The following is a 57,379-nucleotide window of genomic DNA, read 5'->3' on the forward strand; positions in this document are numbered from 1 at the left end:
CGCCGACGCAGTTCACGTTCGCCCGCACCGCCGCGCAGGCGACCGCGACCACGGCCGGGACCCCGGCGGGCTCGCTCGCGGTCAACTTCCCGCAGGCACACCCGGGCTGGACCTGGGACGCCGGCCAGGCCCTCTGGCTGCGCACCGAGGACGGCGCCCCCGCGACCACCACCGACACCGGTCAGCTCACCGCCGTGAACGTCGTGGTGCTGCGCGTGGATGTCGTCACAACCGCCTACCGGGACCCGAGTGGCGCCGCCGTGCCCGAGACCGTGGTGGTCGGATCCGGTGAGGCAGTGGTGGCCACCGGTGGTCAGACGATCACCGGCACCTGGACCAAGCCCGACGAGGCCTCGCCCGTCACCCTGACCACCGCCGACGGCACGGTCATCGAGCTGGCCCCGGGGAACACCTGGGTCGAGCTGCTGCCGACCTCGAACGGTTCGATCTCCATCGACTGACCATCCCTTCGAGCACCGACCCGAGCACGACCCGAGAACAGGGAGCCCACGTGTCAACACCCGTGCGTATCGCAGCCCAACTCCAGCCACAGCACGCCCCCGACTACGGCCTGATCCGTGACGCGGTGCTGCGCGCCGAGGACGCCGGCGTCGACATCATCTTCACCTGGGACCACTTCTACCCGCTCAACGGCGACCTCGATGGTCACCACTTCGAGTGCTGGTCGCTGCTGGCGGCCTGGGCGGAGCAGACCGAACGGGTCGAGCTCGGCGCGCTCGTGACCGGCGGCGGGTACCGCAACCCGGACCTGCTCGCGGACATCGCGCGCACCGTGGACCACATCAGCGGCGGGCGGCTGATCCTCGGCATCGGGGCCGGCTGGAACGAGAAGGACTACGACAACTACGGCTACGAGTTCGGAACGCCGGGCAGCCGGCTCGCGCTCCTCAAGGAGTACCTGCCCCGGATCCGGTCACGGTTCGAGCAGTTGAACCCGGCCCCGCTGCGTGAGATCCCGATCCTGATCGGCGGCGGCGGAGAGCGCAAGACGCTGCGCCTGGTGGCCGAGCACGCCAACATCTGGCACTCGTTCTCCGACCTGGAGACGCTGCGGCGCAAGAACGCGATCCTGGCCCAGCACTGCGCCGACGTGGGCCGGGAGTCCGCCGTCATCGACCGGTCCACGTCGTGGCCCGGCGCCGACGGGGCCGCGGCCTACGCGGCCGAGGGGGTGCGCCTGTTCACGGTCGGGGTCTCCGGGCCCGAGTACGACCTGACCGAGGTCCGCAACGCCGTCGCCTGGCGGGACGCGCAGTAGCGACCGGCTCCTGGCCGGGTCAGTGCCGGGTCAGTGCCTGCTGTCGCGGCGGAACAGCCGGGCCTCCTCCTGATCGAGGAGGTGCTCGGCGTCCGCGAGGGACCGTGACCGGTGCACCCCGAGCGAGCGAGCCTCGATCAGGGCGGCCCGCTCGGCCTCGATGACCCGGCGTCGCAACCGCACATACACGTCGTGCGGTCCGCCGTCCTCCCCGGTGTCGCGGACTGCGGCCGCGCGCAGCACGCTCTCGGAGCGGACCCGCTCGAGGATCGCGGGCTCCACCCCCTCCTCGCCCTCGAGAGCGGTGTCGCTGACCGTCGCCAGGCCCGTGCTGCTGATCTCGTCGAGGAGGGCGGCGAGGTCGGCGCGCTCACGCTCCGCGCTGGCGCCGGTGATCCCGAGCCGGCGGACGAGCGCGGGCAGGGTGCCGCCCTGCAGCAGCAGCGTCGCGATCGCGACGGTGACCGCGACCAGGATGAGCTGCGGCCGGTAGGGCAGGTCCCGGGGCAGGGTCTGGGCAGCGGCGAGGGTCACCACGCCGCGCATCCCGGCCCACCCCAGCACCACGCCGCCGCGCCAGCCGAGGCCCTCCGCGGTGAGGGAGTCCACGTCCGCGCGCCGGCGCGCGAGCATCCGACCGATCCGGGACGCCCGTTCCCGGGTCCGGTCGTCGTCCGCGGGGACGTCTCGCAACCTGTCGAGCGCCTGGTCGAGGTAGACGCCCCGCACCCGCGCCCGGCGCGCGTCCCGGCGCAGGATGCCGATCAGCGGCACCATGAACGCGAACCGGACCACGATCAGGACGGCCGTCATGAGCAGTCCGATCAGCACCGCCGAGCCGACCCCGAGGTCGTCGTCCTGGACCTGGGCCACAAGGGTGGCCACCTCGGTGCCGATCAGCAGGAACACACCGTTCTCCAGGATGAACTGGACGGTGCGCCAGTTCAGGCGCTCGCTGATCCGGTCCTGCGCGGTGAATCTGGTGGCGCTGCGGTGCCCGGTGACGAGCCCGGCGACCACCACGCTGAGCACCCCGGAGGCGCCCAGCTCCTCGGCCGGCAGGTAGGCGATGAACGGCACCGCGAACGAGATGGACGTGGTCAGGACGGGGTTGTTCAGGTGCGAGCGCACCGCGACCGTCGCGAAGCCGATCACGATCCCGACCCCGATCGCGACGACGACCGCGAACATGAAGTCACCGACGACGCCCCAGAACGAGACCGCCGCGGCGGTGGCGGCGATCGCGGACCGCAGCAGCACCAGCGCGGACGCGTCATTGACCAGGCTCTCGCCCTCGAGCATGGTGACCAGCCGCCCGGGCAGGCCGACCCGCTTACCGATCGACGTGGCCGCTACGGCGTCCGGTGGGCTGATCACGGCGCCGAGCGCGAAGGCGGCCGCCAGGTTCAGGTCCGGGAAGATCAGGTAGAGCAGGTACCCCGAGACCGCGGTGCTCAGGATCACCAGCACCACCGAGAGCCCGGTGATCGCCTTGAGGTTGCGCCGGAAGTCCATCAGCGGCACGTTCACCGCCGCGGAGTACAGCAGCGGTGGCAGTACCCCGACCAGGATCCACTCCGGGTCCACCTCGATCGACGGCGCGAACGGTACGAAACTGAACAGGGTGCCCACCACGATCAGGATCAGCGGTGCGGCCACTCCGAGCTTCGGCGCGAACCTCGCCACGAGCACGATCGTGACCAGGGCTGCGACGGCGCCGAGTGCGTACTCCATGAGAGAAACCTAAGGTGTCGGTCCAGACGCATCAGACCTCGGTATGACGAGACCATCGGGCGCCGGGGGGAGGCAGCCGCCCCCGGATCACCCGCACGGACCGATGTGCGCGGCGCGCGCGGCGAGCAGGATCGAGGCATGGCCACGATCAGTCCCGCACCCGCCGCAGTCCGTGTCGCCGCACCCGCGCGCTCCCGGCTCGCCGAGCCGGCGCCCGCCGTCCGGACCGAGCCCGGCGTCCGGGCCGGCACCACCGACCGGGCCGAGCCGGACCTCGGCACGCACGCGCCGCCGTCGGCCCCGTTCGGTGCGGGCGCGGCGCAGCCCAGCCCGGTCCGCGACTCCCTGCTGCCGGCCACGCTGTCCCTGCTCGCGGTGCTCGGCGTGCTCACCGGCCTCGCGGCCGCCGCCGGCTGGGTCGTGCGGTCCGTCGCCGAGTACTTCCTCGGCTGAGACGCCGACTCAGAAGTAGTGCGGGAAGCCTGACCAGTCCGGCGGGCGGCGCTCCAGGAACGCGTCCCGGCCCTCCACGGCCTCGTCCGTCATGTACGCCAAGCGGGTGGCCTCGCCGGCGAACACCTGCTGCCCGGCCAGGCCGTCGTCGGCCATGTTGAACGCGAACTTGAGCATCCGGATCGCCTGCGGCGACTTCGTGGCGATGATCGCCGCCCATTCCAGCGCCCGCTCCTCGAGCTCCGCGTGCGGGACCGCCTCGTTGATCGCCCCCCACGCCTGCGCCTGCTCGGCGGAGTACTCGCGGGCCAGGAAGAAGATCTCCCGGGCACGCTTGTCACCCACCTGGCGGGCGAGCAGCGCCGAGCCGTAACCGGCGTCGAACGACGCGACGTCGGCGTCGGTCTGCTTGAACCTTCCGTGCTCGATCGAGGCGATCGTCAGGTCCGCGACCACGTGCAGGCTGTGTCCGCCGCCGGCGGCCCAACCCGGGACGACGGCGATCACCGGCTTGGGCATGGTGCGCATCAGTCGCTGCACCTCGAGGATGTGCAGGCGCCCGGCGTGGGCCGGGTCGATCGTCGTGGCCTGCTCACCCTCGGCGTACCGGTACCCGTCCCGGCCCCGGATCCGCTGGTCGCCACCGGAGCAGAACGCCCAGCCGCCGTCCTTGCCGCTCGGGCCGTTGCCGGTCAGCAGCACGGCGGCGACGTCCGGGCTCATCCGGGCGTGGTCGAGGGCCCGGTACAGCTCGTCCACGGTGTGTGGGCGGAACGCGTTGCGGACCTCCGGCCGGTCGAACGCGATCCGGACCACGGGCAGATCCCGTGGCTGATCACCGGTCCGGTCCACGCCGCGGTGATAGGTGAGATCGGTGAGGTCGAAGCCGGGGACCTCGCGCCAGCGCTGCGGGTCGAACAGGTCGGAGACCTTGGCGGGGAGGGGAGCGGAGTCAGTCACGCTGACACTCTAGGGCGGCGCCCGCCCCCCGGTACCCGCTGCCGTGCGCCGCCGGTGCCCATGCCTCGCCCGGGCCGGGCACCCCGGACCGCCGGTCACCGGCCCTTATCCTGAACCGGTGAACCCCCGCGTCTACGCCACGCCCCTGCGCACCCGTTTCCGGGGGCTTGAGGTCCGGGACGGCGTGCTCGTCCACGGCCCGGCCGGCTGGGGCGAGTTCTCCCCGTTCTGGGACTACGACGCCGCGGAGTCGACGGCATGGTGGCGGGCCGCGCACGAGGCTGCCACGCTCGGTTGGCCCGAGCCGGTCCGCACCCACATCCCCGTCAACGTCACCGTGCCCGCCGTCGGGCCGGACCGCGCGGCCGCGATCGTGGCCGCCTCCGGCGGTTGCACGACGGCGAAGGTCAAGGTCGCCGAGCCCGGCCAGTCCGTGGCGGACGAGCAGGCCCGCCTCGAGGCGGTCCGCGGCGCGCTCGGTCCGGGCGGGCGGATCCGGATCGATGCGAACGCGGCCTGGGACCTGGACACCGCGCTCGACCGGCTCGCCGTCCTCGACCGCGCAGCGGGCGGCCTGGAGTACGCCGAACAACCGTGCGCGGACGTCGCAGACCTGGCCACGCTGCGCCGTCGGGGCTCCGTGCCGATCGCCGCGGACGAGAGCATCCGCCGCGCCGAGGACCCGATGGCCGTGGTCCGCGCCGAGGCCGCGGACGTCGTGGTGCTGAAGGTGCAGCCGCTCGGCGGGGTCCGCGCGGCCCTGCGGATCGCCGAGGAGGTCGGCCTGCCGGTGGTGGTCTCGTCGGCCCTGGAGACGTCCGTCGGCATCGCGGCCGGCCTGGCCCTGGCCGCGGCGCTGCCCACCCTCGAGCACGCCTGCGGACTCGCCACCGTCCACCTGCTCACCGCCGACGTGGTCGCGGACCCGCTGCTCCCGGTCGGCGGCCGGATCGAGGTGCGCCGCCCCGAACCGGACCCGGCCGCGTTCGCCGCGACCCTGGCCGACGACGCGGTCACCGCCCGCTGGCTGGACCGGCTGCAGACCGTGGCCGCGCTCGCCGGCCTGCCCGTGCCGGAGTCGGCCGGGTCCGCGGGAGAGGGATCGGAATGAGTGCGACGACCGCGACCGGCCCGGACGCGACCGACCCACCGGTGCCGTCGGCGGCCGCCGCCCGCGCGCTGGTGGCCGAACTCGTCGCCGCCGGTGTCCGGGACGTGGTGCTCGCCCCGGGCTCACGCAGCGCCCCGCTCGCCTACGCACTGCACGCTGCCGAGCGGGCCGGCTGGCTGCGCCTGCACGTCCGGATCGACGAGCGCAGCGCCGCGTTCGTGGCCCTCGGCATCGCGCGGGTCCGCCCGGCCGCGGTGGTGACCACCTCCGGTACGGCCGTCGCGAACCTGCACCCGGCGCTCCTCGAGGCGGCGCACTCGGGCGCCCCGCTGGTGGTGCTCACCGCCGACCGCCCACACGAGCTGCGGGGGGTGGGCGCGAACCAGACCACCGAGCAGGTGGGCATCTTCGGTTCCGCGGTGCGTTGGCACGCCGAACTCCCGGCGGACGACGCGGCGCCGACGCGAGGGGTCCGGTCCGCGGTGGTGCGGGCCGTCGCGGCCGCGCGCGGGCTGCGCTCGGGGCACCCCGGCCCGGTGCACCTGAACGTCGCGTTCCGGGACCCGCTCGCGCCCGCCGACGACTGGCTGCCGGGCGAGGCTCCTGCGACCCACACCGACGTCGCCCCCGCGGTGGCGCCGGCGGCGCCCATGGTGCTGGACCGCGGCCCCCGGACCGTGATCGTGGCCGGCGACGGCGCAGGTGCTGCGGCCGTCCGGCTCGCCGCCGCGAGTGGCTGGCCGGTGCTCGCCGAGCCCGGCTCGGGCGCCCGGCACGCGCCCGGGGCGGTCACCGCCTACCGGACCCTCCTGGCCGACCCGGACCTCGGACCGCGGATCGAGCGGGTGGTCCAGTTCGGGCGGCCCACGCTGAGCCGGCCGGTCTCGCTGCTGCTGGCGCGCCCCGACGCGCAGGTGGTCGTGGTCGGCCCCGGCCCGGACTGGGTGGACGTCGCGGGCACCGCCGCCGCGGTCAACGGCGCGGTGGACGTGGCAGGCGAGATCACCGTCGACGAGCGCGCGTGGGCCGGCCGGTGGGCCGTCGCGTCGGCGGCCGCGGAACGAGCACTCGCCGGGGAGGAACTGGCCGGGCCGGCTGTCGCCCGGGCCGTGCTCGCCGCCGGTGGCACCGTGGTGCTCGGCTCCTCGATGACGATCCGGGACGCGGACCTCGCCGGCCCGGTGGGGCAGCGCGAAGGCGCCGCCCGCGTGTTCGCCAACCGCGGCCTGGCCGGCATCGACGGCACCGTCTCCACGGCGACCGGGCTGGCCCTCGCGACCGGCGGACCGGTGCGCGCCCTGATCGGGGACCTGACCTTCCAGCACGACGTCGGCGGCCTCGCCCGCGGCCGGCTCGAGGCCGAGGTGGACCTGCAGGTGATCGTGCTCAACGACGACGGCGGCTCCATCTTCGCCACGCTCGAGCACGGTGCCCCGGACCACAGCCGGGACTTCGACCGGCTGTTCGCCACCCCTCAGGGGTTGGACATCGCCGCGCTCGCAGCCGGCTTCGGTGCCCGGCACGTCCTCGTCGCCACGGCCGCCGAGCTCGGGACGGTGCTCGCCGAGCCGGGCTCCGGGCGCAGCGTGGTGGAGGTGCGGCTCGACGGTGCCACCGCCCGGGACCGCGCGCTGGCGCTCACCGAGCGGATCCGGGCCGGCGTGGCCGCCTCGCTCGCCGACGTGGATGGCTGAGGAACTCCCAGGAACCTCCCAGGAGAGGTCGAGGTGATCGCAAGGTCCATCGACTGAAGTAGTGCTCACACCGATTCTTTGGAGGATCCGATGAGCACACCGAACCCGACGCCGGGCTGGGCCACCCCGAACAGCGAACGTCCGCAGGCCCCGGCCACGCCGGGGAACCAGGCAGCTCCGGGTCAGGCCACCGCTGGCCAGGCCGGCCCTGGCACGGCCGTCACCCACCCCTACGCCTACGCCGCCTCGCACACCCCGAACGCGACCGGTGGCACCGCCGGAACCGGCACTGCCGGCACCGCCGCCCTGGCCGCCCCGACGCAGCCGGCACCGACGGCGCACCAGCACCCGGCTCCGACGGCGCACCAACAGCCGGCACCGACGGCGCACCAGCACCCGGCACCGACGGCGCACCAGCGCCCGGCATACCAGGCCGCCACCGGCACCCAGGCGCCCTACCAGGGCGCCACCGGCGTCCGTCCGCCGTACCAGGGCGGCGTCCGCACCCAGACGCCGTACCAGGGCGCCACGAGCACGCACGCCACCTCGCAGGGCAACGGGTCCGCCGGAGCCACGCCGCCGCCGTCGACGTTCGGCCCGGGCAGCGGGTGGCAGAGCCCGCCGCCGGCCCCGGCCACCACGGTGAAGCGGCCGCGGACGTGGCTCGCCATCACGGCCGCCGCGGTCCTGGCCGCCGGCCTCGCGAGCGGTGGCACCGCCGCGCTGCTGCAGAACACCTCGTCCAGCGGAACCCTCACCCAGGCCGACGCGCCGGTGACCGTGCCCGTCTCGGCCGACGGTTCACCGGACTGGGAGGCCGTGGCCGCCCAGGTGCGACCCAGCGTCGTCGCGATCACCTTCTCCTCCAGCGCGGGCAGCGGCGCCGGATCCGGGGTCATCATCGACTCCTCTGGGCTGATCCTGACCAACAACCACGTGGTCGCGGACGCCCAGTCCCTGACCGTGACGCTCTCCGACGGCCGGATCTTCGAGGCCAGGATCGTCGGCACCGACCCGACAACGGACCTGGCCGTGATCGAGCTGACCGACGCGCCCGACGACCTCGAGGCGGCAACCCTCGGCAGCTCCGACGACCTCGCGGTCGGGGAGTCGGTCATGGCCGTCGGCAACCCGCTCGGCCTGGACAGCACCGTCACCACCGGGATCATCTCCGCGCTCGACCGCCCGGTGAGCGCGACCGGCGGCGGGCAGGCGCAGGACGCGGTGGTCACGAACGCCATCCAGATCGACGCAGCGGTCAACCCCGGCAACTCCGGCGGGCCGCTGTTCGACGCGAACGGTCGCGTCATCGGCATCACGTCCTCGATCGCCACCCTGAGCGAGTCCTCGGGCAGCATCGGGCTCGGCTTCGCCATCCCGGTGGACCTGGCCACGAACGTGGCCGACCAGCTCATCGCCGACGGCACCGCCGAGCACGCCTACCTCGGGGTGTCCCTCACGGACGACACCGCGACGGCCGACGGCGTCACCCGGACCGGTGCCGCAGTCGCGCAGGTCGGCGACGGTACCCCCGCCGCGGAGGCCGGCCTGCAGGAGGGCGACGTCATCGTGCAGATCGACGACCACGCCGTCAGCGGCGCCGAGTCGCTGACCGGCTGGGTGCGCACCTACAACAGCGGTGACACCGTCACCCTGACCGTGATCCGGGGCGGTGACTCGATCGAGGTCGAGACCACCCTGGCCAGCCGGGAGGCGGCCTCCTGAGCCCGGTTCGGACCGCTCAGGAGGCCAGGGCCGAGCGCATCGGCTCGAGCTTCGCGTCGGACTCGGCCAGTTCATCGGCCGGGTCCGACGCGGCGACGATCCCGCACCCGGCGAACAGCCGCAGGCCGCGCGAGTCCGCGTCCACCTGGGCCGACCGCAACGCGATGCCCCACTCGCCGTCGCCGTCCGCGCCGATCCAGCCCACCGGACCCGCATAACGGGCCCGGTCCATCTGCTCGTGGTCGGCGATCACCTGCGCGGCCACATCGGTCGGCGTGCCGCACACGGCGGCAGTGGGGTGCAGCGCCGCCGCGACGGCGAGCGAACTCATCTGCGCGTGCGGCCCGGCGAGTACCGCGGTCACGTCGCTCGCCAGGTGCATCACGTTCGGCAGGTGCAGCACGAACGGGGCGTCCGGCGCGTTCGTCGACGCGGCGAACGGCGCCAGCGACCGGGTCAGCGAGTCGACGGCGAACTCGTGCTCCTCGAGATCCTTGGACGAGCGGGCCAGGGATGCGGCGCGGGCCAGGTCGGCCTCGTCGTCGCCGCTGCGCTGGATGGTCCCGGCGAGCACCCGGGATGAGATCAGGCCGCGCTCCCGGCGCACCAACAGCTCCGGGGTCGCGCCGACAAGGCCGTCGACGGCGAACGTCCAGCAGGAGCGGTAGTCGCGCCCGAGGTTGGACAACAGCCGCCGGACGTCCAGCGGGCCATCCAGGTCGGCGCGCACGTCGCGTGCCATCACCACCTTGCCGGCACTGGCGCTCCGGATCAGGTCGATGACCGCGGCCACCTGGGCCCGCCACTGCCTGCGAGTCAGCGCGCCGTCGGTGTACTCCACGGCGGGTGCCGGCAGCGGTGGCGCGATCCGGGCGCGAATCTCGGCGATCGTCGGCGGCGGCACGAGGTCCGCGGCGGCGGTGATCGTCGTCACCCAGGCCGCGTCGCCGCGCCGTCCGACCACGATCTGCGGCACCACCAGGACGCCACCGGCCGGGGAGTCGGGAGCGAAGGAGAACGAGCCGAAGGCGACCGCGCCGGTACCCGGGAGGCCGACCTCGTCGCGGACCACCATGTGCTCGGTGAGCGAGCGCCAGGCCGCGTCGGCGGCCGCGAACCGGTCCACGCCGTCGGTGGTGATCCGGGCGGCCTCGCCCCACCCCACCACGCCCTCGCCGCGCCGTACCCAGGCCGCCGCGCCGCGCGCGTGGGGCGCCGGCAGCAGGCCGAGCAGGTCCGGCAGCCCTTCGGCGGGGACTGCGATCGTGCGCGCCACAAGCGTGGAACTGGCGGTCAGGTGGGCTGCGTCGGTCATCACCCATGAGCCTAGCGACGCCTCGCGATGACGCAGGTCGTCGGTGCCGGTCCGCGCCGGTGATCCGTGTCACGGCGCCCCCGGAGCACACCCGGCCGCTGCCCGGGGCGGGACCTTGGTCCCAGGAACCGGCCGTGGCCCCGGTCGGATGCGTGGTTGCGGAGCCGGGCCCGGCGGTGCGCCATGATGGAGCCATGTCACGCGCCAGCCTGGACAAGGACCCCCGCGAGGTCGCGGGAATGTTCGACGACGTCGCCCGCAAGTACGACCTCACCAACGATGTGCTCTCCCTCGGCATGGACCGGCTGTGGCGCACGGCCACGCTCGCCGCCACCGCCGCGCGACCGGGGGAGCGGGTGCTCGATCTTGCTGCCGGTACCGGCACCTCGAGCGAGGACTACGCGGACGCGGGCATCGAGGTGGTGCCGTGCGACTTCTCCGAGGGCATGGTGGCCGTCGGTAAACGCCGTCGGCCGGACCTGGCGTTCGTGGTCGGTGACGCGATGGCACTCCCGTTCGCCTCGGACAGCTTCGATGTGGTCACCATCTCGTTCGGCCTGCGCAACGTCGCGGACACCGCCGCCGGGCTCGCGGAGATGCTCCGGGTGACCCGCCCGGGCGGGCGGATCGTGATCTGCGAGTTCTCCACGCCGCCGAACCCCGCGTGGCGGGGGATGTACGACATCTACCGTGACCACGTGCTGCCCCGCGTCGCGAGCCTGGTCAGCTCGAACACGGAGGCCTACTCCTACCTGTCCGAGTCGATCGCGAGCTGGCCGGACCAGGTGCGTCTGGCCGAGCTGATGCAGTCGGTGGGCTGGCGCTCGGTCGGGTACCGGAACCTGACCGGCGGCATCGTCGCACTGCACCGCGCCACCAAGCACTGACAGGCGTCGCCGACGCCTCTCACCCACTGGACGAACTCGAATTAGCGCAGCATGGCGTCGCGTAAATCGGCCGGAAATCCGCCACTTTCGAGGTGAGGGTCACCTAACCGGACGGTTCGTCGTCGCGGGGGTAGCCTAGGCGCGTGGCCGGCCTTGCACGCCGGTGCCGCCCCCCGTGAAACCTGCGAACCGGAGCGCCCTGCGCGCTCGGTGAGAAGGAGGGTGCGCCCGGCAATAGGGTGGCGGTGAGGACACGATTCAGGATGGGAACAGGTGGACAGCGTGGGACACGCACCAGGTGATGATGCGGATGTCATCGTCGTCGGTGCCGGACCCGCCGGCGCCGCCGCGGCGCACTACCTGGCCGCCGCCGGGCGCGAGGTGCTCCTGCTCGAGAAGGCGACCTTCCCGCGGGACAAGATCTGCGGCGACGGGCTGACCCCGCGGGCCGTCTCCGAACTCGTCCGGATGGGCGTGCCCACCCCGGCCGAGGACGGCTGGATCCGCAACAAGGGGCTGCGCGTCATCGGCGGTGGGCACACGATCCACCTGCCCTGGCCGGAGATCGAGCGCTACCCGAACTACGGCCTGGTCAAGTCCCGGATGGACCTGGACGCCACGCTGGCCCACCACGCACGCGCCACCGGCGCGAAGCTGATGGAGGGCATGAATGTCACCGGTCCCGTCACAGACGACCGCAGCGGCCGGGTCATCGGGGTCACGGTCCGTCAGGTGGACGGCAAGGGCCGCCGGATCGACGGCGAGGCCGGTTCCGAGCGCACCCTGCGCGCCCCGGTCGTGATCGCGGCGGACGGCGTCTCCGCGCGGCTGGCGACGTCGCTCGGCATCACCAAGAGCGACAACCGCCCGATGGGCGTCGCGGTACGCACCTACTTCAAGACCCCGCGCCACGACGACGAGTGGATGGAGTCGCAGCTCGAACTGTGGGACGGCGAGGCCGGCAGGTCGAACCTGCTCCCGGGCTATGGCTGGATCTTCGCGCTCGGCAACGGCCTCGCCAACGTCGGCCTCGGCTCGGTCAGTTCCAACGCCAAGGCGACCCAGCTCGACTACAAGTCCCTGATGGCCGCCTGGATGCGCAACGCGCCACCGGAGTGGGAGTTCACGCCGGAGAACCAGGTGGGCCCGGTCCGGGGTGCCGCACTGCCGATGGCGTTCAACCGCAAGCCCCACTACAGCCGCGGCCTGATGCTCGTCGGCGATGCGGGCGGCATGGTCTCCCCGTTCAACGGGGAGGGCATCGCGTATGCGCTGCAGGCCGGTCGGGTCGCGGCCGACGTGGCCGGGCAGGCCCTCGCACGCACCTCCGACGCTGCCCGTGAGCGCACCCTGGCCACCTACCCGGTGCGCATGCGCGACGAACTGGGCGGCTACTTCACGCTCGGACGACACTTCGTCAAGCTGATCGAGCGGCCGGCCGTGATGCGCGTGTGCACGAAGTACGGCCTGCCGCGACCCCTGCTCATGAAGTTCGTGCTCAAACTGCTCTCGGACAGTTACGACACCCGCGGTGGCGACGCCATGGACCGCATCATCACCGCCCTGACCCGCATCGTCCCGGCTGCCTGAGCGGGAGAGGAAGAGATATGACCAACCCGTACATCCCGTTGCTCATCATGGGTGGGCTCGCCCTGCTCCTCGGGGTCGGTGGGCTCGCGGCCAGCGCCGTCATCGGGCCGAAGCGCTACAACAAGGTCAAGGTGGATGCCTACGAATGCGGCATCCAGCCCTCACCGCACTCCATCGGCGCCGGCCGGTTCCCGATCAAGTACTACATCGTGGCGATGACGTTCATCGTCTTCGATATCGAGGTGGTCTTCCTCTACCCGTGGGCAGTGAGCTTCACCGAGCTCGCCGGGTTCGGCCTGATCGCCATGTTTGGCTTCCTGTTCCTGATCACCGTGCCGTTCGTCTACGAATGGCGCCGTGGCGGCCTGGACTGGGACTGAGAGAGGACGTAGATCATGGGACTCGAAGAGAAGCTGCCCTCGGGGTTCGTGCTGGGCAAGGTCGAGGATCTGGTCGGTTGGGTCCGGTCCTCCTCGATGTGGCCGGTCACGATGGGCCTGGCCTGCTGCGCCATCGAGATGATGGCCGCCGGCACCCCCCGGTTCGACCTCGCCCGGTTCGGCATGGAGGTGTTCCGCGCCTCGCCGCGCCAGGCGGACCTGATGATCGTGTCCGGCCGGGTCAGTCACAAGATGGCGCCGGTGCTGCGGACCGTGTACGACCAGATGGCCGACCCGAAGTGGGTCATCTCGATGGGTGTGTGCGCGTCGTCCGGCGGCATGTTCAACAACTACGCGATCGTCCAGGGCGTGGACCACGTCCTGCCCGTCGACGTGTACCTGCCCGGCTGCCCGCCCCGGCCCGAGATGCTGATCAACGCGATCCTGGAGCTGCACAAGCAGGTCATCAAGGGTGGGCCGCTCGGTGAGCACCGGGCGGAGATCAACCGCGCCGTCGAGGCGGCCGCCCTTGACGCCGTCCCGACGCAGGAGATGAAGGGGCTGCTCGCATGAGCGGAACCACCGGACCGGGCTCCGAGCCCGTCATCGAACCGGCCGCCGAGGCACAGGAGGCCGGCTCCCAGCAGCTCGTCCAACGGCCGCGGGGCGCCACGCCGCTGGACATCATCGACGTCCGCAAGGGCATGTTCGGCGTCGAGGGGTCCGGCGACACGTCGGGCTTCGGTGGGCTCGAGCGCACCATCGCGCTGCCGGGGCCGACGGAGCGGCCCTACGGTGGCTACTTCGACGAGGTCGCGGACATCCTCGCCGAGGTGCTCGGCGAGGCGGGCGTGAACTACGACGACGCCGTCGAGAAGGTCGTCATCTTCCGCGACGAGATGAGCCTGTACATCGCGCGCGAGCACCTGCCGGTCGTGGCGAGGTCGCTGCGGGACGACCAGGATCTGCGGTTCGAGCTGTGCCTCGGCGTCAACGGGGTGCACTACCCCGCGGACGCCGGCCGGGAGCTGCACGCCGTCTACCCGCTGTTCTCGGTGACCCACAACCGGACCGTCCGGCTCGAGGTCGCGGTCCCGGACGCGGACCCGCACATCCCGAGCCTGGTGGACATCTACCCCGCCAACAACTGGCACGAGCGAGAGACCTGGGACTTCTTCGGCATCGTCTTCGACGGCCACCCGAGCCTGTCCCGGATCGAGATGCCGGACGACTGGCCCGGCCACCCCCAGCGCAAGGACTACCCGCTGGGTGGGATCCCGGTGGAATACAAGGGCGCGACAGTACCCGCGCCCGATGAGCGGAGGGCCTACAACTGATGGCTGCCACCTTCCCGTCAGCAACGCGCGGCGCCGGCCCGGCCGGCACCGAGGGCGTCCACGAGTTCACCGCCGCCGGCGGTGACTGGGACGAGATCAGCGCCGAGGCCGAACGCCTCGGGGACGAGCGGATCGTCATCAACATGGGTCCGCAGCACCCGTCCACGCACGGCGTGCTCCGCATCGTCCTCGAGATCGAGGGCGAGACCGTCACCGAGGCCCGGGCCGGTATCGGGTTCCTGCACACCGGCATCGAGAAGAACATGGAGTTCCGCACCTGGACCCAGGGCGTGACGTTCTGCACCCGCATGGACTACGTCGCCCCACTGTTCCAGGAGGCGGCCTACTGCCTCGCCGTCGAGAAGCTCCTCGGCATCACCGACGACCTGCCCGAGCGGGCCACCCTGATCCGGGTCCTGATGATGGAGCTGAACCGGATCAGCTCGCACATCGTGGCGATCGGGACCGGCGGCAATGAGCTCGGCGCCACCACGATGATGACCATCGCATTCCGTGAGCGTGAGGAGATCCTGAGGATCTTCGAGGCGATCACCGGACTGCGGATGAACCACGCCTACATCCGCCCCGGCGGCGTTGCCCAGGACCTCGCGCCCGGCACCACCCAGATGATCCGGGACGCGATCCCGAAGATCCGGGACGGCATCGGCGAGCTCGAGAAGCTCACCCTCGCGAACCCGATCTTCATCGGCCGGCAGAAGGGCGTCGGCATCCTGCCGCTCGCCGGCGCGATGGCGCTCGGCACCGCGGGGCCGATGCTGCGTTCGGCCGGCGTGCCGTTCGACCTGCGTCGCGCGCAGCCGTACTGCGGCTACGAGAACTACGACTTCGACATCATCACGGACACCGGCGCGGACGCCTACGCACGCGTGGTGGTCCGGTTCAAGGAGATGCGCGAGTCGCTGAAGATCGTCCAGCAGGTGCTGGACCGCCTCGAGGCCCAGGACCGCAAGGGCAAGCAGCCGGTCATGGTCGCGGACAAGAAGATCGCGTGGCCCGCGCAGCTGTCCGTCGGCAGCGATGGCCAGGGCAACTCGCTGGAGCACATCCGCCAGATCATGGGCACCTCGATGGAGGCCCTGATCCACCACTTCAAGCTGGTCACCGAGGGCTTCCGGGTCCCGGCCGGCCAGGTCTACCAGCAGATTGAGCACCCCAAGGGGATCCTCGGCGTGCACCTGGTCTCCGACGGTGGCACCCGGCCCTACCGGGTGCACTTCCGGGACCCGTCGTTCAACAACCTGCAGTCGCTGTCGATCCTCTGTGAGGGCGGCACCATCGCCGACGTGGTGATCTCGGTCGCCTCGATCGACCCGGTCCTGGGAGGGGTGGACCGCTGATGGTCGCCGACAACCGTGGTTACTCGCCCGACGTCCGGGCCCGACTCACCGCCGACGCGGACCAGATCCTGGCCCGCTATCCCGAGGCACGCTCGGCGCTGCTGCCGCTGCTGCACCTGGTGCAGTCCGAGGACGGCTACGTGAGCCCGGCCGGGATCGCGTTCTGCGCGGACGTCCTGGACCTCAGCCGAGCCTCGGTCTCCGCCGTCGCCACCTTCTACAGCCAGTACAAGCGGCGCCCGAACGGTGAGTACACCGTGGGGGTCTGCACCAACACGCTGTGCGCCGTGATGGGCGGGGACGCGATCTTCGACCGGCTCTCCGAGCGGCTGGGCATCGGCCACGACGAGACCACCGAGGACGGCCGGATCACCCTCGAGCGGGTCGAGTGCAACGCCGCGTGCGACTACGCACCCGTGATGGTCATCAACTGGGAGTTCTTCGACAACCAGACCCCCACCTCCGCGGTGGACGTCGTGGATGCCCTTCTCGAGGGGCGACCGGTGACACCGACCCGTGGCGCGGACACCGTCGCCACGTTCCGGGAGGTCTCCCGGGTGCTCGCCGGGTTCGAGGACGGTCGCGCGGACGAGGGCATCGGGGCCGGCCCGGCCACTCTGGTCGGCCTGGAGATGTCCCGCGCCAAGGGCTGGACCGCCCCCGCGGCCGAGGCCGCTGAGCCTGAGGACGCGGCGGGGCCGACCGCGGAGCAGGCCGGTACCGAGGCGGTCGGCGAGCCCGGCTCCAGCGCTGAGCGCGAGGAGACCACCCCCGCGGACGGATCCGCGGAAACGGTGACCAAGTCCGAAGAGAAGGGCTCGAGCGAATGACCACCCTGGCGCCGATCCTGAGCGACATCTGGGACGCACCCCGGTCCTGGACCTATGCGACGTACTCCGAGCACCAGGGCTACGACGCCTGGCGCAAGGCCATCCACACGGACCCGACCGAGCTCGTCAACGCCGTGAAGGACTCCGGTCTGCGCGGCCGCGGCGGTGCCGGGTTCCCCACCGGGCTCAAGTGGAGCTTCCTGCCCCCGCCGGACGGCGGCCCCCGCTACCTCGTGGTCAACGCCGACGAGTCCGAGCCGGGCACCTGCAAGGACATCCCGCTGATGCTGGCGAACCCGCACTCCCTCATCGAGGGCGTGGCCATCACCTCCTTCGCGATCGGGTCCAACCACGCGTTCATCTACCTGCGTGGCGAGGTCGTCCACGTCTACCGCCGCCTGCTCGCCGCCGTTCGCGAGGCACGCGAGGCCGGCCTGCTCGGCACGAACATCCTCGGCACCGGCTACGACCTCGAGGTCACCGTGCACGCCGGCGCCGGCGCCTACATCTGCGGTGAGGAGACCGCCCTCCTGGACTCCCTCGAGGGCCGCCGCGGCCAGCCCCGCCTGAAGCCGCCGTTCCCCGCCGTCGCAGGTCTGTACGCCCGGCCGACCGTGGTGAACAACGTCGAGTCGATCGCGAGCGTGCCAACGATCGTGCGCAACGGGGTGGACTGGTTCACCTCGATGGGTACCGAGAAGTCGAAGGGTCACGGCCTCTTCTCGCTCTCCGGGCACGTCGCCCGGCCGGGGCAGTACGAGGCACCGCTCGGCATCACGTTCCGCGAACTGCTCGACATGGCCGGCGGCATCCGGGACGGCCACTCCCTGAAGTTCTGGACGCCGGGCGGCTCGTCAACCCCGATCCTGACCGCCGAGCACATGGACGTCGTCCTGGACTACGAGTCCGTCGGTGCGGCCGGCTCGATGCTCGCCACCCGGGCCATCCAGGTCTTCGACGAGACCACCTCGGTGGTCCGGTGCGTGTCCCGCTGGACCGACTTCTACCAGCACGAGTCCTGCGGCAAGTGCACCCCCTGCCGCGAGGGCACGTTCTGGCTGAAGCAGATCCTGCACCGCCTGGAGGCCGGCAAGGGCACCGAGTCCGACGTCGACCTGCTGCTGGACGTGGCCGGCAACATCGAGGGCCGCTCGTTCTGCGCCCTCGGTGACGCGGCCGCCACCCCGATCAAGAGCGCCATCAAGTACTTCCGCGAGGAGTTCGAGCAGGGCATCCACACGCCCGCCTGGGAACTCTTCCCCTACGAGGCCAACGCGGCCTTCTCCGGAGCGACTGCATGACCGCCACCACCAACGAATCGTCCTCGGCCGTGGCACCGGTCGAGGAGATCACGCTGACCATCGACGGCCTCGACGTCAGCGTGCCCAAGGGCACCCTGGTGATCCGCGCCGCCGAGACGATCGGGATCCAGATCCCGCGATTCTGCGACCACCCGCTGCTCAAGCCGGCCGGTGCGTGCCGCCAGTGCCTGGTGGACATCGCCACCCCCGACCGCGAGGGCAACCTGCGGGCGATGCCGAAGCCGCAGGCCTCCTGCACCATCGAGGCGACGCCCGGCATGGTGGTGAACACCCAGCACACCTCCCCGGTGGCGGAGAAGGCCCAGCGGGGCCAGATCGAGTTCCTGCTCGTCAACCACCCGCTCGACTGCCCGGTCTGCGACAAGGGTGGCGAGTGCCCCCTGCAGAACCAGGCCATGAGCAACGGGGCCGCGACGTCCCGGTTCGTCGACATCAAGCGCACGTTCCCCAAGCCGATCAAGATCTCCACGCAGATCCTGCTGGACCGCGACCGGTGCATCCTGTGCCAGCGGTGCACCCGGTTCTCCGCGGAGATCGCCGGGGACCCGTTCATCGACCTGCAGGGTCGCGGCGGCGGCGCGCCCGGTGGCCACGGCCACGGACTGCCGGCCCAGCAGATCGGCCGTTTCGACGAAGCCATCCTGGAGTACACCCCGAGCGGCGAGCAGTCCCCGGGTGAGTCCGAGCGCACCGGCGACGTCGTCGGCCCGTACGGCCAGGCCGGCGTGCTGTCCAGCGTGGCCGGCAGCATCGGCGGAGCCCTGGAGGACACCTCGGGCCGCCCGTTCGCCTCGTACTTCTCCGGCAACACCGTGCAGATCTGCCCGGTCGGCGCCCTCACCTCGGCCGCGTACCGGTTCCGGTCCCGTCCGTTCGACCTGGTCTCGACGCCCTCGATCGCCGAGCACGACGCCTGTGGCTCCGCGATCCGCGTCGACCACCGCCGCGGCGTGGTGCTGCGCCGGCTGGCCGGCGACGACCCCGCGGTCAACGAGGAGTGGATCACCGACAAGGACCGGTTCGCCTTCGCCTGGCAGACGTCCCCGGACGTGCTCACGGCGCCCCTCGTGCGCGATGAGGAGACCGGTGAGCTCGTGCCGACCAGCTGGTCCGAGGCAATCGCCCTGGCCGCCGAGGGGCTCCGCAAGGCGCTCGACGGAGCCGGTGCGGCCGCGCTCCCCGGCGGCCGCCTGACCCTCGAGGACGCCTACGCCTGGTCGAAGTTCACTCGCCTGGCGCTCGGCAGCAACGACGTCGACTTCCGGGCCCGGGTGCACTCGGCCGAGGAGGCCGACTTCCTCGCCAACCGCGTCGCCGGCGCGGGCATGGACGTGATCTTCGGCGACCTCGAGCGTGCGCCCCGGGTGCTCCTCGTCGGGCTCGAGCCCGAGGAGGAGGCCGGCACGATCTTCCTGCGGTTGCGCAAGGGCATGCTCGCCGGCCGCGTGCGGGTGACCACGATCGCGCCGCTCGCATCCCGCGGCTCGACCAAGCTGCGCGCCGACGTCGTCCGCACCGCACCGGGTGACGAACCCGCCGTCCTGGACGCGCTCTCCGGTTCGACCGGCACGCCCGAGGACCTCACCGATCTCAAGGCCGCGCTCGCCGAGCCCGGCACCGTCGTGCTCGCGGGCGAACGGCTCGCGGGAGTGCCCGGGGCGCTGTCCGCGCTGGACCGGCTGCTCGTCGCGACCGGCGCCCGGTTCGCCTGGGTGCCGCGCCGCGCCGGCGACCGCGGCGCCGTCGAGGTCGGTCTGCTTCCGGGCCTGCTGCCCGGAGGACGCCCGACGGCGGAGGCCGAGGCCCGCGTCGACGTCGCCGGAGTCTGGGGCGTGGGCGAGCTGCCCACGGCACCGGGCCGCGACCTGACCGGGATCCTGGACGCCACCACGAGCGGAGAGATCGACGCCCTCGTCGTGGGTGGCATCGACGTCGCGGACCTGCCCTCCCCGGCGGACGCCGAGGTGGCGCTCGCCGCGGCCGGCTTCGTGGTCCAGCTGGAGGTCCGCCGGTCCGCGGTCACCCAGCACGCGGACGTGGTGCTGCCGATCGCGGCGTCCACGCACAAGTCCGGCACCTTCCTGAACTGGGAGGGCCGCCCGCGCCCGTTCGGCCAGGTGTTCACCACCAGCGCGCTCACCGACTCCCGGGTGCTCGGCATGCTCGCCGACGCTCTGGAGATCGACCTGGGCACCCGCACCCTCGAGGAGATCCACCGCGAGCTCGCCGAGTTCGACGGCTGGGAGGGCCCGCGCACCGGCGCCCCGTCGGTCCCCGCGGCGCCGGCTCCGGCGCTCGAGGCCGGCCAGGCGCGGCTCGCGACCTGGCGCCTGATGCTCGACTCGGGCCGCGGCCAGGACGGCGAACCCCACCTCGCCGGGACCGCGTACCGCCCGGTGGCACTGCTCTCGCCGGCCACGGCCACCGCGCTCGGCATCGCCGAGGGCGGCCAGGTGCGCGTCAGCGGACCCGGGGGTGACATCGTCCTGCCGGTCCTGCCGACGCCGATGGGCGACGACGTGGTCTGGTTGCCGCAGCACTCCCCGGGATCGTCCGTGTACCGGACGCTCGGGGTCACGGCCGGCGCCGCGGTGCGCCTGGCCGCCGTCGACGCGGAGGTCGCCCGATGAACACCAACCTCGCTCCCATCCTGGCCCGGAGCACCGGCGCCGCGGACTTCAGCAACGACACGATCTGGGTGTCGGTCATCAAGGCCGTCGCGATCCTGCTGTTCCTGCTGCTGTCGGTGCTGTTCGCGCTCTGGTTCGAGCGCCGCGTCATCGCCCGGTTCCAGCAGCGGCTCGGCCCGAACGTGCGTGGCCCGTTCGGGCTGGTGCAGTCCATCCCGGACGCCCTGAAGCTGATCCTCAAGGAGGACATCACCGTCAAGGCCGCGGACAAGGTGATCTACCTGATCGCCCCGGTCATCTCGGTGTTCTGCGCCTTCATGATCTATGCGGTCATCCCGTTCGGCCCGGAGGTGACGATCCCGTTCACGGACTTCGTCACCCCGCTGCAGCTGACCGATCTGCCCGTCTCGATCCTGTACATCCTCGGGATCACCGGGCTCGGCGTGTACGGCATCGTGCTCGGCGGCTGGTCCTCGGGCTCGACCTACCCGCTGCTCGGCGCGGTGCGCTCCACGGCGCAGATCATCTCCTACGAGCTCGGCATGAGCCTGGCCCTGGTCAGCGTGCTGCTGGTGGCCGGCTCGATGTCCACCTCCGAGATCGTGAACTCCCAGGAGAACCTGTGGTGGGCGTTCGCGCTGCTGCCGGCGTTCGTGGTCTACCTGATCTCCGCGTTCGGTGAGGTCAACCGGCTCCCGTTCGACCTCCCGGAGGCCGAGGGCGAGCTCGTCGCCGGCTACCAGACCGAGTACTCCTCGATGAAGTTCGCCTGGTTCTACCTGGCCGAGTACATCAACATGCTGAACGTGGCCGCCGTCGCGACGACCGTCTTCATGGGTGGCTGGCGGGCACCGTGGCCGCTCGTGACACTGTTCGGGGAGGGCGTCGACCAGGGCTGGTGGGGCTTCCTCTGGTTCATCCTGAAGATCTGGCTGTTCATGTTCCTGTTCGTCTGGGTGCGCGCCACGCTGCTGCGCTTCCGGTACGACCAGTTCATGGCGTTCGGCTGGAAGGTGCTGATCCCGGTCGCGCTGGTCTGGCTAGGCCTGGTCGCCGCCTTCCAGGGCGTGCGTCACTTCACCTCCTTCGACCCCACCGCGATCGACGTCGGCGGGCTGTCCCTGCGCACCGTGCTGTTCGGCATAGCCGGGATACTCATCATCGTCACGGTCGTGATGTACCTGATACCGGACCGGGAGGCCAAGCCCGCGCCGGACGGCAAGGCGGCCAAGGGCACGAGCGGCGCCGATGCCACGACCGACGAGCCGTTCGACGCGTTCGCCGGTGGCTTCCCGGTGCCGCCGCTGCCGGGTCAGAAGCTGCCACCGTCCAAGCGCCGCGCCCGGGTGACCACCCCGGCCGCACCCGCCGAGGACGCGACAGAAGACGAGGAGAAGACCAATGGCTGAGCAGGGCAAGGGCAAGAAGCCCACGCCGGGCAAGGGCCGTGGCCAGGATCGGCCGGCCCAGCCGAAGCGACCCGCCGCGGGCCGCACGCCAGCACGGGCGACCGGGACCGGTGCCGGCCGGACGCCGGCTAAGGCGGCCAGGCCCCGCGTCGAGAAGTTCGACGTGGACTCCGATGTCACCAAGAGCGGGCTCGCACAGTTCTTCGCCCCGGTGGCGGGCTTCGGTGTGACGATGTCCACGCTGTTCCGCCCGGTGGTGACGGAGCAGTACCCGTTCGAGAAGAAGCCGACCGCGCCGCGCTACCACGGCCGGCACCAGCTCAACCGGCACCCGGACGGGCTGGAGAAGTGCATCGGCTGTGAGCTGTGCGCGTGGGCCTGCCCCGCGGACGCCATCTACGTCGAGGCCGGCAACAACACCCCGGAGGCGCAGTACTCGCCGGGGGAGCGGTACGGCAAGGTGTACCAGATCAACTACCTCCGCTGTATCTTCTGCGGGCTCTGCATCGAGGCCTGCCCCACCCGGGCGCTGACGATGACGAACGACTTCGAGCTCGCCGGCACCACGCGGGAGAAGATGATCTTCGAGAAGGACACCCTGCTGGCCCCGATCCGGTCGGGGATGCTGGCCGCGCCGCACCCGATGGTCTCCGGTCTGAGCGACGGCGACTACTACCGAGGTGACGTGACCGGACCCACCACGGCGCAGGTGGCCTGGGTCTCCGAGCGTCGTCCGGACGACGAGAGCCTGTCCTCGGCCGCAGCCGCGGCGACGCGAGGCACCAGGGGAGACGAGAAGTGAGCCCGCTGGAGATCTCCACCGGTGAGGCCGTGCTGTTCTGGGTGCTGGCACCGCTGATGGTGGCCGGGGCGCTGAGCCTGCTGTTCGCCAAGCGTCCGGTGCACATCGCGGTGAGCATGGCCGGAGTGATGGTCGCCCTCGCGATCATGTACATCATGCTGGAGGCGCCGTTCCTCGGCGTCGCCCAGATCGTCGTCTACACGGGCGCGGTCATGATGCTGTTCCTGTTCGTGATCATGCTCGCCGGCGTCGACACCTCCGAGTCCCTGGTCGAGACGATCAAGGGACAGCGGTGGATCGCGGTCGTCGGGCTGGTCGGCCTGCTGGTACTCATCACCGCCGTCGTCACCCGCGCCACGCTGCCGCCCGCCGTGGGCCTGGCCGAGGCGAACGCGGACACGAACCCGGTGGGCGTCGCCCGCCTCATCTTCGGTGACTACATCTTCGCGTTCGAGCTCACCGCGGCACTGCTGATCACCGCCGCGCTCGGCGCCCTGGTGCTCAGCCACCGCCGCCGGCTCACGCCGAAGGTCGGCCAGAAGGAACTCGCCGAGGCGAAGCTGGCCGCCTACGGCAAGGGCGGTTCGGCCGAGGGGGTCACCCCGCCGGCCGGGCCCGGCGTGTACGCCCGCCACAACAGCGCCGACATGCCCGCCCTCGATCCCGCCGGGGTCCCGATCGACAGCTCGGTGGTCACCGTGCTGCGGGTCCGCGGGCAGGAGGCCGAGGCGGCTGATCTCGACTCCGACCGGGTCGCCCGGATCGCCACCGGTGAGCCGATGGTGCCCGAGATCGCGCCCGCGCCCGAGACCACGAAGGAGAACGAGGAATGAGCCTGGTCAACTACCTGGTGCTCTCGGGGATCCTGTTCTCGATCGGGTCGATCGCGGTGCTGACGCGTCGCAACGCGATCGTCGCGTTCATGGGTGTCGAGCTCATGCTGAACGCCGCGAACCTCACCCTGGTCACCTTCGGGCGGCTGCACGGCGACCTGCAGGGCCAGGTGATCGCCTTCTTCGTGATGGTGGTCGCGGCCGCCGAGGTGGTCATCGGGCTCGCCATCATCGTGTCCATCTTCCGAACCCGCGGGTCTGCGTCGATCGATGACGCCAACCTGCTGAAGAGCTGAGGGGCCCACGTGGACACCTTGAACCTGGCATGGCTGCTCATTGCCATTCCGCTGGTGAGCTCCGCAGTCCTGCTCCTGCTCGGCCGTGCCTCCGACGCCTGGGGGCACTGGCTGGGGGTGCTCGCCTCGGCGGCCTCCGCCGTCCTCGCGATCGTCATCCTGGTGCAGCTGCTCGGCCTCGGCGCCGATGACCGGGTCGCCAATGTGCATCTCTTCGACTGGATCACGGCCGGGGACCTGACCGTCTCCGCGGGTCTGCTCGTGGACCCGCTCTCGGTGACGTTCGCCCTCCTGATCACGTTCGTCGGCACCCTGATCCACATCTACGCGGTCGCCTACATGTCCCACGACGCCGACCGGCGCCGGTTCTTCGCCTACCTGAACCTGTTCATCGCGGCGATGCTGGTGCTGGTCCTCGCGGACTCCTACGCACTGCTCTTCCTCGGCTGGGAGGGCGTGGGTCTCGCCTCCTATCTGCTCATCGGGTTCTGGAACCAGAACACCGAGTACGCGGTCGCGGCGAAGAAGGCGTTCATCATGAACCGGGTCGGTGACATGGGGATGCTGGTCGCGATGATGGCGATGTTCGCCACCTTCGGCGCGGTCGACTTCGAGACCGTCTTCGGTGCCGCGAGCGGCGCCGGCCAGGGTGCGATGACGCTGATCGGCCTGATGCTGGTCCTCGCCGCCTGCGGCAAGTCCGCGCAGTTCCCGCTGCAGGCCTGGCTCGGCGACGCGATGGCGGGCCCGACGCCGGTCTCCGCGCTCATCCACGCGGCCACCATGGTCACCGCGGGTGTCTACCTGATCGTCCGCTCCGGTCCGATCTTCGAGCACACCCCGACGGCGCAGCTCGTCGCGGCGATCATCGGTGCGATCACGCTGCTGTTCGGTGCGATCGTCGGGTGCGCGAAGGACGACGTCAAGAAGGTCCTCGCGGCCTCCACGATGTCCCAGATCGGCTACATGATGCTCGCCGCGGGTCTTGGCCCGATCGGCTACGCGTTCGCGATCTTCCACCTCATCACGCACGGCTTCTTCAAGGCCGGGATGTTCCTCGGGGCCGGCTCGGTGATGCACGGCATGGGCGACGAGGTGAACATGCGCGGCTTCGGGAACCTCAGCAAGTACATGAAGGTCACCTGGATCACGTTCATGGCGGGCTGGCTCGCGATCATCGGGATCCCGCCGTTCTCCGGGTTCTGGAGCAAGGACAAGATCATCGAGACCGCGTTCGTGGGGGAGGGCTGGCAGCCCTGGGTGTTCGGCACCGTCGCGATGGTCGGCGCCGGGATCACCGCGTTCTACATGTCCCGCCTGTTCTTCATGACCTTCCACGGCAAGGCCCGCTGGAACGACGGCAAGAACGACCTGCCCGGCCCCGAGCGGCACCCGCACGAGTCCCCGGCGCTGATGACCGTGCCGATGATCGTGCTCGCCGTCGGAGCCATCGCCCTCGGTGGGGTGCTCTCCATCGGGGACACGTTCGTGTCCTGGCTCGAGCCGGTGACAGGGCACGTCGAGCACCACGAGCCGGTGCTCTCGGTGCCCGTGATCACGGTGACCACGATCGTCCTGGTCCTCATCGGGGCCTTCCTGGCCTGGCGCCAGTACGCCGCCTCGGCGGTCCCGGTGACGCCCCCGACCGGGACGGTGCTCACCCGCGCCGCCCGCGTGGACCTCTACCAGGACGCGGTCAACGAGGGCGTGTTCATGCGCCCCGGCCAGCACCTGACCCGCACCCTGGTCTACGCCGACACCGCCGTCGTCGACGGCGCGGTCAACGGACTCGGGTCCGGAACCCTTGGCTGGGGAGAAAGACTGCGTCGGCTGCAGAACGGCTTCGTCCGTAGTTACGCCGCGGTGATGCTGATCGGTGTCATCGGTGCCCTTGTCGTCGTCCTCGCCTCGCGAGTCTGAGTCGGAGAGAAACTGATGCCTACTCAATTCGCGGACCTGCCCTGGCTGACCATCCTGATCGTGGCGCCGACCGTCGTTGCCGCTCTGATCTGGCTGGTCAAGCCGCTGCGCCGGGCCGCCCGCCCGATCGGGCTCGCCACCAGCGCCGGAGTCCTGATCGGCGTGGCCCTGATGGCGAGCGCGTTCGACGTCTCCGACGCCGCGGGAGTTCAGTTCACCCAGACCCACGACTGGATCGCACCGCTCGGCGCGAGCTACGCCGTCGGGGTCGACGGGATGGGGCTGACCCTGGTCGCCCTCGCCGCACTGCTGGTGCCCGTCGTGCTGATCGCCGGCTGGAACGAGGTGAAGTTGCCCAGCGGCATCGCCGCGGAGCGGGCCGACAACGCGCTCGCCTACCGGCAGGCGGGCTTCGTCGCACTGATCCTCGTGCTCGAGTCGCTGATGATCGCGGTCTTCGCCGCCCGGGACCTGTTCCTGTTCTATGTGATCTTCGAGGCCATGCTGATCCCGGTGTACTTCCTCATCGGGGTCTACGGCGGCCCGAACCGTCGCGCCGCGGCACTGAAGTTCCTGTTGTACTCCCTCGCGGGCGGGCTCGTGATGCTGGCCGGCGTCATCGCCGTCTACTTCCAGACCGACGGCGGCCCCGGCACCTACCTGCTCGCGAACCTCACCGACATCGCCGCGGACAACCCCACGCTGCAGATGTGGCTGTTCCTGTCCTTCTTCATCGCGTTCGCGGTGAAGGCCCCGATGTTCCCGGTGCACACCTGGCTGCCCGATGCGGCCGCCCAGGCCACACCTGGGACGTCCACCCTGCTCGTCGGGGTGCTGGACAAGGTCGGCACGTTCGGCATGATCGTGATCTGCCTGCCGCTGTTCCCCGGCGCGGCCGCCGCGGCCGCGCCGGTGATCATCGTGCTGGCGATCATCTCGATCGTCTACGGCGGGCTCGTCGCGATCGGCCAGAACGACCTGATGCGGATGATCGCGTTCTCCTCGGTGTCCCACTTCGGGTTCATCGTGATGGGCGTGTTCGTCGGAACGCAGACGGCGCTGGTCGGCGCGATGCTCTACATGGTCGCCCACGGGGTCACGATCGCCGCCCTGTTCCTGATCTCGGGGTTCCTCACCCAGCGCGGTGCCAGCCAGGACATGCGGACGTACTCGGGGATGCAGCGCGTCACCCGGGTGCTCGCGGGCACCTGGCTCTTCGCCGGGCTCGCCTCGCTCGCCCTGCCGGGCCTGAGCGGCTTCGTGCCGGAGTACCTCGTGCTCCTCGGCAGCTTCGAGGCGCACTGGGCGTACGGCGTGTTCGCCGTGATCGGCGTCGTGCTCTCCGCCCTGTACATCCTGCTCGCCTATCAGCGGGTGTTCACCGGCCCGGTGCCCGAGGCGGGAGCACCGGTCGAACTGGCCGGAGCGGCCCTCGACGTCCCGGACCGCGCAGGTCTGAAGGACCTGACCGGGCGGGAGAAGTGGGCCGTGGTCCCACTCGCCCTCGCCGTCCTCTTCCTCGGTCTCTACCCGGCCCCCGTGCTGGAACTCCTCTCCGGAGTCGCTGACCAGTTCGCCGCGATCCTTGGGAGCGCCTCATGAACCAGTTCGTCCCGCCCGAGATCGACTGGGCCGCCCTGAGCCCGGTCCTGATCGTGCTCGGCATCGCCGTGATCGGGGTGCTCGTCGAGGCGTTCGTCCCGGTCCGGGTCCGGCGCGCCACGCAGGTCGTGCTCGCCGTGGTGGGCGTCGGCGCCGCCCTGGTGGCCGTCGCATGGCGCTGGGTGGTCGTCCAGGCGGACGGCCCGACGGCGTTGGTCGCCGGTGCGCTCCGGGAGGACGCCCCGGCGTTGCTCGCCCAGGCGATCCTGCTCGTGTGCGCGTTCGTGGGACTGCTCGTGATCGCGGACCGGTCCTCGGGCGAGGATGCGTTCGCACCCGCGGCGGCCGCGATCCCCGGCTCCGCCTACGAGGCGGAGGCCCGCAAGGCCGGCCTGGTGCAGACCGAGGTCTTCCCGCTGACCATGTTCGCCATCGGCGGGATGCTCGTGTTTCCCGCCGCCGCGGACCTGCTCACCCTGTTCATCGCGCTCGAGGTGCTCTCCCTCCCGCTGTACCTGCTCGCCGGACTGGCCCGCCGCCGTCGGCTCCTCTCGCAGGAGGCGTCGCTGAAGTACTTCCTGCTCGGTGCGTTCTCCTCCGCGTTCTTCCTGATGGGCCTTGCCCTGCTGTACGGCTACTCCGGTTCGGTGCGGTTCGACGCGGTGGCCACCGCGGTTCCGGCCACCTCCGGCATGGACGGGATGCTCCTCGCGGGTGTGCTGCTGGTGATGGTCGGGCTGCTGTTCAAGGTCGGCGCCGTGCCGTTCCACTCCTGGGTGCCGGACGTCTACCAGGGCGCCCCCACCCCGGTCACCGGCTTCATGGCCGCCTGCACGAAGATCGCCGCGTTCGCGGCGATGCTGCGGTTCTTCTACGTGGTGGCCCCGGGGCTGCAGTGGGACCTCACCGTGGTGCTCTGGATCATCGCGATCATCACCATGATCGTCGGCACCGTGCTCGCCGTGGTGCAGACGGACATGAAGCGGATGCTCGCGTACTCCTCGGTGGCGCACGCCGGGTTCGTGCTGCTCGGCGTCATCGCGCTGGTGCCGAGCGGGATCTCCTCGGTCCTGTTCTACCTGCTCGCCTACGGCCTGGCCACGGTCGGCGCGTTCGGCCTGCTCACGCTGGTCCGGGAGCGGGACGCGGACGGCAACGTCACCGGTGAGGCCCTGCACCTGTCCCAGTGGGCCGGCCTCGGCAGGCGTCACCCGGTGCTCGCGGTGTGCTTCACGCTGTTCCTCATCTCGTTCGCCGGGATCCCGCTCACGGGCGGCTTCATCGGGAAGTTCGCGGTCTTCGGCGCGGCCATCGAGGGTGGCGCATGGCCGCTCGTGGTGATCGCCGTGCTCGCGAGCGCGGCCGCGGCGTTCTTCTACGTGCGGGTCATCGTGCTGATGTTCTTCACCGAGCCCACCGGCACCGAAGCCGACCCCGGCACCACCGTGGTCCGCACCGAGGGCCTGACCGCCGTGGCCGTCGTGGTGTGCGCGGTCGGCACCGTCCTGCTGGGTGTGTTGCCCGGCCCGATTCTCGACCTTGCTGCGAATGCCACTAAGTTCATGCTGTGACCTCTTCGATGCTTCCGCTCGGTGACCGTGAGCTGGAGACCCAGATCGCAGGCGAGCTCGACGAGATCGAGCGTCGGCTGGTGGCGGCCGCACGCACTGCGGACGCGCTGGTCTCCGCGCCCGCGAACCACCTGCTCGCCGCGGGGGGCAAGCGGCTGCGGCCGGTCCTGGTGCTGCTCACCTCGCAGTTCGGGTCAGGCGTGGACGACTCGGTGCGGCAGGCCGCCGTCGCCACCGAGCTGACGCACCTGGCCACGCTCTACCACGACGACGTGATGGACTCCGCCCCGCTGCGCCGCGGCGCCCCCAGCGCCCACGAGGTGTGGGGCAACTCGGTCGCGATCCTCACCGGGGACCTGTTGTTCGCGCGCGCCTCGCAGCTCGTCTCCGAGCTCGGTCCCGTCGCCGTGCGGATCCAGGCGGACGCCTTCGAGCGACTGGTCCTCGGTCAGCTGCACGAGACCCTCGGTCCGGCACCGGACGAGGACCCGGTGGCGCACTACCTCGCGGTGCTCGGGGACAAGACGGGATCGCTGATCGCGGCCGCCGCGCACTACGGGACGCTCTTCGCCGGGGCAGGCGATGACGTCCGCGCAGCCACCGTCGCCTATGCCGAGAAGGTCGGTGTCGCCTTCCAGCTCGCGGACGACGTCATCGACCTCGCTTCCGACGCCGAGACCACCGGCAAGGCGCCGGGCACGGACCTGCGCGAGGGCGTGCCCACGATGCCGGTGCTGCTGCTCCGGGCGCGGGCCGCGGCCGGCACGCTCGACCCCGAGGGCATGCGCCTGCTCGCCGACCTCGACGGCGACCTCGGCTCCGACGACGTCCTCGCCGACGTGCTGGCGCGCCTGCGGGCCCATGACGTGGTCACCGAGGCCCGGGCGCTCGCCCGGACCTGGTCGGCCGATGCCGTCGCCGAGCTCGACCCGCTGCCCGAGTCCACGGCCCGGTCCGCGCTCCAGGCGTTCGCCGGCCTCCTGGTCGACCGCCTCTCCTGACCCGACGCGGCCGCACCCTCGCCGGCCTGTCACCGCGGCGCCCCCGCAATCGCCCCGCGTCGGCGCCGTCAACCCCCCATCCAGCCGTCCAACCCGCCCCACGCCGTCGACCTAGTACCCGCCGCGTCGAGATCGCCGCTGCCAGGGTCCGATGTCGGCACCGCGGGTACTAGGTCGGCGGGAGCGCGCTCGGCGCGAGGTGGGGGTCAGGTGGCGGGGTGGTCAGGTGGTCGAGGGGGAGTCGGCCAGCTGGACGACCTGGAGGCCGTGCTCGCGGCTGACGAACTGGCCACGCCCCGGGTCGCTCGGGCGCGGCTTCGCGGCTCCGACGAGGGCGCCCTCGTCCTTGCTACCGGACAACACCAGACCGGGCGCCGCCAGGTCCCGCAGGGCCTGCAGCACCGGCTCGTACATGGCCCGGCCCGCGCCGCCGGTGCGCCGGGTGATGTTCAGGTGCAACCCGACGTCGCCCGCCTGGGCGAGCAGCGGGATCAGCGGGCTGATCGGGTTCCCGGTGGAGGTGGCCACCAGGTCGTAGTCGTCGACCAGCACGAACACCTCGGCGCCGGTCCACCAGGACCTGGCCCGCAACTGCTGCGGGGTCACGTCGGGACCGGGCAGTCGGCTGCGCAGGTACTCGGCGATGCCCGCGATCTCACCGGACGCCTGGTCGGCGGTCGTGAAGTAGCCGGCCAGGTACTCCTCGGGGATCTCCGCCAGCAGGGACCGGCGGTAGTCGACCACGAAGATCTGGGCCTGCTTCGGCGTGTACAGGCGCTGCACCTCGCGGGCGATCCCACGCAGCAGCCCGGACTTGCCCGAGCCGGAGTCCCCGAACGCGTAGAAGTGTGCGTCCTGGCGGGGGTTGAGACCCACGGGGCCGAGCGCGGACTCGTTGATGCCGAGCAGGATCTGGTCGGCGACGGGCGTGCCGGCCGCGAGGTCGCGGACCTCCTCGAGGCTGATCAGCTCCGGCAGCAGACGCAACTTCGGGGGAGGCGGTCCGGTCCAGGCCGCGTTGACGGTCTCGATCAGGTGCTCCACGCCGCTGCCGAGGCTCGTCGGCGATCCGTCACCGTCGATGCGCGGCAGGGACGTGAGGACGTGGTGGCGGGAGACCACGAGACCGCGACCGGGCCGGTCCTTCGGTACGTTCGCGGCGACCTTGCGGTCGATGTCGGAGTCCATCGGGTCACCGAGGCGCAGCTCCAGCTTGGTGCCGAAGACGTCCTTGACCTGGGTCCGGAAGTCGATCCAGCGGTTCGTCGTGGCGATCAGGTGCATCCCGAACGTCAGCCCGCGCCCGGCGAGCGCCTGGATCTCCATCTCCATGCCGTCGAACTCGGAGCGCAGGGTCGACCAGCCGTCGACGATCAGGAACACGTCCCCATAACCGTCGTCGGCGCGGCCCTCGAGGCGGCGCTGCCGGTAGGTCTCGATCGAGTCGATGCCCTGCTCGCGGAAGTACACCTCGCGGGCGTTCACGATGCCCTCCAGCTCGGCGAGGATCCGCCGCACCACATCGGGCTCGCTGCGGGTAGCGACACCGGCCACGTGTGCCAGGGATGCCATCGGCGAGAACGTTCCGCCGCCGAAGTCCATCACGTAGAACTGCACCTCGAGCGGGCTCTGCGTCAACGACAGGCCGGTCACCACGGACCGGGCCACGGTCGACTTGCCGGACCGCGGTCCGCCGACGATCGCCATGTGGCCACCGGCGCCGGACAGGCTCAGGCGCAGGGTGTCGCGGCGCTGTTCCAGCGGCCGGTCGACGATGCCCAACGGGAACGTGAGTGCACTCGCGCCGCGCCAGGCCGCGGAGACCAGGCCGAGGGCCGGGTCGGTGGTCAGGTCCGGCATCATCTGGTCGTAGGTGAACGGCACCTCCAACGGTGGCAACCACACCTGGTGTGCCGCCGGTCCCTTGCCCCGCATCCGGTCGACCGCGATGTCGAAGGTGACCCGCTTCTCCTCCGGCTCGTTGTTCGACGGTGCGAGATCGGGTTCGTCGTCGCTGCCGAGGGAGAGCACGGGAGCCGCCGTGAACGCCTCGATCTTCGCCTCGGCGACGGACCCGGACGGACCGCCAACGGACCGCCGTCGGGCCTTCGGCGGAGCCGAGACGTACGCCGCGCGGAACTGGATGAGCGTGGACGCGTCAGACTTCAGGAACCCGTGGCCACCGCCGCCCGGCAGTTCGAACGCGTCCGGAACGCCGATGACGGCCCGGGAGTCCGCGCCGGAGAACGTCTTCAGGCCGACCCGGTAGCTCAGGTGGGACTCCAGGCCACGCAGCTTGCCCTCCTCGAGCCGCTGCGTGGACAACAACATGTGGATCTGGAGCGAGCGCCCCAGCCGCCCGATCGCGACGAACAGGTCGGCGAACTCGGGCTTGGCCGAGAGGAGCTCGGAGAACTCGTCGGCGACGATGAGCAGCGCGGGCAGCGGTGCGAGGTCGCTGCGGCCACCCTTGCGGGCCTTCTCGTAGTCGGCCACGTTGGCGAAGTTCCCGCTGGCCCGGAGCAGTTCCTGGCGACGCACCATCTCGCCCTTGAGGGCGTCCTGCATGCGGTCCACCAGGGTCAGTTCCTCGCCCAGGTTCGTGATGATCGCCGAGACGTGCGGCATGTCCGCCATCCCGGCGAACGTGGCACCACCCTTGAAGTCGACCAGCACGAAGTTCAGGTCCTCGGAGGAGTGCGTCAACGCCATGGCGAGCACGAGCGTGCGCAGCACCTCGGACTTACCGGACCCGGTGGCACCAATCAGCAGGCCGTGCGGGCCCATGCCCTGTTGGGCGGACTCCTTGATGTCCAGCGCGAGCGGCTGGCCCTGCGAGGTCAGACCGATCGGCACCCGGAGCCGGTCCCTCGGCAGCCGCGGTGCCCAGGCGACGGCAGGGTCGAAGTCGCGCACGTCCGGCAGGCCGAGCAGGTCGGTCAGTTCCGCCGAGACCGTCGCCTTCGGAGCACCTCCCTCGTCGGAACCCTCGACCAGCAGCGGTGCGAGCCGTCGAGCGGTGGCCTCCGCCTCGGCGATGCTCATCTGGTCGGCCATGCCGCGCTGTGGCGGGAACCCGCGCTGGAGCACCTGCATCGGGGTCAGGCCGGCCTCGGCGCCGGCGCGGATCGTGGCGTACAGCTGGACTCGCATGGTGTTGCGGCTGGACAGTTCTTCCCAGGTCTCCGGCAGGTCCAGGACGGTGACGCCCATGACACCCTCCGGGCTGACCAGTGGGTTGCCGCCGGGGATGTGCCCGCCGTCGACCACGACCAGCACGTGCGGGCCGTCGAACTCGCCGTTGCGCTGGAACCGGCCGCGCTCGTGGATGCCCTTCGGGAGCAGGGCCTCGATGTCGGCGTACGTCTCACCGATCATCCGGGCCGGCCCGACGGCGTCCCGCTCGTGAGTGGAATGAGCGTGGGGCAGCCACTTGACCCACTCCCACTGCGGCAGTGCGTCCGGTGCGGCCACCACCGCGATCTGGAGCAGCTCGGGGGCGACGAACGTGGCCAGGTGGCTGATCATGGCGCGGGCCAGGGACCGGGACGGCTCGGCCGATCCGGCGAGCTCCACGCGGGCGACCGTGCGGATGTCGACGCCGAGGGGGAGCGAGGGCTGGTTCGCGTGGGTGACCAGGAACCGGTGCGCGGCGGACGCGGAGACCGGGTCGAGCTGGGCCAGCGGCGACGTCTGCGGCGGCTCGAGGGTCAGGGACAGCGGCTGCGTGGACCGGCCGATCCTGGTGCGGAGCAGGTTCTGCTCACCGCCGAGCCGTTCCCAGACCCGGGCGCCCTCCTCGGCGACCACCGGCAGCGCCGCCGGATCGGGCATCAGCCACTGCGTGTGGTGCCGCTGACGCTTCGCCGCGCCACGGACGGTGGTGCGCATCTCGGACAGGTAGGCCAGGTACTCGCGCCGGGCCGAGACCACGTCCGCGGTGTGTTGCGACTTCTGCCGCCAGATGTTCATGCCCACCATGGACAGCGCCATGAACAGGAACATCCCACCCATGAGGAAGGTTCGGCCGCTCGGACCGCCCTGGCTGAACGTCAGGACGGCGATCGATCCCATCGAGCCCAGCATCGGCAGGGCCGTGGTGAGGGTGTTGCTGGCGCCCTCCGGCTTGATCAGCTCCGGCGGTGGCTGCAGGGGCAGTTGACCGGTGGGAACCTTCGGCGGCGCAAGGCGTGAGGCCGGGCCTGCGGACATGCATGACTCCTCGGGTGCTGGTGGCCGGTCCAGCCTACTGGGCGGATCCCGGCCCGCGGCGGGGCGAGGCCCGGAGGACTCCGCGCCACGATGGGCACCTCAGCCCATTCCAGGAGACCCGCGGGGGTGGCCGGCGGGCGAGCCGACGGGGCGGGATGGCTACTATGGCGGAAGTCAGCAGGCACCGGTGGACCCTGCCACCAGGCCCACCGATCGGAGCGCACCGGGGGGACAGTGAGCACCACCGCACCGGCTCGTCTCTTCCTCGCGGTCGTCGACGGCGACGAACGGGCGGACATCTCCGTCTCACCGGATGCGCTCGTCGGCGAGGTGCTGCGTGCGCGGGGTGCGGACCCTGCCCGGGTGCTGGCGGTGTCATCGTCGGGCGTCGTCCTCGATCCCGACCACGCCATCGGCCGACACCTCGGCAACGGGAGCGTGCTCTGGTTGGTGACCGGCGATGCCACCGAGTCCACGGACGGCGCCGGCGGGCCCGCCCGGAAGCGGAACCAGGCGGTGCGCCGGCGGACCCCCTCCGGCAGCGCCGGTTGGCTGGCCTGCATCGCGGTCACCGCGGCGTGCGCACTCCTGGTCGTGACCCACTCCATCTCGGTCGGAGCGGGAGCGGGCGTGCTCACCGACCCGTTCCGGTACGCCGTCGCAGCCCTGCTCGGCGCGGGCGCCGTGGTGCTCGCGCTACGCCGCAGCGGTGATCAGGGCGGGACCACCGTGGCCGGCTCCCATCTGGTCGACGAGACGATCCTGGGCCCGATCCTTGCGTTCACCGCCGGCTTCCTGCTCGCCCCACCGGACGCGTTCGCGGTGCTGCGGCTGGCCGTCGTGATCGGGCTTGTGGCCGGTGCCTCGATGGCCGCGCTCAGGCTCGCGGTGAGCACCTACCACCAGGACCCTTCCACGTCCGTGGCGTCGGTGCTCACGATGGCCTGGGTGGTGCTCGCAGTGCTGTTCGGGCTGGCGCTCATCCTCGACCTGCCCGTGCATGTGGCACCCGCCCTGATCCTCGGCGCCGTGCCCCTGGTGCTGCGGGCAATGCCGAGCGCGTCGATCGCCGTCCCCGACGAGCAGCTGCTGGACCTGTCCTTCGTGGCCCGCACCGCCACGTCGGTGCGCGGACGGGCGCCGCGGCCACCGGGGCGGGTGCAGTGGCTGCAGGTAGAGCGCACGGTGCGGTACGCCGAGCGTCGCAAGGCGGCCGGGCTCGCGGTGGCGAGCGTGCTGGTGATGGTTATGGCGCCTCCGGTCCTGGCGGCGTACGAACCGGGGACCATCACCGGTTGGGCCACCCTCGCGCTGTTCACGTTCCTGGTGATCACGCTCGGCCTCGGGCCCCGCTCCTACCGCGGGGTCATCGAGAAGTCCGCCCCACGGTTCGCGCTGCTGGTACTGCTCATCGAGATCGCGCTCGCCGCCCGGGTGACACCGGACGCGGGCCTGTGGGCCCTGGTCGGGATCGGCGGGGGCCTCGGCATCGCGCTGCTCACCATGGCGATCGTGACCGGCTGGCGCTCCGTGAAGTGGTCGCGCGCCGGGGACATCATCGAAGGAATCGCGATCATCTTCGTGATGCCCGCGGCGCTGCTCGCTGCCGGGGTCATCGAAGGTCTTCAGACCGTGGCCGCCGGATAGACTGCGGCGGGCAGGCAAGCGGATTGAGGGGACGTTGATGTCGGTCGAGGTAACCGAACGCCCGACCTGGGCTGTCCAGAACGGCGCCGGTGGGGCCGCGTCGGATCCGGCGCGCGAACGTTCGGGCCGGCGGGTGGCGTCCGGGGTACTCCGACGCCTCGCCGCGTACGCGGTGGACCTGGCTGCCGTCGCCGCGCTCATCGCGGCCGTCTACCTGCCGACCCGTAGCCTTGTGCTCGGCGGCATCGTCGGAGCCGAGGCGATCGGTGCCCTGGTGCTCTGGGAGGCGCGGACCGGGCGCACGCTGGGCAAGAGCCTGCTCGGGATCAGAGCCGCGCGATCCGACGGCCGGTACGCCCCCGGACTGGGTCGGGAACTGATCCGGGCCGCCCTGCTCGGTGCCGCACACCTGGTGGCGTTCGTGGGCCAGTTCGCGCTGATCGCGACCGCCGCCGCGGACCGGTCCGGTCGTGGCCAGGCGCTGCATGACCGGGTGGCCCGCACCGCCGTCCTCGACCTTCGTCCGGACGCGGTCGGCAAGTCGGCACCCGTGCCAGGACTCGCGCCGATGCCCTCGACGCGGGCTGTTCCCGGCGGAACGGCCGGCGGCCGTGACGGCGGCGCCCAGGGCCTGCCGCCGACGGGTGCGCCTGCATGGGCCGCGCATGGCTCACCGACGACCACCCCGGCCGGGTACGCCCCCGGCAGCGCCGCGACGTCCGCGCAGGGCATGCTGGGCGCGACGCCCGGACCGAACGCGGCACCACGCCAGCCCGCGGCAGCGCCCGGCCCAGCCCCGGTGGCACCGTGGGAACGGCCACGTGGACCGGTGCCCGCTCAGGCGGGAGTACCGGCCGAGCGCAGTCCCGCGGCGGGTGCGCCGTCGATGCCATCGTCGCAGCCACAGCCACAGCCGCAGCCGCAGCGGTCACCGGTCCAGGGCGGATCCGCGCCGGGAGCCCCGTGGGCGGCCGCTCCGCCGCAGTACGGGCAACAGGGCGGCCAGGCGCAGCAGAGTGCTCCGCAGGGCCGAGGCCCGCAGCAACCGACGCCTCAGGGACAGCCAGGTCTACACGGGCACCCGCCGCAGCCGGGGCCGGTGGCCCAGCACGGCCAGCTCCCACCGCAGCAGGGACAGCCAGATCAACAAGGGCACGCGCCCCAGCAAGGTGGGGCGGCGCCGCAGCTGCCACCCCAGCAGTACGGTCGGCCCGCCGCTCCAGGGCAACAGGCCCCGGTCACCGGTGCGCCCGCAGGAGCAGCGCCGGTCGCCGGGTACGCACCTGCGACCGGCCGGCCCGCCGGACCCGAGCCCGAGAGCCGTCGGGCCCGACGGGTCGCCGAGGCGGCGGCACCGGAGGCTCCCGGCCAGCAGGCCGCGGCGTCCGCGCAGCTCCCCGAGCACACGTTCTATCCCCGCGCCGTCGAGCCGGCCCGGGTGCCGGGTCTCACCGACGCGCCCGCACCCGGCGGCGGTTCCGAGCGGCGCGGCGCCGCGCCGTCGGCGGTGTACGTCCTCACCATGGACGACGGCGCGACGGTCACCGTGACCGGCTCCGGCCTGCTCGGGCGGCGTCCGCAGGCACCCGCGGGCGAGCGTTACGACCACCTCGTCGCGATCGACGACCCGGGCCGCTCGCTCTCGCGCACACACGCCCGGATCGGGATCGAGGACGGCGAGCTCTGGGTGGAGGACCGCGGCTCGGCGAACGGCACGCTGGTCGTGGCCGCTGACGGCACCCAGACGCGGGCGTTCCCAGGCAAGCGGGTGACCGTCCCGGAGGACGGATCGATCGAGCTCGGCGAGCGCGTCATCACGGTCGCCCGCTGGGAGAGCTGAGCCACCAGCGACGAGCCCGGTCGCGATCCGTCGGCTCCGGGCACCCGACCAGGGCCGTCGGCTCGACGATCGACGCGCCGTCCGCGCGCCACCGGCCCCGCCGCAGAGCGGGTGAGGCCTCCGCGGCCGCAGCGCCGGCCCGGGACGGCGGCGGGGGACCCGACGATCAGTGGAACGCCCCGACGACAGCAGAACGCCCCGACGGCCGGTGGCCGTCGGGGCGTTCGGTGTGGCCGGACTCGCTCAGACGCTCTGATCGCCTCGGCGCCTCACCACTTCGGGTCGAAGTCCTCCTCCGGAGGCAGCTCCGGGAGCTGGGCATCCCGGGAGCCGGCGCTCGCCGCAGCGCCGAGGTCGGGCGTGACTGCCTCGTCCTCGAGCTCCTCGGCGACGAGGCCGAGCCCCTGGCCGTTCTTGCGCTTCTTGTCCTTGCCTCCGCCGGCTCCGGCGCCACCCATCATGCCAGCGCCGGCTCCGCGGCCACCTGCGCCACCACCGGCGTTGGTTCCGGAGCGGCCACCCGGGGCGCCGCGGCCACTGCGACCACCGGCTCCGCCTGCGGCGCCACCCATCGGCACGCCGCCGATGCCGCCGGCTCCACCGGCTCCGCCCACGCCGCCGGCGAGACGCCCGGCCGCGCCGGCCGCACCGGCGCCGAGCGCACCGCCGACACCGAGGCCGCCACCGACACCTCCGCCGACGCCGCCGGGACCGCCGATCGCGCCGGGCCCGAGGCCGCCGCCGATACCTCCGCCGGGGCCGCCGATCGCGCCGGGCCCGAGGCCGCCGCCGAGGCCACCGTCCGCAGAGGTGTCATCGTCGCCCGGGTTCCAGGTGTCATCGGGGTTCCACACGTCGTCCCCGGGACCACCTGGGTAATTCGGGTCGGTGGGGTCGTACGTCGGGGGCGGGTCGTACGTCGGGGGCGGGTCGTACGTCGGCGGTGGGTCGAACGTCGGCGGGTCGGTGTCGACCGTCGGGGGGTTGGTCACCACGGGCGGGTTCTCAAGGACGGGCGGCTCGGGAACCCGGTCCCCGGGACCGGGCAGTTCGCCGGGGCCAGGCACGTTCGTGTTCGTGGTCGGGTTCGTCGTCGACGGCGGGGTGTGTGTGCCGGGCGGGGTCTCGGGGGTCGTCCGCCGATCACCGGGGTTGAACTCCTCCGGAGTGGTGTTGGTCAGGTAGGTGCTGCCCAGGGAGGTGTCCAGGTTCGTCATCGCCTGCGTGGCGGCGTCCTCGCGAGCCTGGTCCCAGCCCTCCAGCCAGTGGTTCGTCGCCGCCGCTGCGGTCACGGCGCCGACGCCACCGAGGACGATCATGCCGCCGGCGGCCGCCGCGGCCTCGATGGCCCGCTTCTGCCACCAGTTCAGTTCCTGCGGTGGGAGGTTGTTGTAGGCCTCGCGGGCCGTGTCGATCGCATCGAGCGCAAAGGAGGTGCTGGTCTTGGCGTTGGTGAGGTCCGCCGAGGTCTGGTTCAGGTTGGACGCCAGGGTGATCATCTGGGTCCACGCGGCCAAGCCGGTCTCGCTCTCGGCACCGCTGTCGGCGCCGATGTTCTGCACGCTCTGGGACGCCTCGGTCAATGAGGTTGAGTGTGTCCCAAGCGTTTCCAGGTCGGTCCTGGCGGTGGTGAGCTTATCCGCAGGAATCTGACTGATCTGTTCCAGATTGTCGGTGTTCGCACCCATGTCACATTCCTCCATGCTGGGTAGGTGGTGGCTGTCGTGGTGGTGACTGTGGTTGCCCGGCCTGCTGGCCGGGCGGTGGATAGGGCTGCCGGCCAGCAGGCTGGTACGGCTGCTGACCGGGCGGCCCCGAGATGGGCCGGTTCTTACGTCTCCCGCGCGCGGCGCCGATGACCAGGCCGACGATGAGGAGGAGCACCAGGACCCCGGCGACCCCGGCGATGACCGGGACCAGACTGGACGTCTCGTCGGTGTCGCTGCCCTCCGACGTAGCGGCCGGGTCGGGATCGGTGGGGTTCTCGCCGGCCGTGCCCGCGATCTGCGCGGCGCTGGGCACCGCGTCCGGGTCGTCGCGGATCAACGGATTCACGTCCTCGAACGTGGTCGGATCCGTCGCCATCAGGGCCGGTACCGAGATCAAGCCGTAGCCGGTGTTGTCGTTGCGGGCGGGTTCGTGCGCGCTCCCGCCAGTGGTGCGGATCAGCGACTGGATGAGCTGGTTGCCGGTCGCTTCCGGATACGCCGACTTGACCAGGGCCAGTGCCCCGGACGTGAACGCGGTCGCCTCGGAGGTCCCCGACGAGAGCCACTGGGCGTTCCAGGCGCCGCCCTCCCAGCCGGTACGGACGATCTCCGTACCGGGGGAGACCACGGTGAGCTGCGGGCTCACCACTGGGTTCTCGAGGATCTCGGAGTTGATGTCATGTGCCTCGACCGTCACGATCCCGTTCGCGGTCGCGGGCCAGCCGAGCTCGCTCGGCGGGTCGTTCGGCATGGCGTTCACGATCACGACCCCTGCGCGAAGCGCCTCCGCGAACGCCTCACCGTTATCCACGTTGAATGCGCCGCTGAACGACATGCTGATGATGTCGGCGCCGGCCGCCACGGCGGCCCGGATCGACTCGTCGACCCGTCCGCTGCAGCCCCGGTCGTTCACGACGGTCACGTAGCTGAGGATGGTGGCGTCCGGAGCGACTCCCTGAGAGCTCGGGAACCCGCCCACCTCTGCTCCGTTGCCGACCAGCAGCTCCGCCATCGCGGTGCCGTGCTCGGCCTCCTCCCCGGAACTCGTGCCCGGGAACGCCGTGCCATCGTCGGGGCACACGTAGTCGGGCTGGGTCTGGATGTCCGCGCCGGCCAGGGTGGGGACCTCCAGGTTCACCGGGCTGTCGAGCAGCGCGATCGTCACGCCCGCGCCGGTCGCGGTCTGATGCGCCTGCGAGACACCCGTCTCGCTGTAGTACCAGAGGCCACCGAGGCTCGTGTCCCAGTCCGCCGACGCCGACGGCGCGGCGAGCCCGACGAGGAGCGCGGCCGTCGCGGCCGCGGCCAACGCCGGGCGGGTTCTGCTCAGGTTCATCAGGCCGCGTCGAGCGCCGTCTTGATGGCCTGCAGCCGCGCCGTGACGTTCTCGTCGAGGTCCTTCATGTCCTTGGCGTAGGCCGCGAGCTCCTCGTGCATGGTCACCATGGTCGCCACGTACGTGTCCAGGCTGGTCTCCATGGTGGTCAGCGTCTGGCGCAGCTGGCCGGAGTACGTGGTCGGTGACTGGACCGCTGACCAGGTCTGCGCGTCCTGCCGGTCGCGGATCTCGACGACGTCCGGCCGAAGCTTGCTCACCTCGTCCACGAGCGTCTCCAACTGCCCGAGTCGGTGTGTGAGGACCTCAGGGGTGATCTCGGTCTGTCCCATGACGGTGATCGTCTCTCTGTGTCGTGATCGGTGGTTCTGTCGGGGTGTCGCCAAGAAGGGCGGCGCACGCCGAAGCCTGTCGGGGCTTCGGCGCGACCGTCAAGCGTGGCGTCGGCTCACTGGAAGCGAGCGGCGTTCTGGTTCTCGGTGGACTGGTAGTCCTGCCCGCCCTGACCCACGGCGGTACCGATCTCGGTCAGCAGAGCCTTCATGTCCGTGATCGCGGTGGACCACTGCGACTTCGCGGTCTGGTAGGACTCGGCGGCCGCACCGGTCCAGTCCGCGCGCAGCGGCTGGAGCTGGGAGTCCATGTCTGCGAGCTGCTGCTCGATCTTGTTCGCGCCGCCGACGATGTCGGCGCCAGCGGTGGCGATGCCCTCGAAATTGGCCTTGAACGTCATATCTGTTCCTCAGTTCCTAGTGAGAGAGCGTCAGCCGAGACGGCCCTGGAGGCGGGACATGGCCGAGCTCGCCTGCTCGTCGGAGGCGGTGTAGCTGCTCTGCGACGACTGCAGGTTCTGCTCGAACGTGTCGAGGCTGCTGATGATCTTGCGAGCGTCCGTGCGCCAGCGCTCCATGAGCGAAGCGAACGCGGTGGCGGCCTGACCCTGCCACTGGGCGCCGATGCCGGAGAGGCGACCCTCGAGCGAGGAGAGCTCACCGTTCAGCGTGACCTTCGATTCGGCGACGATCCTCGCGCCGCGCGCCAGTGCACCGTCTGCTGCGGAGACTTCCTGTCCCACAGTCACCTCCAAGTTCATGGGCCCCTCGGCCCGTGTGTGAACCGCCGGTTGGCAGTCCATCACCGATTACCCCCGGTGAATGACTTCACCCTACGAAACGTGACGGTGTGCGTCGATGGGGAGAGGTCCCCGCAGGGCTGCCGCCCGAACCGTCGGTGGTGCGGTGGGAGCCGCCTCGGTCGTGGCTATGCTGAACCGGGCCACCAGTAGGTAGAGGGATATCGATGACCGAACTTTCCAGCGGCGAGCGCGCGCTCGGCCAACTCCTGCGCGTCTCGGTCGTAGCCGGCGATCGGCGGCTCGACCTCGCGGCGCCCGGGGGTGTCCCGGTCGCCGAACTCGTGCCCGGTCTCGCCCGGAACCTCAACCTCCTCGACGCCGCGACCGTGTTCGGTGGCTATCGCCTGGTGCGGCAGCAGGGCGGCCCCCTGGAGGACGCTCGGAGCCTGCAGGCCCAGGGGGTCCAGGACGGTGACGTGCTCACCCTGACCTCCGGCGCGGACATCGACGAGCACCGCGTCTACGACGACCTCGTCGAGGCGGTCGCGGACGTCGTCGAGAGCGACGACAAGCCGTGGACGCCGAAGGACGCGGCGACGACGGCGGTGCTCGCCGCCGTCGCGCTGCTCGTCACCGGCGCGATCCTGCTCTTCGGCGCCGGGCCCGGCTCGGGCAGCAGCGCCGTCTTCGTCCCGGTGACGGCGGCTCTGGCCGCGGTGCTGCTGCTGGTCAGCGCGCTCGTGGTGGAACGCGTCGGCGGCCCGCCGGCGGCACCTGTAGCGCTGGTCCAGGTCGCGGCGGTCTACGGTGCGCTCGCGGGCTTCAGCGCCCTCGGTGCGACCGACCCCTGGGGCGCGGGCGCCGCCGGCGCCGGCGGCGGCGCGTTCGTCGCCGGCCTGCTCGGCCTGATCGCCCTGCGCGAGAGGCGTGAGTACGCGATCATCCCGGTGACCGTCGGGGCCGTGATCGGGGTTGCCGGCGCGGCCATGTGGTTCGTCGACACGCCCCCTCCCGCCGCGTTCGCCGTCGCCGTAGCGGTGGCGGGCGTCGCCGGGATCGGCGTGCCCTGGGTGGCGCTGGCGACCACGCCTCTGCAGATCGTGAGCGCCCGGGACGATTCCGAGATCCTGGCCGACCCCGGCGAGATCGACCGGGCCCAGGTCTCCCGCGAGTACGTCCGCGGCCACCGGTACCAGGTCGGCCTGCGGATCGCCGTCGGTGTGGTGATGCTGATCGCCGCGCCGGTCGTGGTGGGCTCCGGGCTGCTCGGGACCCTGCTGATGGTCGTGGCGTTCGGCGGCATGATCCTGAGCGTGCGTGAGACGTACTCCCGCTCGGACATCGTCGCGGTCATGACGATCGCGATCGTCGGGGTGGTCGTCACGGGGGTGTCGGCCGCCGTGCTGCACCCCGAATGGCGGACGGGGCTGACCGTGGCGGTCGGTGTCGTCGCCGCAGCCGTGGTCGGCCTGACGCTGATCTCGCCGAAGCCGCGGTTGTGGCTCGGCCGACTCGCCGACGGGGCCGAGCTCGGCTGCCTGGCCGCGCTGCTGCCGCTGGCGGCGCTCGCCTCCGGATTGGCGTGATCGCGTGGCCACCAAGAAGGAACTGATCGCTGCCCAGAACTTCAGCCGACGGCGGCTGCTCACCGCGTTCGTGAGCGGCGCCCCGGGTGGGCGCGAGCTCGAGCCGGCGAAGCCGCTCGTCGGTGTCGTCGCCGGCGCCGTGCTCAGTGTGCTGGTGGTGGTCGGGTCCCTGATCGCAGGCTTCTTCACCGGCAGTCTCCCGGACGGGTGGGAGGACAGCTCGCTCGTCGTGGTGGACACCGGGGCCAGGTACGTCGCCCGCGGCGGCACCCTGTACCCGGTCGCCAACATCACCAGCGCGCAACTGCTCGCCACCGGTGAGGACGGGGAACTGCTCGTGGTGCAGGCCAGCGAGGACGACCTCGCCGGTCTGCCGCGCAGCTCGGTGATGGTCGGGATCGAGGGTGCGCCCGATGCGCTGCCCACGCCCGACTCGCTCATCAACGTCGGCTGGTGGGCGTGCGCGCTCGACGTCGAACGCACCTGGGTGGATCTGGACTCCGCGCACGCCGGGGTCGAGGACCCCCGCGGCGCCCTGGTCGTCGTCGACGGCGCCTACTACTACATCAGCGGCGGCTACCGGTATCTGGTCGCCGAGCAGGACCTCACCGCGCTCAGCCTGTTCCTCGGGTTCTCCGCCACCGGCGCCTACGAGGTCTCCGCCCGGTGGCTCAACCTGTTCACGGAGGGCACCCCGATCGAGCGGCTCAGTGTGCCTGGTGCCGGTGACCCGCTGCCCGGCCCGGCCGCCGAGATCGGCGGTGAGCTCGAGGTGGGCAGCGTGGTGCGGTTGCGCAGCGCCAGCGGCGACACCGGCGCGGTGCACGTGTTCACCGCGGACGGCGCCCTGGTCGAGCTGAGCGCCGTGGCCCTCGAGCTGTACTACATGGGCACCGGGCTCACCCCGGACGACGTCGTCACCCTGGACAACTCCGAGGTGCAGCAGGTGCCGATCGAGGACTCGGCCGGACTGGTGCCGGTGGACTGGCCCACGCAGCCGCTGCCGGCGGTGGAGGGCGAGCTGCAGCCGTGCGCCCAGCTCGTGGCCGAGGACGACCCAGCCGCCGCAGGCGCGCCGAGCAGTGTCGCGCTCGTGGCCGCGCCGCCGCCGGAGGACGGTGATGGCGAGGTGAGCGTCGCGCCCGGCGCCGGCGCGCTGGTCCAGCTGGACGGTGGCGGCACCCAGGGTGGCTACGCCCTGATCGACGAGCGTGGCCGGATGTACCCGATCCCGGTGACCAGCACGGACGTGATCCTCCTGCTCGGCTACGGCGAGGTGGAGATCCCGCGCGTCTCCCAGTTCTGGGCGGCGCTGTTCCCCGCCGGGCCCACGCTCACCGTGGAGGCCGCCAGTGAGGGCATGAGCGCCGCCGGGCCGTCGTGAGCGCCTCCCTGTTCCGGCGCGGGCTCACTGCCGCGGCCGCCCTGACACTCGGCGCAACCCTGCTGATAGCGGCGCCGGTGGCACCCGTGTACGCCACCAGCACCAGCGAGAACTGCTCGACGGACTCGCCGGCGCTCGTGGCCGCGTCGCCACCCGCGTTCGACGCCCTCGGGGTGCGGGAGGCCTGGGAGCTGGCCACGGGCGCCGGGGTGGTCGTGGCCGTGGTCGACTCGGGCGTCAACGTGGCCAACGTCCACCTCCGTGAGGGCGTGCTGCCCGGGGTGAACCTGGTCCGGAGCACGGACCCCGCGACCACCGACGCCGAGGGGCACGGCACCGTGGCCGCCAGCATCATCGCCGCCCGGGGGGTCGAGGGATCGGGCCTGGTGGGTGTGGCCCCCGAGGCAGAGATCCTGCCGGTCCGGGTCTACTACGCCTCCAGCGACGAGGCCCAGGAACAAGGGGTGTCGCTCACCGCGGACCGGATCGCCGCGGGGATCCGATGGGCGGCCGAGAACGGTGCCGACGTCATCAACGTCTCGCTGAGCACCACGGAGAACATCCCCGCGATGGAGGAAGCCGTTGCGGTCGCGACGGCGAACGGTGCCCTGGTCGTGGCCAGCGCGGGCAATCGGGACACCAGCACGGTGTCCGAGGACGTGCCCCGGTACCCGGCGGCCTACCCGGGCGTGCTCGGCGTCAGCGCGGTCGACGTGAACGGAGCCTGGGTGGCGGGTGCCTCGTTCGCCGGGGAGTGGGTGGACGTGGTCGCCACCGGCCAGCAGGTCCCGTCGGCCTTCCACTGGGCCGGTGACTGTGTGCAGGCACCGGGCGACGCGCTGCCGTCCTCGAGCTGGGCCACGGCCTACACCGCTGGCACGGCCGCTCTCGTGGCGCAGGCCCACCCCGACGAGACCCCTGCGCAGTGGGCGCACCGGCTCATGGTGACCGCGTCCCGACCGCAGCCCGCCGCCCGCGACGACCAGATCGGCTGGGGCCTGGTGCAGCCTGTCGCCGCCATCGAGTTCATCGACGACGGTTCGGCGCCCGGCCCACCCTCCCCGATCCACCCGGCGCCCGAACCGGCGCCCGCGCCCACCTCCGGCATCGACCTCAGCCCCATCGACGACCCGATGGCACCCACCCGCCAGATCGCGCTGTGGTGGCTGATCGGCGGCGTCGCGTTCGGTGCCCTTGTGGTGCTCATCGCTCGCCTCGGGACGGCCCGCCGCCCCGGCCGCCGCTGAGGCCGTGCAGGTGGGCCGGGTCCTCCTCATGTGTGGCCCGGCCGGGTCCGGCAAGTCGACCCTGGCCCGAGCCCTCGAGGAGCGGGGCCTGGTGCGGCTGTCGTTCGACCAGACCGCCTGGGACCGTGGCCTCCGCGCCATGCCGTTGCCGGAGCGGGCGCACCGGGAGATCGAGTCGCAGTTGCGGGATCGGCTTGTCACCCTGGTGGGCCGTGGCGACGCCGTGGTCCTGGACTTCTCGTTCTGGTCACGTCGGATGCGCGCGGACTACCGGGCGCTGCTCCGCCCGCTCGGGGTGGAGCCGGTGACGATCCACGTGGCCACGGACCGGGCCACCGCGCTCCAGCGGGTCCGAGACCGCCTCGCCGGGCACGGTGACGACTTCCGACTGTCCGAGGGCCTGGCGGCCGCCTACTTCGACCAGTTCGAGGCCCCGACGCCCGACGAAGGGCCGCTCGTGATCACGGCGGGCGACGACCCTCCGGAGCGGCAGCTCGCGGCGATCGAGGAGGTCATCGGCCAGGTGCCGAGGTCAGTCGCTCGCGCCTCGGCGCGGGGAGTTGCGCCGGGCGAGCCGTAGCCCGTCCGTGGTGAGGATCACCAACGCGACCCAGACGAGCGCGAACCCGGCCCAGCGGCTCGGGGCCATCTCCTCGCCGAACAGCAGCACCCCGCTCAGGAACTGCATCGTCGGGGTGATGTACTGCAGGAGGCCGAGTGTCGCCAGCGGCAACCGGCGGGCCGCGGCGGCGAACAGCAGCAGCGGGGCCGTCGTCGCGACGCCCGAGGCGACCAACAGCGCGGCGTGCCCGGCCGGCCCGACCCGACCTCCGCCGTCGGCCCCGAAGGTGCTCGCCCCGGTCGCGGTCAGGTACACCAGATAGCCGAGCGCGGGTGCGGTGAGGGCGAGGGTCTCCACGCCGAGGCCCGGCAGTGCGGGAACCTTCGCCCCGACGGTCTTCTTCACGAGGCCGTAGCCGGCGAAGGTCAGCGCCAGGACGGTCGCGATCCACGGGAACGAGCCAAGCCCGACGGCGATCACGACCACCCCGGCACCGGCGACGCCGACCGCCGCCCACTGGGCCGGGCGCGGTCGCTCGCGCAGCACCAGCACGGCCAGCAGCACGGTGATGATCGGGTTCACGTAGTAGCCAAGGGCGGCGTCCACCACCCGGTCGGTGAGGACGCCGAAGAGGAAGGTGATCCAGTTCACGGCGAGCAGGACCGCGGCGAGGGTCAGCCGGCCGGCTGTGCGACGGTCCCTGAGCAGGGTTGTGAAGGTGCGCCACTGGCCGAGGACCGCCAGCAGGAGCAGGCAGAGCAGCATCGACCAGACCACCCGGTGGGCCGTGATCTCCAGCGCACCAGCGGACGCGAGGAGGCTGAAGTAGATCGGCAGCACGCCCCAGAGGAAGTATCCGCAGGCACCCGCGATCAGTCCGCGACGGTGCTCGGACGTCGCGACGCCGTCCGGCGTGGGCTGGGCGGTCGACACACGGCGAACCTATCCCAGTCCGTGGCTCACCCCGGGCACGGGTGAGGCGACCCTTACACTGGAGGGGTCTGTGCTGCCCGCGAGAGCGTGGCAGCCCCCAATCCGTTGAAAGAGGCGTCTCACCCGTGCCCAGCAACACCAGGCTGCGTGTCGCCATCGTGGGAGCCGGCCCCGCCGGGATCTACGCGGCCGACATCCTCTCCAAGACCGACCTCGACGTCGACATCGACCTGTTCGAGCGGTTGCCCGCCCCGTTCGGTCTGGTGCGCTACGGCGTCGCCCCGGACCACCCCCGGATCAAGGCCATCATCGTGGCCCTGTACAAGGTGCTTCAGCGCGGGGACATCCGCCTGATCGGCAACGTGGACTTCGGCGCCGACGTCGACCTCGCGGAACTGCGCGAGTACTACGACGCGATCATCTTCTCCACCGGGGCGATCAAGGATGCCGACCTGCGGATCCCGGGTGTCGAACTGGACGGCAGCTACGGCGCCGCGGACTTCGTGTCCTGGTACGACGGGCACCCGGACGTGCCCCGGACGTGGCCGCTGGAGGCCCAGAAGGTCGCCGTGCTCGGCGTCGGGAACGTGGCGCTCGACGTCGCCCGGATCCTGGCCAAGCACGTCGAGGACCTGATGCCCACCGAGGTGCCGGACAACGTCGTCGAGGGTCTGCGCACCAGCCCCGTCACCGACGTGCACGTGTTCGGGCGCCGTGGGCCGGCACAGGTGAAGTTCACACCGCTGGAGCTGCGCGAGCTCGGCCACGTGCCGGACGTGGACATCGTGGTCTACCCCGAGGACTTCGACTTCGACGCCGGCTCGGAGGAGGCGATCCGGTCCTCGAACCAGACCAAGCAGGTCGTCAAGACCCTCACGGACTGGACCCTGCGCGAGGAGTCGGAGCTGACCGCGTCCCGCCGGATCCACCTGCACTTCCTGCACCGGCCGGCGGAGATCCTCGGTGCCGACGGGAAGGTCACCGGTATCCGTACCGAGCGCACCGAACTCACCGGTGACGGTTCCGTTCGCGGCACCGGGGAGTTCGTGGAGTTCGATGTGCAGGCCGTCTACCGCGCGGTCGGGTACTTCGGCTCACCGCTGGCCGGGCTGCCGTTCGACGAAGCCGCCGGGGTGATCCCCAATGACGGTGGCCGGGTCCTCGACAACCACGGCCGGCACATCCCCGGTACCTACGCGACCGGTTGGATCAAGCGCGGCCCGGTCGGGCTGATCGGGCACACGAAGTCCGACGCCAACGAGACCATCCGGCACCTCGTCGACGACGTGGCCGGCGGCGCCGTGCCGAGTGCCCCGAAGCGTGACCCGCGGGCCATCCTGGACCGGCTCGAAGCGGACGGCGTGCCCTTCACCACCTGGCAGGGCTGGGAACTGCTTGACGCCTACGAGCGTTCTCTGGGTGAGGAGCAGGGCCGGGAACGGATCAAGGTCGTGCCGCGCGAGCACATGACCGAGATCTCCCGCCAGGCCCACGCCCCCGCCTGACGCTGCCCGGGACCGGCGGCGCCGATGGGCCGAGCCCGGGTCCCGTGCCGAGGTAAGGGAGAGCGCCGCAGGTGATGGGTCACCGGTACTTGAACGGCGTCAAGACCGTCGCACTCTTCAGCCTGCTCTGGGTCGTGATCCTCGGCGTCGGCGCGATCGTCGCCGCCGGGACCCGGCGACCGGGCGCGATCTGGCTCTTCGCGGGCCTCGGGCTGGTGATGACGTTCGTCAGCTACTGGAACTCGGACAAGATCGCCATCCGCGCCATGGCCGCGCGACCCGTCTCGGAGGCGGAGGCACCGGCGATGTACGCGATCGTGCGCGAGCTGTCCTCGAAGGCCCGGCAGCCGATGCCGCGGCTGTACATCTCGCCGACCGAGGCCCCGAACGCGTTCGCCACCGGGCGGAACCCGCGTAACGCGGCGGTCTGCTGCACCGTCGGGATCCTGAAGATCCTCAACGAGCGGGAGCTGCGGGGCGTGCTCGCCCACGAGCTCTCGCACGTCTACAACCGGGACATCCTGACGTCCTCCATCGCTGCCGCGATGGCCGGGTTGATCACCTCCGCCGCGCAGTTCCTGCTGTTCTTCGGAGGAGGGCGCAGCCGCGACGCCGGACCGCTGGCCCTGGTCGGGTCCCTCGCGATGGCGCTGCTCGCGCCGTTCGCCGGATCGCTGATCAAGCTGGCCATCTCCCGCACGCGGGAGTACGACGCCGACTCCGACGGCGCCAAACTCACCGGCGACCCGCTCGCCCTCGCCAGCGCCCTGCGCAAGCTGGAGCGGGGTACCGCCGCGGCGCCGCTGCGGGCCGAGGGCGAGGTGGCCGACGTGTCCCACCTGATGATCGCCAACCCGTTCCGGGCCGGCTCCGTCAAGAAGATGTTCAACACCCATCCGCCGATGGCCGAACGGATCTCCCGCCTGGAAGGCATGGCGGGCAGCACCGGGCTCAGCGACCCCAGCACCTGGTGACGGCGGCCGGACCGGGCGAGGCACCCTGGCCCAGGTGAGGGCGCAGGACCGGGTCGAGCCCGCCTACCGGTAGTTCACGAACTGCAGCGCGGCGTCGATGTCCTCGGCGCCCTTGAGGAGCGCGATCACGGTCTGCAGGTCGTCGCGGTTCTTCGAGGAGACGCGGACCTCGTCGCCGGTGATCTGGGTCTTGACGCCCTTGGGGGCCTCGTCCCGGATCAGCTTCGTGATCTTCTTCGCGTTCTCACCGGACAGGCCCTCCTTGAGGGTGCCGGCGAGGCGGTACTCCTTGCCGGACAGCTGCGGCTCCTTCTCGGCGGTGTCGAACGCCTTCAGGGAGACGCCACGGCGGATGAGCTTGCTCTGGAACACGTCCAGCACGGCGAGCACCCGCTCCTCGGAGTTGGCGACCATCACGATGGCCTCCTCGCCGCTCCAGCTGATGGAGGCACCGACGTTCTTGAAGTCGTACCGCTGCGAGAGTTCCTTGGCGGCCTGGTTCAACGCGTTGTCCACCTCCTGGCGGTCGACCTTGCTGACGACGTCGAACGAGGAATCGCTGGCCACAGGGGGCTCCTTCTGGAGTGTGCTTGACCACACCGCGGCCGCGGGCGGGCTCGCGATGGTCACGGGACGGTCCCGGACTTGGTATTGTTCCATCCGGTCCTTCGACCATACGGCGGGTTGCCCGAGCGGCCAAAGGGAGCTGACTGTAAATCAGCCGCGTTACGCTTCGCAGGTTCGAATCCTGCACCCGCCACCAGCGCCTGGGGCGCCTCCCATCGGAGGTGCCCCTTCGCCGTTCTCGGCGTCGGAGCGTCCGGCCGTGTGATGTTCGCCATGTTGGGGCCGATCCGGCCCGCTTGCGGCTCGTGTGAGCAGGACCTCGCGCTAGGATTTCGTCTGCAGGCGCACGAGCATGTAACCTCGTTCCCGCTGCCCCGATAGCTCAGTCGGTAGAGCGTCTCCATGGTAAGGAGAAGGTCTAGGGTTCGATTCCCTATCGGGGCTCTGCTCCACAGGTTGCCCGCCGCCCCGGCGGCGGGACGCCCGTGGGTCGAGGCGGGGTAGCTCAGTCGGTCAGAGCGCACGACTCATAATCGTGAGGTCGCGGGTTCGAGCCCCGCCCCCGCTACCGCATTCGAGAAGCAAACATCCGCACCAGCGCGGGTGCCAACGTGAGGAAGACCAGTGGCCAGCAAGTCTGCGGATGTCCGCCCCAAGATCACCCTTGCCTGTGAAGTCTGCAAGGAGCGCAACTACATCACCAAGAAGAACCGTCGGAACAACCCCGACCGGCTCGAGCTGGGCAAGTTCTGCCCCCGCTGCAACGCCAAGACGACGCACCGCGAAACGCGCTGATCACGGCGACTAGCATGACGGGCATGACTGAAGTCAATGCCGACCTCGTAGGGCGGGTGTTCTCCGGAACCCCGCCCTGCGTCGTGTCCGCCGTCAAGATCGCCGAGTTCGCCGAGGCTGTGGGTGCGCACTCTCCGCTGCACCACGACACCGCCGCCGCCCGGGCCGCGGGCCACACCGACGTGATCGCCCCGGTCACCTTCGCCGTCGTGATCGCCCAGCGCGCCGAGGCCGAGTACATCAACTCGCCGGAGGCCGGCATCGACTTCTCCCGCGTGGTGCACGCCAACGAGGCGTTCACCGCGCACCGCCCGATCGTGGCGGGGGACCGGCTGCACGCGGCCGTCCACGTGGACGCGGTCACCGAGCGGGCCGGCATCGCGATGGTCAGTACCCGGTGCGAGATCACCGACGACGCCGGCGACCCGGTCTCGTCCGTGACCTCCACCCTCGCGGTGCGGGGGGCGGACGCGTGAGCGCACTCGCCGCAGACGTCGGCGTCGGCGCCGAGCTGTTCTCCGCCACCCGCAGCGTCGACCGGGCCGCCCTGGTGCGCTACGCCGGGGCCAGCGGCGACTTCAACCCGATCCACTGGAACGAGCGGTTCGCGCTCGAGGTGGGCCTGCCCGGCGTGATCGCGCACGGGATGCTCACCATGGGCGTCGCCGGATCCGCGCTGACGGACTGGCTCGACGACCCGACCGATGTGCTCTCCTACGGCGTGCGGTTCACCCGCCCGGTGCCGGTGCCCGACCCGGGCGCTGTCGAGCTGCTGATCGTGGCCACCGTCGGCGCCGTCGATGCCGGTGCGGGTACCGCCCGCGTGGACCTGCGGGTCACCGTCGAGGACAAGACCGTGCTCGGCAAGGCGCAGGCGCAGGTGCGGCTGCACTGAGCGCCGCTGCACGGCCCGACGGCGGCCGCTCGCCTCGGTCGCGGACGGCTCAGGCCGGGGCCGGTCCGGTCGTGGTACCCGGCCGCAACGCGACCGCCAGGACGGCGGAGCGCGCGCGCCCGCCGGCGGCGAGCGCGATCGCGGCCGCGGCGGCCAGGCGGCCCTTCTCCTGGATGGGCTGCGTCACCGTGGTGAGCACGTCCTCGCCGAGCCAGGGCAGGTCCACGCCGTCGAACCCTGCGATCGAGACGTCCTGCGGCACCCGCAGCCCACGCTCGCGGGCAGCGAGCAACAGACCGGCGGCGAGCAGGTCGCTGAACCCGACCAACGCCGTCGGGCGGGGCGTGGCATCGAGCAGGGCGTGTCCGGCGCGGATGCCCTCCTCCACCCAGGACCCGCGGGCCACCTGCGCCGCCACGGGCAGCACGCCGCCCTCGAGCAGCCCAGCCCACCGGGCCGCGGTGTACGGAGCGGTGGAGCGGCCCGGCCGGGCCGGGTCCAGTGGGCCGGGCTCGACGCGCGGCCCCCATGGCAGGGTGACCACCCCGACGGCGGTGTGGCCGAGCCCGCGCAGGTGCTCGGCGACGGCCCGCATGCCCGCGGCGTCCGTGACCCGGATCGACACCGAGCCGCGCACGGCCATGTCCACGTGCACGGCCGGGACCGCGCGATCGCGCAGGACCTGCACCGAGGGGGCGCCCGCGGCGGCGCCGTTGAGCAGGATCGCCGCGTCCATCGCCGCGTGCCGGAGCAGGTCCGGGGCCTGGCCGGACGCGTCGTCGGTGGGCACGAGCAGCATGCCCAGATCCGACTCTCCGAGCGTGGTGGCGACGCCGTCGAGGGTCTGGATGGCCACCGGATCACGGAAGTTCTGACGCAGATCCTTGCGGACCACGACGCCGATCACGCCGCTGCGGCCCCGCCGAAGCGACCGGGCCACCGGGTTCGGCCCGGAGTAGCCCAGGTCCGCGGCGGCCGCGAGCACCTTGGCCTTGGTGGCTGCCGAGATCGGACCGGCGCCGGAGAACGCGAGCGACGCCGTCGAGATCGAGACACCCGCGGCGCGGGCCACGTCGGTCAGTGTGGCGCGAGTGGTCACGGACGCCCTTCCTCCTCGACGACATCGGCTGTACTGCTCCGCCGGCGGACGCGGCCGGGTCCCGTAGGGCCGGACGGCACACGATAGCCTAGGCCGGTCGAAACGTTGCGACATCCGTACTTCCGAGAGTGACCATGACCCCCTCCTCCGAGCCAGGCGCCGCCGTGTCAGTCCAGTCGGTGCACGCCCGCCGCGGCGCCGCGGCCGTGTTCGCCACCTTCGTCCTCAACGGCTTCACGTTCGCCAACTGGCTGGCACGGATCCCGACGATCAGGGACGAGCTCGGCCTGCGGCCCGAGCAGCTCGGCCTGATCATCCTGGTGGGCTCACTCGGCTCGCTGACCGCGCTGCCCGTCACGGGCCGGATCCTGTCCCAGATCGGGGCAGTGCGGACCGTCATCGCGGCCTCCGTGGTGGCGGCCGCCGGCCTGGTCGTAGCCGTCACGGGGGTGGCCCAGATCAACCCGCTGCTGGTGGGGGCCGGCCTGTTCCTGTCGACGATGGGCATCGGGGCCTGGGACGTCGGCATGAACTTCGAGGGGACCCGGGTGGAACAGGCACTCGGGCGGGCGATCATGCCCTGGTTCCACGGGGGCTTCTCGATCGGCACCGTGCTCGGCGCTGCCGCCGGTGGTCTGGCGATCCGCCTGGGCGTGCCCGTGCCGACCCACATGCTCGTGGTGGTCGGGGTCGCCGTCGTGCTGGTTGTGGTGATGACCCGCGGGTACCTTCCGGAGACCGCCGAGCAGCGCCGGGCCGCGGCACTCCAGGGCCAGCACCACGGCACTCGCTCCTACCTCCGGTTCTGGCTCGAGCCGAGGACGCTGATGGTGGGCCTGGTGGTGCTCGCGGCGGCGCTGACCGAGGGAGCGGCCAACGACTGGCTCGCGCTGGCGGTCATCGACGGCTTCGAGACCCCGAACGAGACGGGCGCGTTCGGACTCACCGTGTTCCTGACCGCGATGACTGTGATGCGCTTCCTCGGCACGTTCCTGCTCGACCGGTTCGGGCGTGTGGTCGTGCTCCGGCTGTGCACCGGCCTGGCCATCGTCGGCCTGCTCGTGTTCACCCTCTCGCCCACGCTGCCCCTCGCGCTCGTCGGTGCGGTGCTCTGGGGGATGGGTGCCGCGCTCGGCTTCCCGGTCGGGATGAGCGCGGCGTCCGACGACCCCGCGAAGGCCGCGGGTCGGCTGTCCGTGGTGGCCACGATCGGCTACACCGCGTTCCTGGTAGGACCGGGACTGCTCGGCCTCCTCGCCAGCCACGTCGGCTATCGGCACGCCCTGCTGGCGATCCTGGTGCCGCTCGTCGTCGGCCTGCTCGTGATCCCCGCGGCACGGCCGCTGGCGCGCCCCGATGAGGACCCCGACGGCGCAGCACGGGCCGCATAGGTCGCTCCCGGCACGCCGTACGCACCCGGGCTCGGCCGCCTCCGCGGCGTAGATTGGGGGGATGACGACCGCCGCCCAGTCCAACTCCCTGCGTACCCCGGCGCCGGTGCCGCTCGCCGACGCCACCACGCTACGGGTGGGCGGACCGGCCCGGCGTGAGGTCGAGGCCGCGACCGAGGCGGAGTTCATCGACACGATCCGCGCCGCTGACGACGCCGGCGAGCCGCTCCTGGTGCTCGGCGGCGGTTCCAACGTGCTGATCGCCGACGACGGCTTCGACGGCGTGGTGCTGCGGGATGCCCGGCGCGGCGTCGTCGTGGAGAGCGAGGACACCTGCGGCGGCAGCTCCGCCCGGGTACCGGCCGGGCACCCCTGGGACGAGTTCGTGGTGCGGGCCATCGAGGAGGGCTGGATGGGCGTCGAGGCGCTCTCCGGGATCCCCGGTTCCACGGGCGCCACGCCGGTCCAGAACGTGGGCGCCTACGGCCAGGAGGTCAGCGACGTGATCTCCTCCGTGCGGACCTGGGACCGCGCGCAACACCGGGTCCGCACCCTGGCCCGGGTGGACCTGGGGTTCGGCTACCGGGACTCCCTGCTCAAGCGGACCCTGCATGCCCCGTCCGCGGACCGGACCTGGGGGCCCACGCCGCGGTACGTGGTCCTCGACGTCGGCTTCCAGATGGTGCTCGCCACACGCTCGGCCCCGATTCGCTACGGCGAGCTCGCCGGGGCACTCGGCGTGGAACTCGGTCAGCGGGCGCCCTCGGTCGAGGTCCGCGAGGCGGTGCTGGGGCTGCGCCGGCGCAAGGGCATGGTCCTCGACGCCGACGATCACGACACGTGGAGCGCCGGCTCGTTCTTCACGAACCCGATCCTGGCGGCCGACGACGCGGCCCGGCTGCCCGAGGGTGCGCCACGCTTCGACGCGGGTGACGGGCGGGTCAAGACCAGCGCCGCGTGGCTGATCGACCACTCCGGCTTCGGCAAGGGCTACGGCCTGCCCGGGCCGGCGGCACTGTCAACCAAGCACGTGCTCGCCCTCACCAACCGCGGTGGTGCGCGTGCCGCGGATCTCGTCGCATTGGCGCGGGAGGTGCGCGCCGGGGTGCAGGCGGCGCACGGCATCACCCTGGTCCCGGAGCCGGTCCTGGTGGGACTGACCCTCTGAGGCACTCGGGACGTCAGGTGGCGTAGTCGGCGACGGCCGCCACGATCGTGTCCTGGACCCGGGGGTCCCCGAGGATGCGGAAGTGGCCGCTGACCGGGACCCGGACGTTGCGGGCACCGGGCAGTTCGCTGCCGCCCGGGATGTGCGGGTCCCAGGAGGCATGCACCGAGGTGATCGCGGCGTCGACGGCGCGTTGCCGGCCGAGGCTGCGCACGCCGGCGGGGGAGAGCGCCCGCACGGCCGCGACCGGCAGGTAGCGCGCGTAGGACGAGCCCGCGAACGGCGTGTTCACGGCCACCATGCCCAGCACCCGGGGCGCGCCGGGCACGCCAACCGTTGCGACGCCGTCGAGCATCACCTGTTTGCCGATCAGGCCGCCCTTGCTGTGTGCCACGAGGACCACGCCGGGCAGGGCGAGCCTCGCCAGGTGCCTCGCGACGACGTCGGCGCCGGTCCGCACGTCCGCATGGTTGAGGCCGAGCTCGCGCACGACGTGGACGGGGTGTCCGGCATCGTGCAGACGCCCGGCCAGCGGTTCCAGGAACCGCCAGGACTCGTAGACGCCTGGCACCAGGACCACCGGAACGCCAGCTCCGCGCCGTGGCGTCCGTGCCCACCGGGGCTCGCGCGTCACCAGCGAGTGGGCGATCCGGCCGACGGCGTAGGCGTAGTCGGCGGCCCAGGCCGCCGCCCGGCGTGCTGCGAGGGGTAGGCGCCTCATGCCGTGCCCGGGCCGTCGCCCCCGGCTGGACGACGGGTCGGCTCCGGCGCGGCCAACCAGGCGGCCACGTCGGCGAGCATGGCGCGCTTCGAGGAATCGGAGGCGCGGGAGGCCCGGATCGAGCCACGCGCGAGCTCGGCCACCTCGGCGTCGTCGAAGCCGTGCACCGTCCGTGCGCTCTCGTACTGGGCCAGCAGCCTCGAGCCGAACAGCAACGGGTCGTCCGCACCGAGGGCGATCGTCGCGCCGGCGTCGACGAGGGTGCGCAGCGGCACCTCGGCCGGGGTCGCGTACACCCCGAGGGAGACGTTCGAGGCCGGGCACACCTCGAAGGCGATTCCGTCGGCGACCACCTTCTCGAGCAGAGCCGGGTCCTCGCTGACCCGGACCCCGTGACCGAGGCGGTCCGGGTGCAGGTGGGCCACGACCTGAGCGGCGTGCTCGGGCCCGAGGAGCTCGCCACCGTGGGGGACCAGGGCCAGGCCGGCGCGGGCCGCGATGTGGAAGGCCGCGGCGAAGTCCGACGTCTCCCCGCGCCGCTCGTCGTTGCTGAGACCGAAGCCGATCACCCCGCCGGGACCGTCGTCGGCGTGCCGTGCCGCGAGCCTGGCCAAGGTCCTGGCCTCCAACGGGTGCCTCATCCGCGAGCACGCGATGATGATCGCGACCTCGACCCCGGTCGCCGCGCTCGCGG

The 57,379-nt window shown here is 71.8% G+C and carries 50 protein-coding genes and 3 tRNA genes (2 of these 53 cut by a window edge); 39 read left to right on the forward strand and 14 right to left on the reverse strand.

What is annotated here, in order from left to right:
* Together GKS42_RS04985 and GKS42_RS04990 are read left to right on the forward strand one after the other, a co-directional pair.
* Window positions 1-461, forward strand: the end of a protein-coding gene (locus GKS42_RS04985) for a DUF3048 domain-containing protein (RefSeq protein ID WP_168217761.1). 610 nt of this gene lie to the left of the window's left edge; 461 of the gene's 1,071 nt are visible here — the last part of the coding sequence; its start codon lies beyond the left edge, outside the window; the stop codon is at window positions 459-461.
* Between the two features lie 50 nt (window positions 462-511).
* Window positions 512-1,279, forward strand: coding sequence for an LLM class F420-dependent oxidoreductase (locus GKS42_RS04990; RefSeq protein WP_154792849.1), 768 nt, complete (start codon window positions 512-514; stop codon window positions 1,277-1,279).
* A 30-nt stretch (window positions 1,280-1,309) separates the two neighbouring features.
* Here GKS42_RS04990 and GKS42_RS04995 read toward each other — a convergent pair whose 3' ends face one another.
* Entirely contained in the window at window positions 1,310-3,013 is a 1,704-nt protein-coding gene (locus GKS42_RS04995; protein WP_154792850.1) for a cation:proton antiporter, read from the reverse strand.
* Between the two features lie 138 nt (window positions 3,014-3,151).
* Here GKS42_RS04995 and GKS42_RS05000 point away from each other — a divergent pair, with 138 nt between their 5' ends.
* Window positions 3,152-3,466, forward strand: a complete 315-nt coding sequence (locus GKS42_RS05000) for a hypothetical protein (RefSeq protein WP_154792851.1) — start codon at window positions 3,152-3,154, stop codon at window positions 3,464-3,466.
* Window positions 3,467-3,475: 9 nt separating this feature from the next.
* Here GKS42_RS05000 and GKS42_RS05005 read toward each other — a convergent pair whose 3' ends face one another.
* On the reverse strand, window positions 3,476-4,426 hold the full coding sequence (locus GKS42_RS05005; protein ID WP_154792852.1) for a 1,4-dihydroxy-2-naphthoyl-CoA synthase: 951 nt from the start codon (window positions 4,424-4,426) through the stop codon (window positions 3,476-3,478).
* Between the two features lie 118 nt (window positions 4,427-4,544).
* Here GKS42_RS05005 and GKS42_RS05010 point away from each other — a divergent pair, with 118 nt between their 5' ends.
* The 3 genes from GKS42_RS05010 to GKS42_RS05020 all read left to right on the forward strand — a co-directional run bounded on the left by GKS42_RS05010 (window position 4,545) and on the right by GKS42_RS05020 (window position 8,956).
* Window positions 4,545-5,537, forward strand: a complete 993-nt coding sequence (locus tag GKS42_RS05010) for an o-succinylbenzoate synthase (RefSeq protein WP_154792853.1) — start codon at window positions 4,545-4,547, stop codon at window positions 5,535-5,537.
* Window positions 5,534-7,231 carry a 2-succinyl-5-enolpyruvyl-6-hydroxy-3-cyclohexene-1-carboxylic-acid synthase gene (gene menD / locus GKS42_RS05015; RefSeq protein ID WP_154792854.1) on the forward strand — a complete coding sequence of 566 codons (1,698 nt, stop codon included), beginning with the start codon at window positions 5,534-5,536 and terminating at the stop codon, window positions 7,229-7,231. Before GKS42_RS05010 ends, menD begins: the two co-directional genes overlap by 4 nt.
* A 90-nt stretch (window positions 7,232-7,321) precedes the next feature.
* Complete coding sequence (locus GKS42_RS05020; RefSeq protein WP_232847936.1) at window positions 7,322-8,956, forward strand: trypsin-like peptidase domain-containing protein; 1,635 nt, start codon at window positions 7,322-7,324, stop codon at window positions 8,954-8,956.
* 16 nt (window positions 8,957-8,972) lie between these two features.
* On the opposite strand, the gene GKS42_RS05025 is transcribed toward GKS42_RS05020, so the two are convergent.
* The gene (locus GKS42_RS05025; RefSeq protein ID WP_154792855.1) at window positions 8,973-10,271 is read right to left on the reverse strand and encodes an isochorismate synthase; all 1,299 of its coding nucleotides are present in this window, start codon (window positions 10,269-10,271) and stop codon (window positions 8,973-8,975) included.
* A gap of 194 nt (window positions 10,272-10,465) precedes the next feature.
* Between GKS42_RS05025 and GKS42_RS05030 the strand changes: the two genes are divergently transcribed.
* From GKS42_RS05030 to GKS42_RS05110, 17 genes are all read left to right on the forward strand, one after another.
* Entirely contained in the window at window positions 10,466-11,158 is a 693-nt protein-coding gene (locus tag GKS42_RS05030) for a demethylmenaquinone methyltransferase (RefSeq protein WP_154792856.1), read from the forward strand.
* A 282-nt stretch (window positions 11,159-11,440) separates the two neighbouring features.
* Complete coding sequence (locus GKS42_RS05035; RefSeq protein WP_174791045.1) at window positions 11,441-12,748, forward strand: geranylgeranyl reductase family protein; 1,308 nt, start codon at window positions 11,441-11,443, stop codon at window positions 12,746-12,748.
* A gap of 17 nt (window positions 12,749-12,765) precedes the next feature.
* Window positions 12,766-13,128: an NADH-quinone oxidoreductase subunit A gene (locus tag GKS42_RS05040; RefSeq protein WP_154792858.1), complete on the forward strand. Its 363-nt coding sequence runs from the start codon at window positions 12,766-12,768 to the stop codon at window positions 13,126-13,128.
* 15 nt (window positions 13,129-13,143) lie between these two features.
* A complete protein-coding gene (locus GKS42_RS05045) occupies window positions 13,144-13,701 on the forward strand; it encodes a NuoB/complex I 20 kDa subunit family protein (protein ID WP_154792859.1) in 558 nt (185 codons plus the stop codon).
* A complete protein-coding gene (locus GKS42_RS05050; RefSeq protein ID WP_154792860.1) occupies window positions 13,698-14,465 on the forward strand; it encodes an NADH-quinone oxidoreductase subunit C in 768 nt (255 codons plus the stop codon). Before GKS42_RS05045 ends, GKS42_RS05050 begins: the two co-directional genes overlap by 4 nt.
* Window positions 14,465-15,823, forward strand: a complete 1,359-nt coding sequence (locus GKS42_RS05055; RefSeq protein WP_154792861.1) for an NADH-quinone oxidoreductase subunit D — start codon at window positions 14,465-14,467, stop codon at window positions 15,821-15,823. Before GKS42_RS05050 ends, GKS42_RS05055 begins: the two co-directional genes overlap by 1 nt.
* Window positions 15,823-16,653, forward strand: a complete 831-nt coding sequence (gene nuoE / locus GKS42_RS05060) for an NADH-quinone oxidoreductase subunit NuoE (RefSeq protein WP_154792862.1) — start codon at window positions 15,823-15,825, stop codon at window positions 16,651-16,653. The genes GKS42_RS05055 and nuoE overlap by 1 nt, the downstream gene beginning before the upstream one ends.
* Window positions 16,650-17,954, forward strand: coding sequence for an NADH-quinone oxidoreductase subunit NuoF (gene nuoF / locus GKS42_RS05065; protein WP_154792863.1), 1,305 nt, complete (start codon window positions 16,650-16,652; stop codon window positions 17,952-17,954). The genes nuoE and nuoF overlap by 4 nt, the downstream gene beginning before the upstream one ends.
* Window positions 17,951-20,605 (forward strand): NADH-quinone oxidoreductase subunit G, encoded by a 2,655-nt coding sequence (locus GKS42_RS05070; protein WP_154792864.1) that lies wholly within the window; start codon window positions 17,951-17,953, stop codon window positions 20,603-20,605. Before nuoF ends, GKS42_RS05070 begins: the two co-directional genes overlap by 4 nt.
* Window positions 20,602-22,014: an NADH-quinone oxidoreductase subunit NuoH gene (nuoH, locus tag GKS42_RS05075; protein ID WP_154792865.1), complete on the forward strand. Its 1,413-nt coding sequence runs from the start codon at window positions 20,602-20,604 to the stop codon at window positions 22,012-22,014. Before GKS42_RS05070 ends, nuoH begins: the two co-directional genes overlap by 4 nt.
* Entirely contained in the window at window positions 22,007-22,816 is an 810-nt protein-coding gene (gene nuoI, locus GKS42_RS05080; RefSeq protein WP_354002699.1) for an NADH-quinone oxidoreductase subunit NuoI, read from the forward strand. Before nuoH ends, nuoI begins: the two co-directional genes overlap by 8 nt.
* Window positions 22,813-23,649: an NADH-quinone oxidoreductase subunit J gene (locus GKS42_RS05085; protein ID WP_154792866.1), complete on the forward strand. Its 837-nt coding sequence runs from the start codon at window positions 22,813-22,815 to the stop codon at window positions 23,647-23,649. The genes nuoI and GKS42_RS05085 overlap by 4 nt, the downstream gene beginning before the upstream one ends.
* Complete coding sequence (gene nuoK, locus GKS42_RS05090) at window positions 23,646-23,945, forward strand: NADH-quinone oxidoreductase subunit NuoK (RefSeq protein ID WP_154792867.1); 300 nt, start codon at window positions 23,646-23,648, stop codon at window positions 23,943-23,945. The genes GKS42_RS05085 and nuoK overlap by 4 nt, the downstream gene beginning before the upstream one ends.
* Window positions 23,946-23,954: 9 nt before the next feature.
* A complete protein-coding gene (gene nuoL, locus GKS42_RS05095; RefSeq protein ID WP_154792868.1) occupies window positions 23,955-25,865 on the forward strand; it encodes an NADH-quinone oxidoreductase subunit L in 1,911 nt (636 codons plus the stop codon).
* A gap of 15 nt (window positions 25,866-25,880) precedes the next feature.
* Entirely contained in the window at window positions 25,881-27,467 is a 1,587-nt protein-coding gene (locus GKS42_RS05100; RefSeq protein ID WP_154792869.1) for an NADH-quinone oxidoreductase subunit M, read from the forward strand.
* Window positions 27,464-29,038 carry an NADH-quinone oxidoreductase subunit NuoN gene (gene nuoN / locus GKS42_RS05105; protein WP_154792870.1) on the forward strand — a complete coding sequence of 525 codons (1,575 nt, stop codon included), beginning with the start codon at window positions 27,464-27,466 and terminating at the stop codon, window positions 29,036-29,038. The genes GKS42_RS05100 and nuoN overlap by 4 nt, the downstream gene beginning before the upstream one ends.
* Window positions 29,039-29,046: 8 nt before the next feature.
* Window positions 29,047-30,039, forward strand: coding sequence for a polyprenyl synthetase family protein (locus GKS42_RS05110; protein WP_154796552.1), 993 nt, complete (start codon window positions 29,047-29,049; stop codon window positions 30,037-30,039).
* A gap of 222 nt (window positions 30,040-30,261) precedes the next feature.
* On the opposite strand, the gene eccCa is transcribed toward GKS42_RS05110, so the two are convergent.
* Complete coding sequence (eccCa, locus tag GKS42_RS05115) at window positions 30,262-34,251, reverse strand: type VII secretion protein EccCa (protein WP_154792871.1); 3,990 nt, start codon at window positions 34,249-34,251, stop codon at window positions 30,262-30,264.
* A gap of 234 nt (window positions 34,252-34,485) precedes the next feature.
* Between eccCa and GKS42_RS05120 the strand changes: the two genes are divergently transcribed.
* Window positions 34,486-35,898 (forward strand): hypothetical protein, encoded by a 1,413-nt coding sequence (locus GKS42_RS05120; protein WP_154792872.1) that lies wholly within the window; start codon window positions 34,486-34,488, stop codon window positions 35,896-35,898.
* A 37-nt stretch (window positions 35,899-35,935) separates the two neighbouring features.
* A complete protein-coding gene (locus GKS42_RS26745) occupies window positions 35,936-37,738 on the forward strand; it encodes an RDD family protein (protein ID WP_154792873.1) in 1,803 nt (600 codons plus the stop codon).
* Window positions 37,739-38,007: 269 nt separating this feature from the next.
* Here the strand turns inward: GKS42_RS26745 and GKS42_RS05130 are convergent, their stop codons facing one another.
* The 5 genes from GKS42_RS05130 to GKS42_RS05150 all read right to left on the reverse strand — a co-directional run bounded on the left by GKS42_RS05130 (window position 38,008) and on the right by GKS42_RS05150 (window position 41,858).
* A complete protein-coding gene (locus tag GKS42_RS05130; protein ID WP_154792874.1) occupies window positions 38,008-39,321 on the reverse strand; it encodes a hypothetical protein in 1,314 nt (437 codons plus the stop codon).
* A gap of 106 nt (window positions 39,322-39,427) precedes the next feature.
* A complete protein-coding gene (locus GKS42_RS05135; RefSeq protein ID WP_154792875.1) occupies window positions 39,428-40,783 on the reverse strand; it encodes a S8 family peptidase in 1,356 nt (451 codons plus the stop codon).
* The gene (locus tag GKS42_RS05140) at window positions 40,783-41,115 is read right to left on the reverse strand and encodes a hypothetical protein (RefSeq protein ID WP_154792876.1); all 333 of its coding nucleotides are present in this window, start codon (window positions 41,113-41,115) and stop codon (window positions 40,783-40,785) included. Before GKS42_RS05140 ends, GKS42_RS05135 begins: the two co-directional genes overlap by 1 nt.
* Before the next feature lie 116 nt (window positions 41,116-41,231).
* Window positions 41,232-41,516 carry a WXG100 family type VII secretion target gene (locus tag GKS42_RS05145; protein WP_154792877.1) on the reverse strand — a complete coding sequence of 95 codons (285 nt, stop codon included), beginning with the start codon at window positions 41,514-41,516 and terminating at the stop codon, window positions 41,232-41,234.
* Window positions 41,517-41,546: 30 nt separating this feature from the next.
* Window positions 41,547-41,858 carry a WXG100 family type VII secretion target gene (locus GKS42_RS05150; RefSeq protein ID WP_154792878.1) on the reverse strand — a complete coding sequence of 104 codons (312 nt, stop codon included), beginning with the start codon at window positions 41,856-41,858 and terminating at the stop codon, window positions 41,547-41,549.
* 224 nt (window positions 41,859-42,082) lie between these two features.
* Here GKS42_RS05150 and eccD point away from each other — a divergent pair, with 224 nt between their 5' ends.
* From eccD to GKS42_RS05170, 4 genes are read left to right on the forward strand one after another with little or no spacing between them, the layout of a single operon-like run.
* Window positions 42,083-43,444, forward strand: a complete 1,362-nt coding sequence (eccD, locus tag GKS42_RS05155) for a type VII secretion integral membrane protein EccD (protein ID WP_154792879.1) — start codon at window positions 42,083-42,085, stop codon at window positions 43,442-43,444.
* Window positions 43,445-43,448: 4 nt separating this feature from the next.
* Entirely contained in the window at window positions 43,449-44,828 is a 1,380-nt protein-coding gene (gene eccB / locus GKS42_RS05160) for a type VII secretion protein EccB (RefSeq protein ID WP_154792880.1), read from the forward strand.
* Window positions 44,825-46,075 (forward strand): S8 family serine peptidase, encoded by a 1,251-nt coding sequence (locus GKS42_RS05165; RefSeq protein ID WP_154792881.1) that lies wholly within the window; start codon window positions 44,825-44,827, stop codon window positions 46,073-46,075. Before eccB ends, GKS42_RS05165 begins: the two co-directional genes overlap by 4 nt.
* A 10-nt stretch (window positions 46,076-46,085) precedes the next feature.
* The gene (locus GKS42_RS05170) at window positions 46,086-46,655 is read left to right on the forward strand and encodes a P-loop nucleotide/nucleoside kinase family protein (protein ID WP_232847937.1); all 570 of its coding nucleotides are present in this window, start codon (window positions 46,086-46,088) and stop codon (window positions 46,653-46,655) included.
* On the opposite strand, the gene rarD is transcribed toward GKS42_RS05170, so the two are convergent.
* Window positions 46,608-47,570 carry an EamA family transporter RarD gene (rarD, locus tag GKS42_RS05175; protein ID WP_154792882.1) on the reverse strand — a complete coding sequence of 321 codons (963 nt, stop codon included), beginning with the start codon at window positions 47,568-47,570 and terminating at the stop codon, window positions 46,608-46,610. The genes GKS42_RS05170 and rarD overlap by 48 nt on opposite strands.
* Window positions 47,571-47,695: 125 nt before the next feature.
* Between rarD and GKS42_RS05180 the strand changes: the two genes are divergently transcribed.
* Both GKS42_RS05180 and htpX read left to right on the forward strand, forming a co-directional pair.
* Window positions 47,696-49,075: an FAD-dependent oxidoreductase gene (locus GKS42_RS05180; RefSeq protein WP_232847938.1), complete on the forward strand. Its 1,380-nt coding sequence runs from the start codon at window positions 47,696-47,698 to the stop codon at window positions 49,073-49,075.
* Window positions 49,076-49,149: 74 nt separating this feature from the next.
* The gene (gene htpX, locus GKS42_RS05185) at window positions 49,150-50,049 is read left to right on the forward strand and encodes a zinc metalloprotease HtpX (RefSeq protein WP_154792883.1); all 900 of its coding nucleotides are present in this window, start codon (window positions 49,150-49,152) and stop codon (window positions 50,047-50,049) included.
* Between the two features lie 63 nt (window positions 50,050-50,112).
* Here htpX and GKS42_RS05190 read toward each other — a convergent pair whose 3' ends face one another.
* Window positions 50,113-50,616 carry a YajQ family cyclic di-GMP-binding protein gene (locus GKS42_RS05190; RefSeq protein WP_197522472.1) on the reverse strand — a complete coding sequence of 168 codons (504 nt, stop codon included), beginning with the start codon at window positions 50,614-50,616 and terminating at the stop codon, window positions 50,113-50,115.
* 111 nt (window positions 50,617-50,727) lie between these two features.
* On the opposite strand from GKS42_RS05190, the gene GKS42_RS05195 reads away from it, so the two are divergent.
* The 6 genes from GKS42_RS05195 (at window position 50,728) to GKS42_RS05220 (ending at window position 52,306) form a co-directional block, all read left to right on the forward strand.
* Window positions 50,728-50,812, forward strand: a tRNA-Tyr gene (locus GKS42_RS05195).
* A 175-nt stretch (window positions 50,813-50,987) separates the two neighbouring features.
* Window positions 50,988-51,060, forward strand: a tRNA-Thr gene (locus GKS42_RS05200).
* A gap of 50 nt (window positions 51,061-51,110) precedes the next feature.
* Window positions 51,111-51,184: transfer RNA gene (locus GKS42_RS05205), tRNA-Met, on the forward strand.
* Between the two features lie 56 nt (window positions 51,185-51,240).
* Window positions 51,241-51,411, forward strand: coding sequence for a 50S ribosomal protein L33 (gene rpmG, locus GKS42_RS05210; protein ID WP_154792885.1), 171 nt, complete (start codon window positions 51,241-51,243; stop codon window positions 51,409-51,411).
* Between the two features lie 23 nt (window positions 51,412-51,434).
* Window positions 51,435-51,887 (forward strand): FAS1-like dehydratase domain-containing protein, encoded by a 453-nt coding sequence (locus GKS42_RS05215; protein ID WP_154792886.1) that lies wholly within the window; start codon window positions 51,435-51,437, stop codon window positions 51,885-51,887.
* Window positions 51,884-52,306: a MaoC family dehydratase gene (locus GKS42_RS05220; RefSeq protein ID WP_154792887.1), complete on the forward strand. Its 423-nt coding sequence runs from the start codon at window positions 51,884-51,886 to the stop codon at window positions 52,304-52,306. The genes GKS42_RS05215 and GKS42_RS05220 overlap by 4 nt, the downstream gene beginning before the upstream one ends.
* A gap of 49 nt (window positions 52,307-52,355) precedes the next feature.
* Here the strand turns inward: GKS42_RS05220 and GKS42_RS05225 are convergent, their stop codons facing one another.
* Entirely contained in the window at window positions 52,356-53,405 is a 1,050-nt protein-coding gene (locus GKS42_RS05225; protein ID WP_232847939.1) for a LacI family DNA-binding transcriptional regulator, read from the reverse strand.
* A 164-nt stretch (window positions 53,406-53,569) separates the two neighbouring features.
* Between GKS42_RS05225 and GKS42_RS05230 the strand changes: the two genes are divergently transcribed.
* Together GKS42_RS05230 and GKS42_RS05235 are read left to right on the forward strand one after the other, a co-directional pair.
* Window positions 53,570-54,796, forward strand: coding sequence for an MFS transporter (locus GKS42_RS05230; protein ID WP_232847940.1), 1,227 nt, complete (start codon window positions 53,570-53,572; stop codon window positions 54,794-54,796).
* A gap of 61 nt (window positions 54,797-54,857) precedes the next feature.
* Window positions 54,858-55,964 (forward strand): UDP-N-acetylmuramate dehydrogenase, encoded by a 1,107-nt coding sequence (locus tag GKS42_RS05235; protein ID WP_154792890.1) that lies wholly within the window; start codon window positions 54,858-54,860, stop codon window positions 55,962-55,964.
* Between the two features lie 13 nt (window positions 55,965-55,977).
* On the opposite strand, the gene GKS42_RS05240 is transcribed toward GKS42_RS05235, so the two are convergent.
* Both GKS42_RS05240 and GKS42_RS05245 read right to left on the reverse strand, forming a co-directional pair.
* Window positions 55,978-56,685, reverse strand: coding sequence for a lipase family protein (locus GKS42_RS05240; RefSeq protein ID WP_154792891.1), 708 nt, complete (start codon window positions 56,683-56,685; stop codon window positions 55,978-55,980).
* Window positions 56,682-57,379 carry the 3' portion of an adenosine deaminase gene (locus GKS42_RS05245; protein ID WP_210769314.1) on the reverse strand. It continues 379 nt past the right edge of the window, so only the last 698 of its 1,077 coding nucleotides appear in the window; its start codon lies beyond the right edge, outside the window; it ends in the stop codon at window positions 56,682-56,684. The genes GKS42_RS05240 and GKS42_RS05245 overlap by 4 nt, the downstream gene beginning before the upstream one ends.

The organism is Occultella kanbiaonis, assembly GCF_009708215.1.
Classification (GTDB): Bacteria; Actinomycetota; Actinomycetes; order Actinomycetales; family Beutenbergiaceae; genus Occultella; species Occultella kanbiaonis.

Bases quoted from the DNA above. Each gene is read 5' to 3' on its own strand.
- GKS42_RS04995 (WP_154792850.1), bottom strand. From the start codon at position 3,013: ATGGAGTACGCACTCGGCGCCGTCGCAGCCCTGGTCACGATCGTGCTC.
- GKS42_RS05000 (WP_154792851.1), top strand. From the start codon at position 3,152: ATGGCCACGATCAGTCCCGCACCCGCCGCAGTCCGTGTCGCCGCACCC.
- menD (WP_154792854.1), top strand. From the start codon at position 5,534: ATGAGTGCGACGACCGCGACCGGCCCGGACGCGACCGACCCACCGGTG.
- GKS42_RS05020 (WP_232847936.1), top strand. From the start codon at position 7,322: ATGAGCACACCGAACCCGACGCCGGGCTGGGCCACCCCGAACAGCGAA.
- GKS42_RS05025 (WP_154792855.1), bottom strand. From the start codon at position 10,271: ATGACCGACGCAGCCCACCTGACCGCCAGTTCCACGCTTGTGGCGCGC.
- GKS42_RS05030 (WP_154792856.1), top strand. From the start codon at position 10,466: ATGTCACGCGCCAGCCTGGACAAGGACCCCCGCGAGGTCGCGGGAATG.
- GKS42_RS05040 (WP_154792858.1), top strand. From the start codon at position 12,766: ATGACCAACCCGTACATCCCGTTGCTCATCATGGGTGGGCTCGCCCTG.
- GKS42_RS05045 (WP_154792859.1), top strand. From the start codon at position 13,144: ATGGGACTCGAAGAGAAGCTGCCCTCGGGGTTCGTGCTGGGCAAGGTC.
- GKS42_RS05050 (WP_154792860.1), top strand. From the start codon at position 13,698: ATGAGCGGAACCACCGGACCGGGCTCCGAGCCCGTCATCGAACCGGCC.
- GKS42_RS05055 (WP_154792861.1), top strand. From the start codon at position 14,465: ATGGCTGCCACCTTCCCGTCAGCAACGCGCGGCGCCGGCCCGGCCGGC.
- nuoE (WP_154792862.1), top strand. From the start codon at position 15,823: ATGGTCGCCGACAACCGTGGTTACTCGCCCGACGTCCGGGCCCGACTC.
- nuoF (WP_154792863.1), top strand. From the start codon at position 16,650: ATGACCACCCTGGCGCCGATCCTGAGCGACATCTGGGACGCACCCCGG.
- GKS42_RS05070 (WP_154792864.1), top strand. From the start codon at position 17,951: ATGACCGCCACCACCAACGAATCGTCCTCGGCCGTGGCACCGGTCGAG.
- nuoH (WP_154792865.1), top strand. From the start codon at position 20,602: ATGAACACCAACCTCGCTCCCATCCTGGCCCGGAGCACCGGCGCCGCG.
- nuoI (WP_354002699.1), top strand. From the start codon at position 22,007: ATGGCTGAGCAGGGCAAGGGCAAGAAGCCCACGCCGGGCAAGGGCCGT.
- nuoK (WP_154792867.1), top strand. From the start codon at position 23,646: ATGAGCCTGGTCAACTACCTGGTGCTCTCGGGGATCCTGTTCTCGATC.
- GKS42_RS05100 (WP_154792869.1), top strand. From the start codon at position 25,881: ATGCCTACTCAATTCGCGGACCTGCCCTGGCTGACCATCCTGATCGTG.
- nuoN (WP_154792870.1), top strand. From the start codon at position 27,464: ATGAACCAGTTCGTCCCGCCCGAGATCGACTGGGCCGCCCTGAGCCCG.
- GKS42_RS05110 (WP_154796552.1), top strand. From the start codon at position 29,047: ATGCTTCCGCTCGGTGACCGTGAGCTGGAGACCCAGATCGCAGGCGAG.
- eccCa (WP_154792871.1), bottom strand. From the start codon at position 34,251: ATGTCCGCAGGCCCGGCCTCACGCCTTGCGCCGCCGAAGGTTCCCACC.
- GKS42_RS26745 (WP_154792873.1), top strand. From the start codon at position 35,936: ATGTCGGTCGAGGTAACCGAACGCCCGACCTGGGCTGTCCAGAACGGC.
- GKS42_RS05135 (WP_154792875.1), bottom strand. From the start codon at position 40,783: ATGAACCTGAGCAGAACCCGCCCGGCGTTGGCCGCGGCCGCGACGGCC.
- GKS42_RS05140 (WP_154792876.1), bottom strand. From the start codon at position 41,115: ATGGGACAGACCGAGATCACCCCTGAGGTCCTCACACACCGACTCGGG.
- GKS42_RS05145 (WP_154792877.1), bottom strand. From the start codon at position 41,516: ATGACGTTCAAGGCCAATTTCGAGGGCATCGCCACCGCTGGCGCCGAC.
- eccD (WP_154792879.1), top strand. From the start codon at position 42,083: ATGACCGAACTTTCCAGCGGCGAGCGCGCGCTCGGCCAACTCCTGCGC.
- htpX (WP_154792883.1), top strand. From the start codon at position 49,150: ATGGGTCACCGGTACTTGAACGGCGTCAAGACCGTCGCACTCTTCAGC.
- GKS42_RS05215 (WP_154792886.1), top strand. From the start codon at position 51,435: ATGACTGAAGTCAATGCCGACCTCGTAGGGCGGGTGTTCTCCGGAACC.
- GKS42_RS05235 (WP_154792890.1), top strand. From the start codon at position 54,858: ATGACGACCGCCGCCCAGTCCAACTCCCTGCGTACCCCGGCGCCGGTG.
- GKS42_RS05240 (WP_154792891.1), bottom strand. From the start codon at position 56,685: ATGAGGCGCCTACCCCTCGCAGCACGCCGGGCGGCGGCCTGGGCCGCC.